Origin of the sequence: Streptosporangium sp. NPDC002721, assembly GCF_042888905.1 — a bacterium.
GTDB lineage: Bacteria > Actinomycetota > Actinomycetes > Streptosporangiales > Streptosporangiaceae > Streptosporangium.
In genome coordinates, this window is sequence record NZ_JBIAQI010000021.1 from 1 (window position 1) to 56,357 (window position 56,357).

Annotated in this window: 56 protein-coding genes (1 of these 56 running past the window's edge); 31 read left to right on the plus strand and 25 right to left on the minus strand. The window is 69.6% G+C overall.

Going from position 1 to position 56,357, the window contains the following annotated elements:
* Positions 1-328 precede the first annotated feature (328 nt).
* Positions 329-2,302, plus strand: a complete 1,974-nt coding sequence (locus tag ACFYWM_RS28390; RefSeq protein ID WP_389919425.1) for a beta-galactosidase — start codon at positions 329-331, stop codon at positions 2,300-2,302.
* Between the two features lie 105 nt (positions 2,303-2,407).
* Here ACFYWM_RS28390 and ACFYWM_RS28395 read toward each other — a convergent pair whose 3' ends face one another.
* Entirely contained in the window at positions 2,408-3,496 is a 1,089-nt protein-coding gene (locus ACFYWM_RS28395) for a LacI family DNA-binding transcriptional regulator (RefSeq protein ID WP_389919427.1), read from the minus strand.
* A 277-nt stretch (positions 3,497-3,773) separates the two neighbouring features.
* On the opposite strand from ACFYWM_RS28395, the gene ACFYWM_RS28400 reads away from it, so the two are divergent.
* The 3 genes from ACFYWM_RS28400 to ACFYWM_RS28410 all read left to right on the plus strand — a co-directional run bounded on the left by ACFYWM_RS28400 (position 3,774) and on the right by ACFYWM_RS28410 (position 10,350).
* Positions 3,774-6,503: a Tat pathway signal sequence domain protein gene (locus tag ACFYWM_RS28400; protein WP_389919429.1), complete on the plus strand. Its 2,730-nt coding sequence runs from the start codon at positions 3,774-3,776 to the stop codon at positions 6,501-6,503.
* A gap of 25 nt (positions 6,504-6,528) precedes the next feature.
* Positions 6,529-8,394: a hypothetical protein gene (locus ACFYWM_RS28405; RefSeq protein WP_389919432.1), complete on the plus strand. Its 1,866-nt coding sequence runs from the start codon at positions 6,529-6,531 to the stop codon at positions 8,392-8,394.
* Between the two features lie 78 nt (positions 8,395-8,472).
* Positions 8,473-10,350, plus strand: a complete 1,878-nt coding sequence (locus tag ACFYWM_RS28410; RefSeq protein WP_389919435.1) for a DUF2264 domain-containing protein — start codon at positions 8,473-8,475, stop codon at positions 10,348-10,350.
* Positions 10,351-10,518: 168 nt separating this feature from the next.
* On the opposite strand, the gene ACFYWM_RS28415 is transcribed toward ACFYWM_RS28410, so the two are convergent.
* From ACFYWM_RS28415 to ACFYWM_RS28425, 3 genes are all read right to left on the minus strand, one after another.
* Positions 10,519-12,168, minus strand: a complete 1,650-nt coding sequence (locus ACFYWM_RS28415) for an extracellular solute-binding protein (protein WP_389919437.1) — start codon at positions 12,166-12,168, stop codon at positions 10,519-10,521.
* An 83-nt stretch (positions 12,169-12,251) separates the two neighbouring features.
* Complete coding sequence (locus ACFYWM_RS28420) at positions 12,252-13,136, minus strand: carbohydrate ABC transporter permease (RefSeq protein WP_389919440.1); 885 nt, start codon at positions 13,134-13,136, stop codon at positions 12,252-12,254.
* Positions 13,133-14,128, minus strand: a complete 996-nt coding sequence (locus ACFYWM_RS28425; protein WP_389919442.1) for an ABC transporter permease — start codon at positions 14,126-14,128, stop codon at positions 13,133-13,135. The genes ACFYWM_RS28420 and ACFYWM_RS28425 overlap by 4 nt, the downstream gene beginning before the upstream one ends.
* Before the next feature lie 239 nt (positions 14,129-14,367).
* Here ACFYWM_RS28425 and ACFYWM_RS28430 point away from each other — a divergent pair, with 239 nt between their 5' ends.
* The 4 genes from ACFYWM_RS28430 to ACFYWM_RS28445 all read left to right on the plus strand — a co-directional run bounded on the left by ACFYWM_RS28430 (position 14,368) and on the right by ACFYWM_RS28445 (position 17,533).
* Entirely contained in the window at positions 14,368-15,381 is a 1,014-nt protein-coding gene (locus ACFYWM_RS28430; RefSeq protein WP_389919445.1) for a hydroxyacid dehydrogenase, read from the plus strand.
* A 110-nt stretch (positions 15,382-15,491) separates the two neighbouring features.
* The gene (locus tag ACFYWM_RS28435; protein WP_389919448.1) at positions 15,492-15,767 is read left to right on the plus strand and encodes a hypothetical protein; all 276 of its coding nucleotides are present in this window, start codon (positions 15,492-15,494) and stop codon (positions 15,765-15,767) included.
* 186 nt (positions 15,768-15,953) lie between these two features.
* Positions 15,954-16,760, plus strand: a complete 807-nt coding sequence (locus tag ACFYWM_RS28440; RefSeq protein ID WP_389919450.1) for an alpha/beta fold hydrolase — start codon at positions 15,954-15,956, stop codon at positions 16,758-16,760.
* Positions 16,757-17,533, plus strand: coding sequence for a MerR family transcriptional regulator (locus ACFYWM_RS28445; protein ID WP_389919453.1), 777 nt, complete (start codon positions 16,757-16,759; stop codon positions 17,531-17,533). Before ACFYWM_RS28440 ends, ACFYWM_RS28445 begins: the two co-directional genes overlap by 4 nt.
* 511 nt (positions 17,534-18,044) lie before the next feature.
* Here ACFYWM_RS28445 and ACFYWM_RS28450 read toward each other — a convergent pair.
* A complete protein-coding gene (locus tag ACFYWM_RS28450) occupies positions 18,045-18,218 on the minus strand; it encodes a DUF1883 domain-containing protein (RefSeq protein ID WP_389919456.1) in 174 nt (57 codons plus the stop codon).
* A gap of 155 nt (positions 18,219-18,373) precedes the next feature.
* Positions 18,374-18,568: a hypothetical protein gene (locus tag ACFYWM_RS28455; protein WP_389919458.1), complete on the minus strand. Its 195-nt coding sequence runs from the start codon at positions 18,566-18,568 to the stop codon at positions 18,374-18,376.
* A 71-nt stretch (positions 18,569-18,639) separates the two neighbouring features.
* On the opposite strand from ACFYWM_RS28455, the gene ACFYWM_RS28460 reads away from it, so the two are divergent.
* From ACFYWM_RS28460 to ACFYWM_RS28470, 3 genes are all read left to right on the plus strand, one after another.
* On the plus strand, positions 18,640-18,804 hold the full coding sequence (locus ACFYWM_RS28460; RefSeq protein ID WP_389919461.1) for a hypothetical protein: 165 nt from the start codon (positions 18,640-18,642) through the stop codon (positions 18,802-18,804).
* 62 nt (positions 18,805-18,866) lie between these two features.
* The gene (locus tag ACFYWM_RS28465; protein ID WP_389919463.1) at positions 18,867-19,859 is read left to right on the plus strand and encodes an MvdC/MvdD family ATP grasp protein; all 993 of its coding nucleotides are present in this window, start codon (positions 18,867-18,869) and stop codon (positions 19,857-19,859) included.
* Positions 19,856-20,878, plus strand: coding sequence for a TIGR04500 family putative peptide maturation system protein (locus ACFYWM_RS28470; RefSeq protein ID WP_389919466.1), 1,023 nt, complete (start codon positions 19,856-19,858; stop codon positions 20,876-20,878). The genes ACFYWM_RS28465 and ACFYWM_RS28470 overlap by 4 nt, the downstream gene beginning before the upstream one ends.
* Positions 20,879-21,012: 134 nt before the next feature.
* Here ACFYWM_RS28470 and ACFYWM_RS28475 read toward each other — a convergent pair whose 3' ends face one another.
* Positions 21,013-21,288: a hypothetical protein gene (locus ACFYWM_RS28475; protein WP_389919468.1), complete on the minus strand. Its 276-nt coding sequence runs from the start codon at positions 21,286-21,288 to the stop codon at positions 21,013-21,015.
* A gap of 278 nt (positions 21,289-21,566) precedes the next feature.
* Between ACFYWM_RS28475 and ACFYWM_RS28480 the strand changes: the two genes are divergently transcribed.
* Both ACFYWM_RS28480 and ACFYWM_RS28485 read left to right on the plus strand, forming a co-directional pair.
* Positions 21,567-22,049, plus strand: a complete 483-nt coding sequence (locus ACFYWM_RS28480) for a DUF4158 domain-containing protein (RefSeq protein WP_389919471.1) — start codon at positions 21,567-21,569, stop codon at positions 22,047-22,049.
* The gene (locus tag ACFYWM_RS28485; RefSeq protein ID WP_389919474.1) at positions 22,046-24,010 is read left to right on the plus strand and encodes a Tn3 family transposase; all 1,965 of its coding nucleotides are present in this window, start codon (positions 22,046-22,048) and stop codon (positions 24,008-24,010) included. The genes ACFYWM_RS28480 and ACFYWM_RS28485 overlap by 4 nt, the downstream gene beginning before the upstream one ends.
* Before the next feature lie 253 nt (positions 24,011-24,263).
* Here ACFYWM_RS28485 and ACFYWM_RS28490 read toward each other — a convergent pair whose 3' ends face one another.
* Positions 24,264-25,628: a collagen-binding domain-containing protein gene (locus ACFYWM_RS28490; RefSeq protein ID WP_389919477.1), complete on the minus strand. Its 1,365-nt coding sequence runs from the start codon at positions 25,626-25,628 to the stop codon at positions 24,264-24,266.
* 443 nt (positions 25,629-26,071) lie between these two features.
* Between ACFYWM_RS28490 and ACFYWM_RS28495 the strand changes: the two genes are divergently transcribed.
* Both ACFYWM_RS28495 and ACFYWM_RS28500 read left to right on the plus strand, forming a co-directional pair.
* Positions 26,072-26,569, plus strand: a complete 498-nt coding sequence (locus ACFYWM_RS28495) for a recombinase family protein (RefSeq protein ID WP_389919480.1) — start codon at positions 26,072-26,074, stop codon at positions 26,567-26,569.
* A gap of 40 nt (positions 26,570-26,609) precedes the next feature.
* The gene (locus ACFYWM_RS28500; protein WP_389919483.1) at positions 26,610-26,888 is read left to right on the plus strand and encodes a sugar-binding domain-containing protein; all 279 of its coding nucleotides are present in this window, start codon (positions 26,610-26,612) and stop codon (positions 26,886-26,888) included.
* Between the two features lie 570 nt (positions 26,889-27,458).
* Here ACFYWM_RS28500 and ACFYWM_RS28505 read toward each other — a convergent pair.
* Positions 27,459-28,631, minus strand: a complete 1,173-nt coding sequence (locus tag ACFYWM_RS28505) for a hypothetical protein (RefSeq protein WP_389919485.1) — start codon at positions 28,629-28,631, stop codon at positions 27,459-27,461.
* A 156-nt stretch (positions 28,632-28,787) separates the two neighbouring features.
* Here ACFYWM_RS28505 and ACFYWM_RS28510 point away from each other — a divergent pair, with 156 nt between their 5' ends.
* On the plus strand, positions 28,788-29,849 hold the full coding sequence (locus ACFYWM_RS28510) for a site-specific integrase (protein WP_389919488.1): 1,062 nt from the start codon (positions 28,788-28,790) through the stop codon (positions 29,847-29,849).
* A gap of 272 nt (positions 29,850-30,121) precedes the next feature.
* Here the strand turns inward: ACFYWM_RS28510 and ACFYWM_RS28515 are convergent, their stop codons facing one another.
* The 3 genes from ACFYWM_RS28515 to ACFYWM_RS28525 all read right to left on the minus strand — a co-directional run bounded on the left by ACFYWM_RS28515 (position 30,122) and on the right by ACFYWM_RS28525 (position 32,705).
* Positions 30,122-31,072 (minus strand): CPBP family intramembrane glutamic endopeptidase, encoded by a 951-nt coding sequence (locus tag ACFYWM_RS28515; RefSeq protein WP_389919491.1) that lies wholly within the window; start codon positions 31,070-31,072, stop codon positions 30,122-30,124.
* 298 nt (positions 31,073-31,370) lie between these two features.
* A complete protein-coding gene (locus ACFYWM_RS28520; RefSeq protein WP_389919494.1) occupies positions 31,371-32,249 on the minus strand; it encodes a CPBP family intramembrane glutamic endopeptidase in 879 nt (292 codons plus the stop codon).
* 255 nt (positions 32,250-32,504) lie between these two features.
* Positions 32,505-32,705 (minus strand): hypothetical protein, encoded by a 201-nt coding sequence (locus ACFYWM_RS28525; RefSeq protein ID WP_389919497.1) that lies wholly within the window; start codon positions 32,703-32,705, stop codon positions 32,505-32,507.
* 244 nt (positions 32,706-32,949) lie between these two features.
* Here ACFYWM_RS28525 and ACFYWM_RS28530 point away from each other — a divergent pair, with 244 nt between their 5' ends.
* Positions 32,950-33,228, plus strand: coding sequence for a LysR family transcriptional regulator (locus ACFYWM_RS28530; protein ID WP_389919869.1), 279 nt, complete (start codon positions 32,950-32,952; stop codon positions 33,226-33,228).
* A 43-nt stretch (positions 33,229-33,271) separates the two neighbouring features.
* Here the strand turns inward: ACFYWM_RS28530 and ACFYWM_RS28535 are convergent, their stop codons facing one another.
* Positions 33,272-34,237, minus strand: a complete 966-nt coding sequence (locus tag ACFYWM_RS28535; protein ID WP_389919499.1) for an alpha/beta hydrolase family protein — start codon at positions 34,235-34,237, stop codon at positions 33,272-33,274.
* Between the two features lie 115 nt (positions 34,238-34,352).
* Here ACFYWM_RS28535 and ACFYWM_RS28540 point away from each other — a divergent pair, with 115 nt between their 5' ends.
* Complete coding sequence (locus ACFYWM_RS28540; RefSeq protein WP_389919501.1) at positions 34,353-35,003, plus strand: TetR/AcrR family transcriptional regulator; 651 nt, start codon at positions 34,353-34,355, stop codon at positions 35,001-35,003.
* 228 nt (positions 35,004-35,231) lie between these two features.
* On the opposite strand, the gene ACFYWM_RS28545 is transcribed toward ACFYWM_RS28540, so the two are convergent.
* From ACFYWM_RS28545 to ACFYWM_RS28560, 4 genes are all read right to left on the minus strand, one after another.
* A complete protein-coding gene (locus tag ACFYWM_RS28545) occupies positions 35,232-35,990 on the minus strand; it encodes a MerR family transcriptional regulator (protein WP_389919503.1) in 759 nt (252 codons plus the stop codon).
* A gap of 401 nt (positions 35,991-36,391) precedes the next feature.
* Positions 36,392-36,748 carry a hypothetical protein gene (locus ACFYWM_RS28550; protein WP_389919506.1) on the minus strand — a complete coding sequence of 119 codons (357 nt, stop codon included), beginning with the start codon at positions 36,746-36,748 and terminating at the stop codon, positions 36,392-36,394.
* Positions 36,749-37,060: 312 nt separating this feature from the next.
* A complete protein-coding gene (locus ACFYWM_RS28555; protein WP_389919509.1) occupies positions 37,061-37,306 on the minus strand; it encodes a hypothetical protein in 246 nt (81 codons plus the stop codon).
* A complete protein-coding gene (locus tag ACFYWM_RS28560) occupies positions 37,303-37,803 on the minus strand; it encodes a MarR family winged helix-turn-helix transcriptional regulator (protein WP_389919511.1) in 501 nt (166 codons plus the stop codon). Before ACFYWM_RS28560 ends, ACFYWM_RS28555 begins: the two co-directional genes overlap by 4 nt.
* A 95-nt stretch (positions 37,804-37,898) precedes the next feature.
* Here ACFYWM_RS28560 and ACFYWM_RS28565 point away from each other — a divergent pair, with 95 nt between their 5' ends.
* The 4 genes from ACFYWM_RS28565 to ACFYWM_RS28580 all read left to right on the plus strand — a co-directional run bounded on the left by ACFYWM_RS28565 (position 37,899) and on the right by ACFYWM_RS28580 (position 41,228).
* The gene (locus tag ACFYWM_RS28565; RefSeq protein ID WP_389919514.1) at positions 37,899-38,969 is read left to right on the plus strand and encodes an LLM class flavin-dependent oxidoreductase; all 1,071 of its coding nucleotides are present in this window, start codon (positions 37,899-37,901) and stop codon (positions 38,967-38,969) included.
* Positions 38,966-39,634 (plus strand): NADPH-dependent F420 reductase, encoded by a 669-nt coding sequence (locus ACFYWM_RS28570; protein ID WP_389919516.1) that lies wholly within the window; start codon positions 38,966-38,968, stop codon positions 39,632-39,634. The genes ACFYWM_RS28565 and ACFYWM_RS28570 overlap by 4 nt, the downstream gene beginning before the upstream one ends.
* A gap of 205 nt (positions 39,635-39,839) precedes the next feature.
* Entirely contained in the window at positions 39,840-40,421 is a 582-nt protein-coding gene (locus ACFYWM_RS28575) for a TIGR03086 family metal-binding protein (protein ID WP_389919519.1), read from the plus strand.
* 573 nt (positions 40,422-40,994) lie between these two features.
* Complete coding sequence (locus ACFYWM_RS28580) at positions 40,995-41,228, plus strand: hypothetical protein (RefSeq protein ID WP_389919521.1); 234 nt, start codon at positions 40,995-40,997, stop codon at positions 41,226-41,228.
* A 107-nt stretch (positions 41,229-41,335) separates the two neighbouring features.
* Here ACFYWM_RS28580 and ACFYWM_RS28585 read toward each other — a convergent pair whose 3' ends face one another.
* Positions 41,336-42,679, minus strand: coding sequence for an alpha/beta hydrolase (locus ACFYWM_RS28585; RefSeq protein WP_389919523.1), 1,344 nt, complete (start codon positions 42,677-42,679; stop codon positions 41,336-41,338).
* A gap of 285 nt (positions 42,680-42,964) precedes the next feature.
* On the opposite strand from ACFYWM_RS28585, the gene ACFYWM_RS28590 reads away from it, so the two are divergent.
* The 6 genes from ACFYWM_RS28590 to ACFYWM_RS28615 all read left to right on the plus strand — a co-directional run bounded on the left by ACFYWM_RS28590 (position 42,965) and on the right by ACFYWM_RS28615 (position 47,893).
* The gene (locus ACFYWM_RS28590; RefSeq protein ID WP_389919525.1) at positions 42,965-43,285 is read left to right on the plus strand and encodes an alpha/beta fold hydrolase; all 321 of its coding nucleotides are present in this window, start codon (positions 42,965-42,967) and stop codon (positions 43,283-43,285) included.
* A gap of 3 nt (positions 43,286-43,288) precedes the next feature.
* Positions 43,289-44,185, plus strand: coding sequence for a DUF5996 family protein (locus ACFYWM_RS28595; protein WP_389919527.1), 897 nt, complete (start codon positions 43,289-43,291; stop codon positions 44,183-44,185).
* Between the two features lie 154 nt (positions 44,186-44,339).
* Positions 44,340-46,214 (plus strand): alpha/beta fold hydrolase, encoded by a 1,875-nt coding sequence (locus tag ACFYWM_RS28600; RefSeq protein WP_389919529.1) that lies wholly within the window; start codon positions 44,340-44,342, stop codon positions 46,212-46,214.
* Positions 46,153-46,398, plus strand: a complete 246-nt coding sequence (locus ACFYWM_RS28605; protein WP_389919872.1) for an alpha/beta hydrolase — start codon at positions 46,153-46,155, stop codon at positions 46,396-46,398. Before ACFYWM_RS28600 ends, ACFYWM_RS28605 begins: the two co-directional genes overlap by 62 nt.
* 56 nt (positions 46,399-46,454) lie before the next feature.
* Positions 46,455-47,153, plus strand: coding sequence for an alpha/beta hydrolase (locus tag ACFYWM_RS28610; RefSeq protein WP_389919532.1), 699 nt, complete (start codon positions 46,455-46,457; stop codon positions 47,151-47,153).
* A 254-nt stretch (positions 47,154-47,407) separates the two neighbouring features.
* The gene (locus ACFYWM_RS28615) at positions 47,408-47,893 is read left to right on the plus strand and encodes a hypothetical protein (RefSeq protein ID WP_389919875.1); all 486 of its coding nucleotides are present in this window, start codon (positions 47,408-47,410) and stop codon (positions 47,891-47,893) included.
* A gap of 7 nt (positions 47,894-47,900) precedes the next feature.
* Here the strand turns inward: ACFYWM_RS28615 and ACFYWM_RS28620 are convergent, their stop codons facing one another.
* The gene (locus ACFYWM_RS28620; protein ID WP_389919535.1) at positions 47,901-48,386 is read right to left on the minus strand and encodes a MerR family transcriptional regulator; all 486 of its coding nucleotides are present in this window, start codon (positions 48,384-48,386) and stop codon (positions 47,901-47,903) included.
* 338 nt (positions 48,387-48,724) lie between these two features.
* Here ACFYWM_RS28620 and ACFYWM_RS28625 point away from each other — a divergent pair, with 338 nt between their 5' ends.
* Positions 48,725-49,810 carry an ankyrin repeat domain-containing protein gene (locus ACFYWM_RS28625; RefSeq protein WP_389919537.1) on the plus strand — a complete coding sequence of 362 codons (1,086 nt, stop codon included), beginning with the start codon at positions 48,725-48,727 and terminating at the stop codon, positions 49,808-49,810.
* Positions 49,776-50,882, plus strand: a complete 1,107-nt coding sequence (locus ACFYWM_RS28630) for an epoxide hydrolase family protein (protein WP_389919539.1) — start codon at positions 49,776-49,778, stop codon at positions 50,880-50,882. Before ACFYWM_RS28625 ends, ACFYWM_RS28630 begins: the two co-directional genes overlap by 35 nt.
* 211 nt (positions 50,883-51,093) lie before the next feature.
* Here ACFYWM_RS28630 and ACFYWM_RS28635 read toward each other — a convergent pair whose 3' ends face one another.
* Together ACFYWM_RS28635 and ACFYWM_RS28640 are read right to left on the minus strand one after the other, a co-directional pair.
* Complete coding sequence (locus ACFYWM_RS28635) at positions 51,094-51,795, minus strand: GPP34 family phosphoprotein (RefSeq protein WP_389919541.1); 702 nt, start codon at positions 51,793-51,795, stop codon at positions 51,094-51,096.
* Positions 51,796-51,874: 79 nt separating this feature from the next.
* Positions 51,875-52,387 (minus strand): hypothetical protein, encoded by a 513-nt coding sequence (locus ACFYWM_RS28640; RefSeq protein ID WP_389919544.1) that lies wholly within the window; start codon positions 52,385-52,387, stop codon positions 51,875-51,877.
* An 823-nt stretch (positions 52,388-53,210) separates the two neighbouring features.
* On the opposite strand from ACFYWM_RS28640, the gene ACFYWM_RS28645 reads away from it, so the two are divergent.
* Positions 53,211-54,218: a zinc-dependent alcohol dehydrogenase family protein gene (locus ACFYWM_RS28645; protein ID WP_389919546.1), complete on the plus strand. Its 1,008-nt coding sequence runs from the start codon at positions 53,211-53,213 to the stop codon at positions 54,216-54,218.
* 41 nt (positions 54,219-54,259) lie between these two features.
* Here ACFYWM_RS28645 and ACFYWM_RS28650 read toward each other — a convergent pair whose 3' ends face one another.
* The 4 genes from ACFYWM_RS28650 to ACFYWM_RS28665 form a co-directional block, all read right to left on the minus strand.
* Positions 54,260-54,505, minus strand: a complete 246-nt coding sequence (locus ACFYWM_RS28650; RefSeq protein ID WP_389919549.1) for a hypothetical protein — start codon at positions 54,503-54,505, stop codon at positions 54,260-54,262.
* 154 nt (positions 54,506-54,659) lie between these two features.
* Entirely contained in the window at positions 54,660-54,806 is a 147-nt protein-coding gene (locus ACFYWM_RS28655) for a hypothetical protein (protein WP_389919551.1), read from the minus strand.
* Between the two features lie 18 nt (positions 54,807-54,824).
* Entirely contained in the window at positions 54,825-55,574 is a 750-nt protein-coding gene (locus ACFYWM_RS28660) for a MerR family transcriptional regulator (RefSeq protein ID WP_389919554.1), read from the minus strand.
* A gap of 188 nt (positions 55,575-55,762) precedes the next feature.
* Positions 55,763-56,357: the 3' portion of an SDR family NAD(P)-dependent oxidoreductase gene (locus tag ACFYWM_RS28665; RefSeq protein ID WP_389919557.1), read on the minus strand. The gene runs 92 nt beyond the window's last position; the window shows 595 of its 687 coding nt (coding positions 93-687); its start codon lies beyond the right edge, outside the window — the gene reads right to left on this strand; its stop codon occupies positions 55,763-55,765.

The window sequence follows — 56,357 nt, forward strand, 5'->3', positions numbered from 1 at the left end:
AGCAGACGGGCTACAACCAGCCCGCCTACCCCGGCTTCTACCTGGCCACCGACCTCGACTGGGCCAAGGTCCCCGTACCCAGGATCCGATGACCCGCCACCGGGACACCGGGGGCGGCTGTGGCCGCACCCCGTCCCGTCGTTCGCTGGCGGTGGCCGTCATTTCATGTTAAAACGTTTACGCAACTGGGTCCCGCACCGAAGGCCGGTGTGGCCCTCGGCGCACGCCGACCTGCGGGGCTCGCCCCGCCGGGTGGCGGCACCGGGCGCGTCCGCGCCCGAAGGCGCGTCCGGCTTCGACACCGATCACTGGTAGGAGAGCACCCCAGGTGTACTACGGCGGCGACTACAACCCCGAGCAGTGGCCCGAGCCGGTGTGGGACGACGACATCCGGCTGATGCGGGCGGCGGGGGTGAACCTGGTCAGCCTGGGGGTGTTCGCGTGGGCGCGCATCCAGCGCGCCGAGGGCGAGTTCGACTTCGGCTGGCTCGACCGGATCCTCGCCAAGCTGCACGCGGGCGGGATCGGGGTGAACCTCGCCACGGCCACCGCCTCCCCGCCGCCGTGGGCGAGCCGGGCCTACCCCGAGATCCTGCCGAAGGACGCCTCGGGGGCCACCTACTGGCACGGCAGCCGGCAGGCCTACGCTCCCACGTCGCCGGTGTACCGGCGCCTGGCGGCCGAACTCACCGGAGCCGTCGCGGAACGTTACGCCTCCCATCCGGCGGTGGTGATGTGGCACGTCAACAACGAGTACGGCTGCCACCTGCACGCCGACTACTCCGACAACGCCGCCGTCGCCTTCCGCGCCTGGCTGCGCGGGCGGTACGACGACATCGAGGCTCTGAACGAGGCCTGGGGCACCGCCTTCTGGTCGCAGCGCTACGGCGACTTCGAGGAGGTCGTCCCGCCCCGGCTCGCGCCCTACAGCCTCAACCCCTCCGGTCTCCTGGACTTCAAGCGCTTCACCTCCGACGCGATGCTCGAGCTCTACCGCATGGAAAAGTCGATCATCCGCGCGGCGGGGGGCACCCAGCCCGTCACCACGAACTTCATGGGCGCGTTCGAGCCGATCGACTACCGCTCGTGGGCGGCGGACCTGGACCTGGTCGCCGACGACAGCTACCCCGATCCGGCCGACCCCGCCTCGTTCCGGGAGGCCGCCTTCACCCGGGACCTCATGCGCTCCCTCAAACCGGGGATTCCGTGGGTCCTCATGGAACAGGCCCCGGACGCGGTCAACTGGCGTGCGAGCAACGCGCCGAAGGCGCCGGGGCAGATGGCGGCCCTCAGCGTGCAGGCCGTCGCGCGCGGCGCCGACGGGGTGATGTTCTTCCAGTGGCGCCAGTCCCGATCAGGCTCGGAGAAGTTCCACTCGGCGATGGTGCCGCACGCGGGAACCGGCACCCGCACCTGGAAGGAGATCGTCGAACTCGGACGCGACCTGGCCGCCTTCCCCCGGCTCTCGGCGACGGTCGACGCGCCGGTGGCGCTGATCTACGACTGGCACAACCGGTGGGCGGTGGAGAACAGCGACCATCCGGTGCGTTTCGACTACCTGGAGGTCGTCCGGCAGTGGCACGCGGCGATCCACCGCCAGCACGTCACCGTCGACATCCGCCACCCCGGCGACGACCTGTCGGGCTACGCCGTCGTCGTCGCGCCGCAGCTCTACCTGCTGACCGACGCCTCGGCGGCCAACGTCGCGGCCTATGTCGCCGGGGGCGGGACGCTGCTGCTGTCGGCGTTCAGCGACGTGGTCGACGAGCACGACAGGTTCGCCGCCGGGGGCTTCACCACCCGGCTGGGGACCACGCTCGGCCTCAGGGTGAGGGATTTCGGAGCCCTGCCCATCGACGGAACGCACGACACCGCCACGGTGACCGTCTCCCTCGAAGGCGCCTCGGTGAAGGGCCGCCTGTTCGCCGAGGAGCTCGACCTGGCCGACGCGACGGTCATCGGCGACTTCCGTGACGGCAGGCTCCAGGGCCGGCCCGCCTTCACCTCGCGCAAGAGCGGTTCGGGCAGGGCGTACTACCTGGCCACCGTCCCCGACGAGGAGGGCATGCGCGCGGTCACCGCGCGGATCTTCGCCGGCACCGGCGTCCGCCCTGCCGTCGAGCACCTGCCGCAGCACGTCGAGGCCGTCGTACGCGACGGGCACCTGTTCGTCGTCAACCACTCCGAGCGGCCCTTCACCCCGTCCTCGCCCTTCGGCCGCCGGATCGAGGCGGCCAGCGAGGCCGGGGACACCATCGCCGCCTACGGCTGGCGCGTCTTCGGGCCGCCGGCGACCTCATGACCACCGCGCCCACCCCACCATGGAACGACCCGGCCGTGCGCCACACCGCCGGCGGCCGGCCGGCCCAGGGGGCGTCCGTCGTGGGCGCGGGTGCGGACAGGATCCCTACGAGAGCGGGACGTCGGCGCCCCTGAGGGTCCGGACCGAGTCTCGGACGACGATGTGGGTGCCGAGCATGACGTGCCCGGTCATGCCGGAGGTGTCCTGCCGGCGCTCCAGGGCGAGGCGCACCGCGGTGCGGCCGAGTTCCTCGTGCGGCACGTGGACCGTGGTGAGGTCGATGTCGGCGGCCGGGGGCAGGTCGTCGAAGCCGACCATGGAGACGTCGCCGGGGACGCGCAGCCCGTGCTCGCGCAGGGCCTGGCGGGCGCCCGCCGCGATGAGGTCGTTGCAGGCGAAGACGGCGGTGAAGTCACGCGGCCCGCCCTCCAGCCGTTCGCGGATCATGCGGTAGCCCTCGTGCCGTTCCATCGTGCCCTCGACCTCCAGGCCGGGATCGTGGGGCACGCGGTAGCCGGCCAGGGCGTCACGGTAGCCGGCGACGCGGCTGTCCTGGGTCGTGTGGCCGTCGCGCCGGCCGAGGAACAGGATGCGCCGGTGCCCCGCCGACAGCAGGTGGCTGGTGATGGCGTACGCGCCGCCGGTGTTGTCGTACTCCACGACGAGGGCGGGCACGCCGGGGCCCAGCGTCGGGCGCCCGCACAGGACGAGCTGCGATCCGGCGAGTGCCAGCGCGCGGGCGTACTCGCCCATCCGCTCGCGGTAGGCCGCGTCGTTCACCACGTTGCCGACCAGGACCACGCATTCGGCCTGCTCCTGGCGCATCAGCTGGACGGTGGCGAGCTCGCGTTCGGGGTCGCCGCCGGTGGTGCCGACGATGCAGAGCTTGCCCTCCAGCGCGGCCTGGGCCTGCACGCCCTGCGCGACGTGGGCGTAGTGCGGGGAGATCACGGAGTTGACGATGATGGCGACGCTGCGGCTGCTCGCCCCGGCCAGCCCGCGCGCGTTGGCGTTGGCCACGTAGTCCAGCTCGCGCACCGCCCGCATGACCTTGCCGCGGGTGGCGGGCGCGCTGGGGTAGGTGCCCGACAGGATCCGCGACACGGTGGCGACGGACACGCCCGCGTGCGCGGCCACGTCGCGGATCGTCGTCGGCCGCCGCCCTTCCTCACGGGACGCCGCACGCCGGACCATCCAACCTCCACATGGCGCGAAAACCATTGGTAAACCGCTTACGCGCGATGCTCTCCTTTGTCCCGTCCACTGTCAAATCACCGCCTCCGCGTGATCGCCGTGCCGCCGCCGGAGAGGAAATCGGGCGGCGGCCGTGGGCGCCACGCTGGGAAAGCGCATTCCGTCGTGATGCGGGCCCCTTGACAGCCGATGCGGGCCATGCTGCCATCTGTCGATGTAAACGGTTAAACACGTGGCCGTTTCATCCTGGTGAACGCCAAGCCCAGTGGAGCCCCCCATGGCGATGATGTCCCGACGCAAACTGCTCCTCGGCGCCGCGGCGGCCGCCGCCGCCGGTCAGATCGGCCTGCCGCCGGGACCGGCGCACGCCACGGCCGCCCGGCCGGTGGCGGCGCGCGGCGTGCTCGACGACGGCGTCCAGCTCCACTGGCTGGAGGGAGGCACCCCCGCCCGGCTGGCCGCGGGGTCCACCTGGGGCGTGCCGTGGCCGAAGGGCACCGTTCCCAAGGGCCAGGACTTCGCGTTGCGCACCGCCGCCGGGCAGCAGGTGCCCGTCCAGACCTGGGCCACCGCCTACTGGCCCGACGGGTCGCTGAAGTGGACCGCGCACGCCCTCGGCGCCGACGTCGCCCCGGCCGAGCGCTACCTGCTCACCGCGGGCCGGCCCGCCGCGCCCGCGACGGCCGTGACGGTCAGGGACGGCCGCGAGGAGGTCGAGGTGAGCACCGGCGTCATCCGGTGCCTCATCCCGAAGAAGGGCGACCGGCTGGTGGGCTCCATCACGCGGGGCGATGTGGAGATCGCCCGCGACGGCAGGCTGATCTGCCTGCGGCGCGACGAGCCCGGAGACGACGAGGGCGACACGGTCAAGCAGGAGGTGTTCGAGAGCCGCACCGAGAAGGTGACGGTCGAGCAGTCGGGCCCGGTCCGCGCGGTGGTCAGGATCGAGGGAGGACACCGGCGCGGCGGGCGCACCTGGCTGCCCTTCACCGTGCGCCTGTACTTCTACAGCGGCAGCGACGGCATCCGCGCGGTGCACAGCTTCGTGTTCGACGGCAACGAGAAGAAGGACTTCATCAGCGGCCTGGGCATCCGCTTCGAGGTGCCGATGCGCGGCGAGCTGCACGACCGGCACGTGCGCTTCGCCGGGCCGGGCGACGGCGTGCTGTCGGAGGCGGTGCGCGGCATCACCGGCCTGCGCCGCGACCCGGGGGCGGCGGTACGCCAGGCACAGGTCGCCGGACAGGCCACCCCGCCGGTGGCGACCTGGGACACCCGCGTCTCCTCCCGCCTGCACCTCATCCCGGCCTTCGGCGACTACTCGCTGCGCCAGATCAGCGCCGACGGCTTCCAGATCCGCAAGCGCACCAAGGCCGGCCACGGCTGGATCCCCGTCGACTCCGGCGGCCGGGCCGGCGGGCTCGGCTACGTCGGAAGCCCGCAGGGCGGCTTCGCCTTCGGCATGCGCAACTTCTGGCAGCTGCACCCCACCCAGCTCGACGTGCGCCACGCGGCCACCGAGCGCGCCGAGGTCACCGTGTGGCTGTGGTCACCCGACGCCGGGCCGATGGACCTGCGCTTCTACCACGACGGCCTCGGCCAGGACACCTACCCCGAACAGCTCGAAGGGCTGGAGATCACCTACGAGGACTACGAGCCGGGCTTCGGCACCCCGTACGGCATCGCGCGCACCACGGAGCTGATGTTCTGGGCACTGGGGTCCACCCCGGCCGCGGAGCGGGTGGCGGAGCTGGCACGAGCCGTGCGGACGCCACCGCTGGTCGTCGCGCCGCCGGCGCACCTGCACGCGGCCGGGGTGTTCGGCGACTGGTCACCGGCCGACCGCTCTACCCCGGCCAGGAAGGAGATCGAGGACCGCCTGGACTTCCTGTTCGACCACCACAGCAAGCAGGTCGACCAGCGCTCCTGGTACGGCTTCTGGGACTACGGCGACATCATGCACAGCTACGACGCCGACCGCCACGTGTGGCGCTACGACGTCGGCGGCTACGCCTGGGACAACTCCGAGCTGTCGACCGACCTGTGGCTGTGGTACCACTACCTGCGCACCGGGAAGGCCGAGGTGTTCCGCTTCGCCGAGGCCATGACCCGCCACACCGGCGAGGTCGACGTCTACCACCTGGGCAAGTGGCGGGACCTGGGGACACGGCACGGCGTCCAGCACTGGGCCGACAGCGCCAAGCAGGCCCGCATCAGCAACGCCGGCTACCGGCGCTTCCTGTACTTCCTCACCGCCGACGAGCGCGTCGGCGACCTTCTGCGCGACCTCGTGGACGTCGACAGGACGTTCCTCGTCCTGGACCCCGTCCGCAAGATCCGCACAGGACCCTACGAGCCGGACCCGCACGCGCTCGGCGTCAGCACCGGCACCGACTGGAGCGGCCTCGCGCTCGCCTGGCTGACCGAGTGGGAACGCGGCGGCGCGCCGATCGCCCGCGAGAAACTGCTGAACGGCATGCGCACCATCGCCGCGATGCCCAACGGGTTCGTCCGCGGCAGCGGCCTGTACGACCTCGACGACGGCACCTTCGAACCCACCGAGCCCGCCGTCAGCGTCGGCTCCCTCGGCGCGGTGTTCGGCCTGGTCGAATTGTGCAGCGAGGTCATCTCCCTGACCGGTGACGAGGCGTTCACCAGGGCCTGGCTGCAGTACTGCCGCCTGTACAACGCCACCGCCGCCGAGCAGCAGGCCGAGACCGGCCAGTCGTTCGGCAACCAGAACCTGCGCCAGGCCCACTCCCGCCTCACCGCTTATGCCGCCGTCAAGCTCGGCGACGCCGGCCTCGCCGCCCGGGCGTGGCAGGAGTTCGACACCGGCCACGCCGGATACCCCAAGGCCCTGCGGTTCACGTCGGTACGGCTGGAGGGCAGCAAGGTGCTCAAGCCGGTCGACGAGGCCGCCTTCGCCTCGGTCAACGCCTCCGCCCAGTACGGCCTGGCCGCCATCCAGTGCCTCGCCCTGATCGGCGACCGGCTTCCCGCGTAGCCCCCCCACAACGAAGGAGATCTTCATGCGTGTCATGCGTCGATGGCGAGCCGCTCGCCGGCCGGCCGTCATCGCCTCGGCGATCGTGATGGCCTCGACGGCGCTGGTCGCCGGGCCCACCTCCGCGACCACCGCCCCGTCCGGCGCCTCGGCGCTCGCCCCCGTCCGCCCGATGGAGAAGCTGGGCCGTGGCGTGGTGGCCGTGCGCTCCGGCAGCAGGGACGTCCTGGTCAGCTGGCGGCTGCTGGGACTGGACCCGGACGGCATCGGTTTCAACGTCTACCGTTCCACCGCCGGTGGCTCGTACGTCAAGCTCAACTCCGGCGTGTTGACCGGCGGCACCAACTACGTCGACTCCACGGCCGATCTGAGCAGGTCCAACAGCTACCACGTACGGCCGGTGGTCGGCGGCACCGAGCAGGCGGCCAGTGCGGCGTTCACGCTGACCGCCAACCACGCCACCGAGCCGGTGGTCCGCCTGCCGCTGCGCGCCGGCGGCCCGGTGAAGTTCGTCTGGGCCGGTGACCTGGACGGCGACGGCGAGTACGACTACGTGCTGGACCGGCAGACCTCCCCCCAGAAGATCGAGGCCTACCGCGGCGACGGGCGCTTCCTGTGGCAGGTCGACATGGGGCCCAACAGCACGAACCAGAACAACATCGAAGGCGGGTCGTCCACGATCGACGTCGGTCACAACGACGGTGTCACCGTCCAGGACCTCGACAGTGACGGCCGGGCCGAGGTCGCCGTGCGCATCGCCAACGGCGTGACCTTCGGCAACGGGACAAGGTTCACCAACAGCGACGACAACCGCCAGTTCATCGCCATCCTCGACGGCCGGACCGGAGCGGCCCGGGCCACGGCCCCGGTGCCGGCCGACTACCTGTCCGACGGCCCGATGTACGCCCGCTTCGGGGTGGGCTACCTCGACGGCACCACGCCGAGCCTGGTGGCCTTCATGAAGAACCGGATCGGCAACGGGGCCTTCAACCTCATGATGGCCGCCTGGAGGTTCAACGGCCAGACCCTGACCCAGCAGTGGAAGTGGCTGCGCGGCAACCAGAACGCCCCCGACGGGCACAACACCCGCATCATCGACGTCGACGGCGACGGCAGGGACGAGGTCGCCGAGATCGGGTTCGTGCTCAACGGCGACGGCACCCTGCGCTACTCGCTGGGGCCCGCGGGCATCGTGCACGGCGACCGCTTCCACATCGCGAAGATGGACCCCTCCCGCCCGGGCCTGCAGGGCTACGGCGTGCAGCAGGACAACCCCAGCGGCCTGCGCGAGTACTACTACGACGCCCGCAACGGCAGCGTCATCTGGCGGCACACCGAGTCCGGCACCGCCGACGTGGGGCGCGGCATGGCCGGCGACATCGACCCCCGCCACCCCGGCATGGAGGTCTGGTCCTTCTCCGGCCTGTACAACGCGCCCGCCAACCGGCTCACCGAACCCGACACCTCGCTGCGCCCCTGGCCACAGCTGGGCCTGTGGTGGGACGGCGACCTCACCATGGAACTGCTCAACAGCGGCAAGATCGAGAAATGGGACCCCGCCAACCCGCAGCCGACCAACAGCCTGCCACGGCTGCTCAACGTCTCGCAGTACGGTGCGGTCACCGCCGCCCAGGGCGGGCCGACCCTCGTCGGCGACATCCTCGGAGACTGGCGCGAGGAGGCCGTCTACACCAATGCCGACCACGACGAGCTGATCATCTTCACCACGAACCGGCCTAGCAGCACCCGGCTGTACACGCTGGCGCACAACCCCGCCTACCGCAACGCCATGACTTTCAAGGGCTACATGCAGTCCCACCACCCCGACTACTTCCTCGGCAACGGCATGACCACCCCGCCCCGCCCCGGCATCAGCTACGCGGGAAGCTGAGCACCGGCGTTAAAGCGTTTACCATTAGAGTCGTGACATCTCTAATAAAACGCCGGTAAAACCTATAGTATCCGTTTTATGTCACTGAGCGGCCTCCCGACGCCCGACGACGAACTCTCCGGCCACACCGGCTGGACCCGGGCGCACTGGGAGGCCGCCGCCGACCACCTGCTGGCCTCCGTGCTCCCGTACGCGACAAAGGACTTCGCCCAGTTCCGCCTGCCCGGCAGGGCGAGCCGGTCAGGACCGGTGAGCGACGGCCTGGAGGGGTTCGCCCGCACGTTCCTGCTCGCCGCCTTCAGGATCGCCGGAGCGGGCGGCGCCGTGCCACCCGCACTGCTGGAGCGCTACGCCAGCGGCCTGACCGCCGGCACCGACCCGGCCCACCCCTACGCCTGGCCCGCGCTGGCCGACATGTCCCAGCAACTCGTCGAGGCCGCCTCGGTGGCACTGGCCCTGCACGAGACCCGGCCATGGCTGTTCGACCGGCTCTCACCACCCGAGCGGGAACGGGTGGTGACCTGGCTGGCCGGCTTCACCGGACGGCGCACCCCGGACAACAACTGGGTGATGTTCCAGGTGGTCGTCGAGCAGTTCCTCGCCGAGGTGGGCGGCCCCCACGAACCGGCGGAGATCACCGGCGGGCTGGAGCGTGTCGAGGAGTGGTACGCCGGCGAGGGCTGGTACTCCGACGGCAAAGGCAAGAACTTCGACTACTACTGCGGCTGGGCGATGCACCTGTACCCGTCGCTGTGGGCGAGGATGGCCCGCGACACCGCCCGCCAGGAACTCTACGCGGAGCGGCTGCGCCGCTTTCTCGGCCAGTACCAGCACTTCTTCGCCGCCGACGGCGCACCCGTACACCAGGGACGCTCGCTGACCTACCGGTTCGCGACGGTCGCCCCGCTGTGGCTGGGAGCGCTGACCGGCGCCTCACCCCTCACCCCCGGCCGCACCCGCCGCATCGCCAGCGGCGTCCTGCGCCACTTCGCCGAGCGCGGCGCGCCCGACGAGCGCGGCCTGCTCACCCTGGGCTGGTACGGCCCGTTCCCGCCCGTCGCGCAGGACTACTCGGGGCCCGCCTCACCCTACTGGGCCGGTAAGGCCTTCCTCGGCCTGCTCCTGCCGCCCGAACACCCGGTCTGGACCGACGCCGAGGAGGCCGCGCCCGTCGACCTGGCAGACCAGGCCCTGGCCATGCCCGCCCCCGGCTGGCTGCTGCACGCCACCCGCGCGGACGGCGTCGTACGACTCGTCAACCACGGCAGCGACCGCGACCGCGTCCAGGACCCGCACGGCCCGCCCGACCCGCACTACCTCAAATTCGCCTACACCAGCCACACCGGACCCGAGCTGGGGGAGAGGCCGCACGGGGTGGACAACCACCTGGCCGTCATCGCACCCGACGGGACGCCCTCCCTCAGACGGCACATCCAGCCCCTGGCCGTCTCCGACCGGTTCGCCGCCTCCGCCTACCGGGACGGCCCGGTCCGCGTGGTGACGGCCTCAATCGTCGACGGCCCGTCGGAGATCAGGATTCACCAGGTCACGGCACCGGCCGGACACCGGGTGCGCGACGGCGGCCACGCCCTGGCCGCGGCGCTCCCCCCGGAGGTGAGCGTGGGGGAGGGGGTGGCGCTGGCCCGGCGCCCGGACGGGCTGAGCAGCGCCGTGCGCGCCCTGCACGGCTACACGGGAACGGGCCTGGTGACGGCGCGAGGCACCAACGCCTTCGGCGCGCACTCGGCCACGCCCTACGCCGTCGCCGACGCCCACCCCGGCGGTACCGCGCTCTACGTCAGCCTCGTGCACCTGGCGGTCACCCGGCAGCCGCCGCCCGCCCCGGACGTGCGGGTGCGAGGCGACCTGGTCGTCGTGACCCTGCCCGGCGGGCAGACGGCGACCGTACGCCTGGACGGCGTCCCCACCTGCGAGCGGCCGGCGCCCGGAGCCTGAGGCGGGTGCGGGCGGCGAGATGCCGGGGGAGGGCGGCGGCTCGGAACGCCCCCGGGACGGACCGGCCCACCGACGCGCCGGGCGCTCCCGGCCGGTCGGCGGGGCGGGCACGCGAAAAACCGGCGGGCCGCGTGTTCCCGGCCCGCCGGTTCCTCACGCGTTCGGGGTCTACTGGTTGGCCGCGTGCTCCTTGGCCAGCTCCGCGGCGACCTGGTCACCGCCCGCCCGCCGCCACTGGGTGACGACGTCCTTCCACGCCGACAGCGGCTTGCGCCCGAACGTGACCGCGGTGATCCCGTCCCCGAGGATCTGGTTGAGCTGGGCGCCCTTGCTCGCCTCGGTGGCCGAGCGCAGGCCGACGGCGGGGTTGCGGACGCTGTCGGGCAGGGTCACCTTCTGCCACTCGTACACCGACTTGGCCACGTCGGAATGACCCGGCAGGTAGAGGACGGAAGGCGGCGCGCCGAGGAACTTGACGGGCAGGAGGGTGTTGTTCTCCTGGGCGTACAGCTCGGTGGTCTTGACGCCGTCGGCGTCCTTGGTGAAGTGCCTGCCCTCGACGCCGTAGTTGGCCAGCTCGTACTCGACGGTGCCGAACGGCGCGCTGAGGTAGTCGCAGATGCGCAGCAGCAGCCTGATCCGCTCGGGGGAGGCCTTCTTGAAGGCGACGTAGCCGAAGATGCCGGGGCTCTGCCAGGGCGTGGGGCTCTCCCCGTACGGCCGCCCGAGGTCGAGGTCGAACCGGCCGTCGATCTTCGTTATGAAGCCCAGGTTCACCGACCCGAAGCCGTCGTTGATCGAGGCGACCGTGCCGTTGTGGAAGTAGCTCTGCATGTCGGTGGAGCTGACGGTGAGGCTGTCGGGGTAGTGCGTCCTGGCCTCGGCCAGCTTGCGCATGATCTCCAGGGCCTGCTCGAACTGCGGGGTGGCGATGGTGTGCGAGAACGTGCCGCCCGACGCCGACCAGGTGTTGGGCGCGCCCAGCGATCCGGCGTGGTAGGTGATGCCGCCCAGGCCGCCGAACAGCGTCTTGAACCAGCCCACGCCCCACTTGCGGTCGCCGGTCAGCTCCTTCATGGCCTCCAGGTACCGCTCGGTCGTCCAGTCCTTGGGGATGCCGGCCGCGTCCATGGCCGAGCGGTTGACGAACAGGCTGTTGGCCGGCTTCGGCCGCTCCAGCGGGACCCCGTAGATCCTGCCGCCGATCCTGCCCATGCCCTGCCAGGCGTAGGTCGGGAGGTTGGCCAGGTTCGGGAACCGCTTGACCGCGTCCCCGCCGACGAACTCCGACAGGTCGGCGCAGCGGGCCTGGATGAACTCGGCCGCGTGCGGGAGCGCCAGGTTGTTGAACATGATGATGTCCGGCAGGTCGTCGCCGGCGGCCATCAGGGTGGCCATCTTCTGCGCGTACTCCGGGTCGGGCACGACGGTGACGTTCAGGTTGACGTTGAGCGCCTTGTTGAGCGCCTGCCAGTACTCGTTCTGGCCCACCGGCTTGGGCGGGGCGCCGAACGACACGACCATGGCCCGGACCTCCGAGCCGTCGCCCACGGTGTCGTTCACCGACCGCACCAGCTTCTCGGGGTACTTCAGGTAGAGCGGCTGCACGCCGGAGGCGTCGCCGGGAAGGTCCGGCGCGGGCCCGGTGAACGGCACGTAGGCCGGCCAGGGCGCCAGGCTCCTGCCCGCGTTGGAGACGCCCCCGCCCGCCGGGGGGCTCTGGCCCGCGCACGCGGAGAGCAGGGGCGTGGCGGCCAGCCCGAGCGCGCCGGTGCCGGCCAGGCGCAACAGGGAGCGGCGGTCGATGCGGTGATCCATGGCAGGGGTTCCTCTCCCGGCCTCACGCCGAAAGGAGTGGTTCTCGTGGGGGGTGAACCTTCGGGCGCCGTTCGGGGCGCCGGTCAGGCTTTCAGGGCGCCGGTCAGGACGCCCTTGGCGAAGTAGCGCTGCAGGAACGGGTACACGCACACGATGGGCAGCGTCGCGAGCATGACGACGGCCATCTGGACCGACTGCGGCGAGGTGGCCGCCAGCTCGCCCGAGCTCTCGGCCAGGGAGGCCCCGCCGGTGACGTACTGCCGCAGGACGGTGCCGATCGGCCATTTGGTCTGGTCGTTGAAGTAGATGATGGCCTCGAAGAAGCGGTTCCAGTACGCGACCGCGTAGAACAGGCCGATCACCGCGATGACCGCCTTGGACAGCGGCAGGACGACCTTGCGCAGGATCGCCAGCTCACCGGCGCCGTCCATCCGCGCGGCGTCGAGCAACTCCTGCGGGATGGCCTGGAAGAAGCCGCGCATCACGACCAGGTTGAACACGTTGACCAGGAAGGGCAGCACCAGCGCGGCGTACTGGTCGAACAGCCCGGCGCCCTGCACCACCAGGAACAGCGGCACCATCCCCGGCGGGAACAGGAACGTGAACAGCACCAGCAGCAGCATCGGCTTGCCGCCGTAGACCCGCGGCCTGCTCAGCGTGTAGGCCAGGCCGATGGTGCACGCCAGGCTCAGCGCCGTGCCCACCAGGGTGACGCCCGTGCTGACCAGCAGCGCGCGGGTGATGATCCCGCCCTGGAGGATGTCGGCGTAGGCCTCCACGGAGAACTCCGCCGGCCAGATCACCCAGCCGCCGTTGTCGATGACGTTCTGCGGGCTGGCCAGGCTGGTGGCCAGGACCGTCCACAGCGGGAAGACCACCAGGGCGACCACCACGGTCAGCGCCACGGCCTTGGCGGCGCGCACGGCCGGGCCGGGGCGGCCCTTCCACGCGGGTGCGGTCGCGCTCATGCCCTGTAGACCCCCTGCTCGCCCAGTCGGTGTGCCACCTTGTTGGCGGTGTAGATGAGCACCACGCCGATCAGTCCCTTGAACAGCCCGACCGCGGCGGCGTAGCCGAAGTCGCCGCCCGCGAAGCCGGTGAAGTAGACGAACGTCTCCAGCACCTCGCCGGTCTCCGGTCCCACCGACTGGCGCTGCAGGAAGAACTGCTCGAACCCGATCGAGAGGAACTCACCCAGCCGCAGCACCAAAAGCAGCACGATGACGGGCCTGATCGCGGGCAGCGTGACGTGCCACAGCCGCCGTCCCCAGCCGGCGCCGTCCAGCGCCGCCGCCTCGTACTGCTGCTCGTCGACCTGCGACAGCGCCGCCAGGAAGATGATGGTGGCCCAGCCGCACTCCTTCCAGACGAGCTGGGCGATCACCAGCGGCCCGTAGGCGCCGGGGTTGCCGATGATCGAGATGCCGCCCGTGCCCAGGTCCGACAACCAGCCGTTCACCACGCCCGCGCCGCCCAGCATCTGCTGGAAGAGCGCGATGACGATCACCCACGACAGGAAGTGCGGCAGGTAGACCACGCTCTGCACGAACCGCCGGACGGTGTCGCCCACCAGGCTGTGCAGCAGCAGCGCCAGGGCCAGCGGGGCGGGGAAGAAGAACACCAGCTGCAGCGCGGCGATGATCAGCGTGTTCTCCACCGCGTTCCAGAACGCCGGGTCGCCGAACATGCGCTCGAAGTGCGCCAGGCCCACCCACTCGCTGCCCGAGACGCCGAGGAAGGGGATGTAGTTCTTGAAGGCCAGGACGTTGCCGAACAGCGCGCCGTAGTGGAAGAACAGGAAGTACGCCAGGCCCGGCACCGCGATGACCAACAGCACGCGGTCGGCCCGGACGCGCCGCAGGCCACCGGCGGGGGAGCCGCCGACAGAGGACGAGGTCCGCGCCTTCTCGATGGGCGGGCCGGTGCCACCGGCGTCGCCGCGAACCCGCGTCACGCTCACGTCCAACGCCCTTCACTGTGATACCCGGCCGAAACAGAATGTTCATCAACATAAAACGTTTACATGAGCGCGTCAATAGCCCGCCGGTCCCGCCGGGAACGGCGAATCACCACGTACGAACGGCATGGATCCTCACCGGGAGGCGTTGTGAGCGAGGTGTCCGGCGCGTAAGGTGGCTCTGTTTGTGGAACCGTTTACACGCGTTCTTTCCGCACACCCAACCGATAGGAGCCCACTCCGTGCCACGGCGACCCGTCGCGGTCTTCGCCATCGCCCCCTGGGCGTTCGACGGAGTCTTCCCCGCCGACCTCGTCACCCGATTGCGGCAACTGGTCGACATCGATCCGGCGACGACGTACACCTCGTTCGAAGGACCCTCCGCCGCCGCGGCCCTGGCCCGGACGGACATCCTGCTCACCGGATGGGGATGCCCACGCATCGACGCCACCGTGCTGGAGGCCGCGCCTCGGCTGCGTGCCCTCGTGCACGCCGCCGGCACCGTCAAGACCTCCGTCGACCCCGTCGTGTTCGAACGCGGGCTCCTGGTCTCCACCGCGGCGGAGGCCAACGCCGTCCCCGTCGCCGACTACACCATGGCCATGCTCGTCCTGAGCGCCAAGCAGGTGTTCGGCCGCGCCAGGCGGTACGCCACCGCCGTCGAGGGCGACCCCGCGGACTGGCTCTCCGGCGCCGGCACCGGCCTGCACGGCTGCACCGTCGGGGTGATCGGAGCCTCCCGGGTGGGCCGTCTCGTGCTGCGGCGGCTACGGGAGTTCGACGTCGAGATCCTGCTCTACGACCCGTACCTGACCGCCACCGACGCCACCCGCCTCGGCGCCGAGGCCGTCGGCCTGGACGACCTGTGCCGCCGCAGCGACCTCGTCACCGTGCACGCCCCCGCCCTCCCCGAAACCCGTCACATGCTCGACAGCCGCAGGCTGGACCTCCTGCCCGACGGGGCCACCGTCATCAACACCGCCCGCGGCTCCCTCGTCGACACCCAGGCACTGACACGACTCTGCGCCACCGGCCGCATCTCCGCCGTCCTCGACGTCACCGACCCCGAACCCCTGCCCCCCGGACACCCACTCCTCGGCCTGCCCAACGTCCTCGTCACCCCCCACCTGGCGGGAGCGCAGGGCCGCGAGATGCGCCGTCTCGGCGAGTTCGCCGTGGCCGAGGTGAACCGGCTCCTCAGCGGCACACCCCTACTGGGACGGGTGCAGCCCGAACAGCTTCCCTACATCGCGTGACGAGACCGCCGAGGGTCTCACCGTCATCACGAGCGGAGCGTGGCTGACGTCTCGGTCGACGCCCGCCGCGTTGTGGTACCGGTACGGATCCGCCGTCTCAGCCCGACGCAGTGCTGGACCTGCTCAAGCTCTCCTTCGCCGTAGTCGCCGACATAGGCGGTGTCATCGCTCTGGTCGTCGCCCACCGCAAGCAGAAGGTCACCGAAGCCGCTGAAAACCGCCAAAGTCACCTCGCCATGACCGGCAGGCACGTGATCGAGCAGTTCGCCGAGGATGTCGTGGCGGGCGATCCAGTACTGCGGACGCGCCTGGTGGAGTTCATGGAAAGGCAGATCGCCTGGACGGGCAGGGAAGCCATCGAAGATCTCGCCCGACAGATCACCTGATTCCGTGCGGCTGGCGTGATGCGGGGTTGGGGGTTGTTTGTCGTGACTGGCCCACCGGTCCCGGGTAACTGCCCGCTTTGCGTTCAGACGACGTCAGGCGCTTCGTCGCATGCCCTCTCGGCGGATGTGCGCGAGGCCTGCGTCTGGGTTTGACCTTGACCCTGGGTCAGGGTGCACGCTGAACGGGTGAGCAACTTCAACTCCGCCTGGACCGGCATGCTGCCGGTCGACGACACCGCGCTGGCCGTGACCGACACCGGTGGGCCCGGCCCTTGCGTGATCTACCTCAATGGCCAGTTCGCCAGTCAGGCGTACTGGCGGCAGGTCATCACCGATCTCGGCAGCGAGTACCGGCACATCACCTATGACATGCGGGCCCGCGGCCGATCGAGGCGTTCGGCCGCGGCCGCTTCGTTCGAGACGCATGTCCGTGACGTCGGCAGCGTCCTCGCGGCCAGGGGCGTGGACCGGGCGATTGTGGTCGGCTGGTCCTACGGCGCGGCGGTCGCGGTGCACTGGGCCGGCCGGAATCCGGACCGCGCCCTGGGGGTGGTGCCCGTGGACGGCGCCTACCCGCACGACTACCCCGACGCTCCCCCGGAACGGGTCCGGCGGTTCTGGCGCCGGATGCGCTGGCTGCTGCCATTGCTCTCCAGGCTGGGCATGGCCGCGAAGATGTCCGCCGAGCAGCATGCCCAGAGCAACATCGAGCTCATCGAGATCAGCGCCGCCCTCGGCCCGATCCTGGACGGTGTGACCGTCCCGGTCCGGTACGTGGTCGCCACGGGCGCCAACCTCGGGGGCGGTCATGATGAAATGGAAAGCGCGCGCGCCACCCTCACCCCGGTGCTCGCCCGCAATCCCGACATCAAGGTGAGTGCGAAGGTCGCCAGCAACCACAGCAAGATCGTGCGCAAGGACTTCCGCGCGATCGCGGACGCGGTTCGCGAACTCGCCGGCACCCCACGAGCACGGGGCCGGCAGAGCAGATGACGGACGGCGTCACGATCGGCCAGGCGGCGGCCTTCGCCGACGTCACGGTGAAAGCCATCCGGCACTACCACCAGCACGGACTGATCGACGAACCCCGCCGCGACAGCTCCGGCTACCGGCGCTACGGATCGGCCGACCTGCTGCGACTGGTCCAGATCCGGACGCTGGCCGCCGCCGGCGTACCGCTGGCCGAGATCGGGGCGGTCCTCGACGCCGATCCCGACCGGTTCGCCGACGCACTCGTCGACGTCGAACGGCGCCTCACCGACCGGATCGACGATCTGATCGCGCGGCGTGACACGCTGCGCCGGCTCGCCACCGGCGACCGGGCCCTGCTGCCCGATCGCGCTCTCGCCCTCCTGGACAGGGCCGCCGATCTCGGCTTGACCCCGGACGACGTGACGATGGCCAGGGAGGGCCTGGTGCTGATCAAAGCCCTGGTGCCGGAGGGCTTCGACGACTACATCTCCCGGATCGAGCGTGCCCTCGACGACCCTCGGTACATGTCCTTGATCAAGCGCATGTGGCGGGCCGCCGAGTGGGAGCCGGACGACCCCCGCATCGACGAACTCGCCACGGCCATCGCCGACCACTTCCTCGCCCATCCCGCGCTGCTGCCCATCCCGGCCGGACTCCAGGCCCGCACCGACAGTGCGAGCCGGTACAGCCTGCTCACCCACCACGGACACGAGCAGAAGCCGGCCTGGACCCGACTGACCGCGTTGATCGAAACGCGTCTGCGCTCGGCCGGCATCGACTTGACCGAACTCTGAAATCGCATCCTTGGCTTCCAACGCGCAGGTCGGGCCCACTCCGGCCTGTGAGCCAGGGGCACTCTGGCGGCCCACGGCGCAGTCGTTGGCTTGTGGGTATCTGCCAGCGGCTTCTTCCCGGTCATGGGAATCCGGATTCCCCGGGGTAGTCCACCGGCTCACTCGCCAGTCGGGGAGCTCCCAGCCGTACGGTACCCGCAGGGCACCATCACCAGCGTGCCCGCGTCCACGTGGGCCACGGTCTTCGACCCCAGGCGGTCCCGTCAGGTCCTTCCTGCCGACCCGGCCGATCGCGAGGGGCACCGGGGAGCGGCCGATGACACCGGGAGCCGACCGGCGTCGCACCCGGCTCTCCACCGGCCGCTCAAGGGTGGCTCTCCCCGTCGGAGGAGAGCACCTTCACCGTAGCGCGCAGCGGTCGCCGTTTCCTGGAGCAGCGCCGCGGGGACGTTGGACTGCCCCGGGGTAGTCCCCCGGCGCGTGGGCAACCGGCTTGGCCGGAGCCGCGCGGTCAGTCGAAGATCCCGGTGACGGAGACCTTGATCCTGTGGACGTTGCCGTCGACGACGAGATACCAGTAGCTGTCGTAGGGGATCTCCAGGACGACGGGGCTGACGTCGTGGAAGCCGCCGTGGTATTCGTACTCATCGCCGTCGAGGTAGGCCTGGTAGTCGTCGACGTCCATGAGACACAGACGCCCGCCAATGCCGGGAGCCCCGGCACCGGGATGTACCCCACACCGCCACCCGTGGATATCTGCGATGCGGAGCCCAAATACTGCAAGTGACGCGCAGGGGGTGCGACCCCTCTTCAAGGGGCTTCGGGGGTCCGTGCTCTCTGTCATGAGCGACGGGCCGACGTCTGGATGAACTCCGCGTCCGCCGGCGCGTTCATCGCCGCGGCGGTCAGCGGTGCCTGCGCATACGGCGCGGCCTCCAGGCGGTGGTGGGCCTGGACGTCCATCCGCCTGCGCGTGGCGTTCCCGGCGCCGTCCAGGTCATGGACGAGCTCGGGGTCGGCGAAGATCCAAGTCACCCCCAACCCACTTGCAAGATCGCACTTGAAAGATCAGAGGCGCTGGACCACGAGATGAGAAGAGGTGAAAAATGACTGTTCGCCTGGATGATCTGGACGACGCCGCGGAGCTCCCCGAGGACGCGCTGGGCGCCATCGTCGGAGGTCGTGATCCGATGACCCCTCCGACCCCCAAGGTGTCCACCTCCCTCGGTAACGGGACGAGGGGAGACCCGATGCCCGACACCTGGACCTAAGAGCGCCGGGCGGCACCCGTACGGCCGTGCGGGTGCCGCTCGCTCCCGATGTGGAGAATTCCTTGATTCTGGTACTCAGCCGAAAAGACGACCTGGCGGTCAACCTGGTCCTGCCCAAGCTCGTCGAGCGCGGCGTCGAGGTGTTCTGGTGGGATCCGGGCGACTATCCCGCCGCGAGCCGGATCACCTCCCGGCTGGTCGACGGGGCGTGGCGGCACACGCTGGTCTCGGGCGGCACGGAGTACGACTGCTCGACCATCAGCGCCGTCTGGAACCGCAGGCCCTCGCGCCCCCGGCCGGCGGAGACCGTCGAGGACGCGACACACCGCGACTACGTCGAGAAGCTGGCGAGGATCTATCTCAACGGGTGGGAGGACACCTTCGACGCCCGTTGGTTCCCGGCGCGCAGCATCGACGTGATCCGCACCCAGAGCAAGCTGGTCAATCTCACGGCCGCGGCCCGGCTCGGCTTCACCGTGCCGGAGACGACCGTCACCAACGACCCCGAAGAGCTGGCCGAGGCCTGGACGGCGGCGGAGGGACGGTTGATCTCCAAGGAGGTCGAGTTCGTGGAGTTCGCGCTGGACGGCGCGGGCCACAACTTCTACACGACCCCGGTCACCCGGCGGCACCTCACCAGCCGGCACCGCCTGACCCACGCCCCCGCGATCCTCCAGCCCTACGTCGACAAGGCCGTGGAGCTGCGGATCACCGTCGTGGGCGACCGTGTCTTCACCGCGGAGATCCACTCGCAGGGGTCGAGGGCAACCCGCCACGACTACCGCCACTACGAGGGCCACTTCTCCCAGTACGCCGTCCACGACCTGCCCGAGGACATCGAACGGCGCTGCGTCGAGCTGGTCAGGTCGCTGGATCTGGCCTTCGGCTGCATCGATGTCATCCTCACTCCGAAGGGCGAGTACGTGTATCTGGAACTCAACCCCGCCGGTCAGTGGGGATGGATCGAGGAGTTCACCGACCTGCCCATCTCCGAGGCGATCGCCGACTGGCTCGCCGCGGAGGAACGTCCCGTCCCACAGGTGGTCCCGGCGTGACAGCATTTCCCGCATTTCCCGAGTTCCCTGAGTTCCCCGAGACGCTGGCCGAGGCCGTCGAACTCCTGCGCGGGCTGTCGCGCAGGCACACCGGCGTACCTGCCGCGCACGGCGCGGTCGCCGCGTGGCGTGCGACCCGCCCCGCGAGCCGGGCTCAACTGATCGTGGACGCGCGACCCGGTTCGCCGGTCGTCGACTACGACCTGCTCCTCGAGCATCCAGGCGGTGGGACCGTCGCCGTCACCGCGTCCGTCGAGGACGGAGTTCCCTGGACGGTCGACCACTCCACCCACTGGGCGGCTGGCAAGGTCCTGGCCGTCGACGGGCAGGAGTTGTCGGTGCAGACCGCCCTGCTCACGCTGCGGGCACTCGCCGACCGCGACCGGACCGTGCACGACGACCTCATCGACTACTGCGTCCTCACACTGGCCAGCTGGGAGGAGCCCGAGCCTTCCCCGGAGGAGCTGCAGCGGGCCTCCGACGACTTCCGCAGGCAGCGCGGTCTGCACAGCCGCGCCGACATGCTGCGGTGGCTGGAGGAGGTCCAGCTGACCCCCAGCGCGTATGACAACCACCTGTACTCCCTGGCCAAGATGCGCGGGTTCAGGACACGCCTGGAGGCGGAGTCGGCCAGGGCCTACTTCGACGACCACGCCGCGGAGTTCGACCGGGTCTCGGTCGTGTGGGCGGTCGGGCCCGAGCCGAGGCTGATCGAGCTGGCGGGTCACGACGATCCCCTCGCGGCGCTCGCCGGGGCGGTGGCGTCCCCCTCGGGCGAGCTCGCCGTCCACGTGGCCGACCGGGTCGCGTCCGAGCTGCCCGCCCCGCTGCGCGAGGCGGCCGAAGGGGTGACGGTCGGGCCAGTGCCGTATCGCGACGCCTTCCTCCTCGGGACCGTACGCCGCCGCCGGCCCGCCGAACCCTCCCCCGACACGCTGGCCGCGGCCGGACGGGCCGCGTTCTCCGCCTTCCTCGCCGGCAGGCGGGCGGAGGCGGAGATCGAGTGGTATTGGCTGTGATCCCCTCCGCGCCCGGGTACGTCCTCAACGAACGGGGCCCGGTTCGAGGGCCCGCCGGTTCAGGCGTTCCCGGTGAAGACGTTTCACGGCCATCCGGCCGAGCGAGAACGGCGGGCCACCCAGGGCGACGATGCTCAGGATACCGAGTCCGGTGATGTCGAGGACGGCCCCAGTCCGTCGAACGGCTGGGCGGCGGTCTGGAAGGCGAGGGTACCCGGGCCCGGCTGAAGACGCGGATGGTCGTGGAGAAGGCGCGGCGCCGCGAGCCGCTGCAGGCGGCGCGCGCCGGAATCGGCCCGCTCGCTCCTGCGGCCGAGCGGGCCGTGCTCGCCGCCCAGGTGCTGGCAGGCCTGGCCCGGCTGCGCGAGCGGGGCGAGCCGGCCGACACCGTCGACGTGCTTCTCACGCACGCGGTGCGGGGGGGAGATGACCGAACGCGGTTGGGATGTGGACTGGCCGTGTATCGGCCTGGACATCTCGACACGCGCAGCGCGAGTTGTCTGGGAGTCTTGGTCCCTTCTCGGGCCTTGAGCGACAACGGAACGGCCAATGGCGTTAGCGAGTGAACTCGGATGAAGTTGCCGCCATCCATCGTTCCGATGTCGATGAACGGCGAACCGGTAGGGATCTTGTAACGGTTTAATCACTGTGCGTTGGTTACCGGTGGGTTGGTCCTACTTTGCGGCGTATGCCGGTGGAGTTTTTGACTGATGTTGAAGCGGCGGGCTACGGCCGGTACACCGGACCGCCATCACAGGCGGACCTGGATCGGGTGTTCCTCCTCGATGAGGACGACCTGGCGCTGATCGGGCTCCGCCGGGGCGAGCATATGAAACTCGGCTTCGCTCTCCAGTTGGTGACGGTCCGGTGGCTCGGGACGTTCCTGGAGGGTCCTCTCGATGTGCCGGTCGAGGTGCTGGACTTCGTGGCCGAGCAGCTCGACATCGCTGATCCGTCGCAGGTGAAGAGGTACACCGAGCGGATCAAGACGCGGTTCGATCATCAGTGGGAGATCCGCCGGGTGCGAGGGTGGAAGGAATTCGCTGAGGTCGAGGTGGAGTTCGGTGAGTGGGTGGCGGCCCGTTCCTGGACGTCGGGAGACGGGCCGAAGGCGATCTTCATCGATGGGGTGGGGGGCTGCGCGAGCGCAAGGCGCTGCTGCCCGGGGTGACGACGTTGGTGCGGCTGGTGGCGAGGGTCCGTGACGACACGACGCACCGGTTGTGGGACGTGCTGGAAGGCCTGCTGTCGACGGGCCAGCGGTATGTGCTGGATCAGCTGCTGGATGTGGCGCCAGGGTCGCGGGTCTCTGACCTGGAACGCTGGCGTAAGGGGCCGCCGCCGCGTGGTAGCGGGCCGACGCTCATCAAGGCACTCGAACAGGTCGCGGAGATCACCGGGCTGGGCCTGGCCGCGCTGGGCGCGGAGGGGCAGGTGCCGCCGCGCCGGTTGGGTGAGCTGGCCAAGTACGGGATGAGCGCGGACGCTTCGCTGATCCGCCGCCACGGCGATGGCCGCCGGCTGGCGACGCTGCTGGCCACGGTCCGGCTTTTGGAGGCCAAGTCGGTCGACGACACGCTGGAGCTGCTGGATCTGCTGATGGCCACCGAGCTGCTGAACAAGGCGCACATGGCGGCCGACAAGGACAAGGTCCGCAAGCATCCGAAGCTGGCCAAGGCCTCGGCCCGGCTGACGGTGGCGGTGGAGGCGTTGTTCGAGGCCGAGGGGTGGGGTGGCCCGGATTCCGAGCCGCGGGTGTCGGAGGTGTGGGAGGCGATCGAGGCGGTCATCTCCCGCGCGGAGTTGCGGGCCGCGCTGGTGCTGGTCAATGAGAACGTGCCGCCGGCCGATGCCGTCGATCCCGACGACTGGCGCTCTGAGCTGGTCGGCCGCTACACCACGGTGTCGGGGTTCCTCAAGCTTCTGCCCGTGGTGATCGCGTTCGGTGCGAACGCCGAGGGAGCCCCGATCCTGGCGGCGATGCGCAGGCTGCCGGAGGTGCTGGCCCACCGCAGTCGCCTGGCGGCGCCGCTGATCCCGGCCAGAGTGATCGAACCCGCGGTGGTGAACGGTTCTTGGAAACGCCTGGTGTTCGGCCACCCCTCGCACCAGGGGGGCGCGGTGAACCGGCACGCCTACACCTTCTGCGTGCTGGAGCAGTTCTATCGTCACCTCAAGCGCCGTGAGATCTACGCCGAGGCCTCCACCAAGTGGCGTAATCCCCAGGCCCAGCTCTTGGAAGGCGAGAAGTGGCAGACGATCCGGGGTGAGGTGCTGACCACGCTCGGCCTGCCGGAGGACCCGGACGCCTTGCTGGCCGAACACGCCCGTACCCTGGACGTCGTCTACACCGAGGTCGGCGGGCGCCTGGCGACCAACACCGAGGTCCGCATCGATGAGGTCGGGAAGATCCATCTGACCGGGGTGAAGGCGGTGGAGGAGCCTCCGTCGCTGGTCGACCTGCGCAACCGCACGACGGCGATGCTGCCGCGCGTCGACCTACCCGAGGTGATCTTTGAGGTGATGTCGTGGGAACCGTCGCTGGCACAGGCGTTCACCGCCGCCCCCGGCGGCCGGTCGCGGCTGAGCGATCTGCCGACCTCGATCGCCGCTTGCTTGGCCGCGCACTCGATGAACGTGGGGTATCGGCCGATCGCCAAGAAGGGCGTGCCCGCCCTGGAGCGCTCACGGTTGTCGAACGTCTTCCAGAACTGTTTTCGGCCCGAGACCCTGGGCGTGGCGAACGTGCCGCTGGTCGCCCGCCAGGGCGGGCTGAGTCTGGCCCAGGCGTGGGGTGGCGGCCTGGTCGCCGCGGTCGACGGGATGCGGTTCGTCGTCCCGGTCCCGGCCGCGTTCGCCCGCCCCAACCGCAAGTTCTTCGGTTCCAAACGTGGTATGACCTGGCTGAATGCTATGAACGATCGCGGAATGGGGCGGGGTGCGAAGGTCGTGTCGGGGACGGTTCGCGACTCCCTGCACATGGTCGACGTCATCTTCGGGCTGGACGGCGGGGAACTGCCCGAGATCGTCGTTTCCGACACCGGATCGTACAGCGACCTGGTCTTCGGGCTGTTGGAACTGCTGGGGATCTCCTACCTGCCGCAGGGCCGAAAGCTCAGCGCAGGAACCTGATCGCCGTTTCGGGCCGATCTGATCGCCCCCGAAGCCTCACCCCCTTCCCTGCCGGTCCGCGTTGCGGTGCTCGCGTGGTGAGGCGATTACTTACTACAAACCCCCGCCCGGCCTATGGTCGGCGTGTTGTTCGTGACATTGCGCAGCCGTAGCGAGGCGCGCCGCCGAGAGGTGTGCACGTCCTCACGCTTCAGGGCAGGCTGGGGCGGGTCGCGCTCGGCGACGTCGCGCGGATAGCACATCGACCACTCGATCACCGACCCTTGTCGGTCCGGCCCCCATGCTGGGGACCGAAGCACCCCCGCGCCTGCCTGTCATGACAGCGGCCGGTTCTCTTCCAGTGCCTGCCGTGGCAGCGCTCCCCCCGGTGCCGGCAGTGAGCGTTACGGCTCACCTTCACCGAGTTTGCCTGGTGGTGGTGCCCGCGAAGCTCGCTGGTCGAGGACCCTGGATTTGTGAGAGCCGCCGTCGGTGTCACCGTCGGCGTTGGCGTCGGGGTGGGCGTCGGCGTTGGAGTGGGCGTCGGGGTGGGCGTCGGGGTGGGCGTCGGGGTGGGCGTGGGCGTCGGCGTTGGAGTGGGCGTCGGGGTGGGCGTGGGCGTCGGGGCGGAGCAGTTGAGCTCGGTGCTGAAGGGGAAGTCGTGGATCTCTCCGCCGTTGTTGGCGGCGGTGCCGTGGGTCAGTTCGCGGACGATGACGTTGCCCTCGATGTTGGAGGAGCTTTCATCGATCAGTGAAGCGTTCGGGGCGAAGATCGTTCCCTCGATGGTGGCGCTTCCGCTGGCGGGCAGTCTGATGGTGGTGGCGTCGGGGAAGTTGATCAGGATGAAGGAAGCCTGCGGGCCGCCGATGCCGGCGAAGTTGGGGGCGGCCCAGGTGTAGTCGCCGCCCACGGCGGTGGTGTCCACAACGATCATGAGGGGGCTGGTGGCGGTGGGCTGGTCGTCGAAGATGAGGGTGGCGATGTTGGTCAGGTTCGCGGCGCTGATCTGCAGGACGTTGGTGGCGTTGGGGGCCAGGCTGATGCGCACGGTGGAATTGGGCGGCACCACGCCCCCGGGGAAGGGCACCCCGTTGCCGTCACGCAGGATCACCGTGTTGGCGCACTGGGCCAGGGCGGTGGAGCGTGCGCGGTAGGTGGTGAACAGCTGGGTGAAGTCCATCACCGTGGCGGGGCCGACGGAGGCGACGGGCTGGCGTACGGTCAGCTCCACCCGGGAGGGCGCCTCGTAGTCGCCGGTCGCGTTCACCCGGGTGTTGACGGCCGCGCCGTTGTTGTCGGTGTCCATCACGAACGCACCCGTGAGGTCGCCGACCTTGACATATCCGCCAGACAGCACCGAGACCCGCCCGGTGGGGGTGCTCTGGGCGAAATCGATGCGGCCGCCCACCACCAGTGCGGTGGGCCGCGCGTCGCCGGGCACGACGAAGGTGCCCGCCCCGTTGTTGGCGACGCGGTAGTCGCCGGTCATGATGAGGTTGCCGCCCACCGCCAGCGTGCCCTCGTTCTCGTTACTGTTCAGCCGTGCGTCTGATTCCACCACGGCGGTGAAACCGTTGTTCCCGCTGACAGGGTTCAGCGGCGCCCGCGCCGAGGTGGAGTTCGCGGCGATAACCACCGCACTTACGACAAAGGCGCCGAAACCCATTGAATAGCCTAGGGTGCGCATTGAAACCTCTCCCGCCGATTCCACTTCGTTGAGCGAGTTTATGCAGGTCAGAGGGGCCATATGGCTTCGTGCGGTCAAATGTCCGCCATGTCTACGGCTCGAAGATGTGACGCGAAAAGGGGTGAGGCGAGGATGGATAAGGTAGCCCTGATCGGTGCTGAATGCCCCGATAGTCGCCCTTAACCTGATCGGCGGCCAGAATTCCTTACGAGGCTTTCCGGGACGGCCCGGTTATGGCGAACGGCCACGGAAGGTCGCCGCGTATTCGGCAGTCGCCGATCCGTCCGGTGTTTCATAGGCGATCACCTATGAAACAGGGCGCCGGACGCGGGCCGTCCAGGGCGAAGCGTGTTTCATGGGTTTCCGAAACACCCACATGAAACGATGTCGGGGTGAGTGACGAGGATTTCCTGCGCGTGGAAGCAGGCGACTGCCCCATGTCCTCCTGTGCCGCGCCCGCCGGCTCGCCGTGCCGGACCGGCAAAGGCAAGGTGGCCATCCATTACCACACCGCCCGGTTCCGGCTCGTACCCCACCTGGTCAAGACCCTCAACGTCCCAACACCTCCGATCCGCAAGCCCGGATCGGCCTGGGCCGAACTGCCCCGTCCAGCAGCGGCCGGCACCACACCGGCCGGGCACGTGCGAATCGGCTACGCCCGCGCCTCCACGACCCGCCAGTCCCTGAACACCCAGCTCGACTCCCTCAAAAGCGCAGGCGTCACCCGGATCTTCTCCGAGAAGATCTCCACCCGCGCCACGAACCGTCCCGAACTCGAACGGGCCCTCACCCTGACCCGCGAACTGCGCGCCTCGGGCATCGCGGTCACCCTCGTGGTTCACGAGTTAGCGTGCGTTCCTTACGCGCATCGGAGCGGGGGACGGCGGTAACTCGGCCAGAGCTGGCTCGCTAACGCCACTGGCCGTTCCGTTGTCGATCACACCCCGTTTCCGCGGTCTTGAAGTTCTCGGCGCGGTCGGCGACGTGCGCACCCGCTACTTCGACGCCGACGGGCGACCCGTCGAAGCCGATTTCGACGACCGCATCATCGGCATCTCGCCCGACCAGCTCCGCGCGGTCGAGCGGCGGATCGGCGTCGCCGGGGGCAAGTCGAAGATCGCCGCGATACGTGGCGCCGTCCGCGGCGGCTGGATCAACATCCTCATCACCGACATCGAGGTTGCCCGGACCCTGCTCAACTACGGCTGATCCGCATGCGTTGTACGGCATCCGCACCGGTGGGCTACTCGTCATCGGCGAAGGCCTCACTGACGTCCCGATGGCGCAGCTGCCACTGCCAGTAAATGACGAAACCCCTCTGACCTGTGCACTTACCTCTCATGCCGGTTTTCCCGGCTTATCGGTCCCAGCTAGGCGACAGCAGGCTTGCGATAAGGAAAGTTATCGCAAGCCTGCTGCTAGGTATGCGCGCCGATTAAGTTTCGTATCGTTCCGAACGAAAGTAGATCGTTCGCGAACGGTACGATGCTATTCTTCGCGGGTGAGCGATGATCCTTCCCGCACCTCCGAGCCCGCCCAGATTGTCGACGGGAGCGCCGACACGGGGCGGATGTGCGCCCGTTCGGGGTGTGCCAACCGGCTGGAGCCGCTGGGACGCGGGGGGAGTGGCCACCCGGCGCTGCCGCCCGGCGCCGGGCTTCGTGTCGGCGGAACTCGTTGTCGCAGAGCTGGTGGTGGCCCCTGGCCGGGGTCAGAAAATGGTGTTGAGAGAGGCGTTCTCCGGCATCGGTGGCGGCTGCGACCAGAGGGGTGAGTTTCTCAAGGATGCTCAGGGGCGTTCTTGCGACGCGCGATGGCGCTTGAGCTTTCAGCGGGCGCGTCTCGCAGGACCTGCTGGAGGGCAAGGAGACGGTCGATCGTCTGTTGGGTGGTTTCTTCGCGCTGTTCGGCGGTGCGGGCGCGGTGTTCGGCCTGCTCCAGCGCCTGCCGCAGCGCCTTCAGTTGGGCGTCGGCCACCGCGGCCGCGGTCCGTGCCTCGTCGTGCCGTGCCCGGGTCCGCCGCAGGTCATCGCGTTCGGCGGTGAGTTCCTCTCTCAGCTGGGTGATGTGCGTGGTGAGTTCCTCGCGCACCCGGCTTGTCTCGGCGCGGGCCGTCTCGGTGTCCTGCTGCGCCTTGCGCTGGGCGGTCTCGGCGCGCTCGGCTCGGTCACCGGCGGCTTTCAGGCCGGCGCGAGCCTGGTCGAGGTCGGCGGTGCGGTCGGCCAGCGCTTTGTTCAGGGTGGCGACCTGGCGGCCGTGCTCGTCGGCTGCTGCGGCGGCTTGTCGGCGTTCGGCGTCCAGGACTTTCTGCAGGGCGTCGCGTTCGGAGGTGGTGTGCCGGACGTCGCGTTCCAAGGTCGCGGCGCGTTCTGTGGCGGTGGTGGCGGTCTGCTGGGCGTGGGCACGTTCGGCTTCGTGTTCGCCGGCCGCGCGCCAGGCCGCGCGTTCGGATTCCTCGGCGCGTTGTTGTGCCGCGGTGGCCTGCTGGACGGCCTTCTCTCCTGCGGTGATCGCCGTCTGGGCCTTGTGCTGGGCGTCGATGGCGCGCTGCTCGGCGGCCGCGGCGGCGGCGCGAGCCTCTTCGGCGGCTTGTTCGGCGGTGTCGATCTGGGTGAGTGCGCCGGTGGTCGCGCTGCTGAGCGCTTCGGTGAGGGCGGTCAGCTGGGCGCTCCACTGTTCGCCCGCGGCCAGCAGGTCGCCGCTCAGCGCGCCGGTGCGCCGTAGCGCCTCGGTGATGACCGGGGTGTGAGTGGCGGTACGGGCGCGGTGTGCGGCGGCGCGGCAGGCGTCCCCGCAGTACAGGGCCGGACGGCCGCTGCGGCGGCCGGTGCGGCCCGGCGGCTCCAGCCGGTTGGCGCACCCCGAACGGGCGCACATTCGCCCGGTGTCGTTGTCGTCGCTCACGTCGAGGTTCACGAAAGGCCCGGAGGCGCCGGAAGGGCTATCGGTCATTCCGCAAGGCTAGCAGCGTACCGTTCGCGAACGATTGGTTTTCGTGCGCAACAAAACGAAATATTGAGGGGTAGTGGAGATTGAGCCTGACCCGCGATAATCTTGCTTATCGCGGGTCAGAACGGCCCTCTGAACGAGGCCTCCGGAGGCTGCCGAATGACGCATGACGGGCACCGTGAGGAGCCGATCACCGGACAGATCGTTCGCATGGAGGACGAGGGCCCGGTTGCCCCGGCCGCGACCGGTGAAGGGCAGTACACCGCGGCGGACTACGCGCTCAGCGACCAGGCCCGGGCTCGCATCGCCGATGGTGTCCCTGCCAACACCCGGCGTGCGTATGAACGGCAATGGGCTGCTTTCTCCGCCTGGTGCGCCGAGCACGGCCGGGTGGAGCTGCCCGCCACCGGCCACACGCTGGCTGAGTACGTCGAGACGCTGTGCGCCGCCGATCGGGCCCCGGCCACCATCGAGCAGGCCATCGCCTGCGTGCGTTCCATGCACCGCCTGGCCGGCTACACCAATCAGCCCCTCACCGACGCGGCCCGCCTGGCGCTGCGCGCCTACAAACGCGCGCGCGCCGAGGTCGGCACCCGTGGCCAGCGTGAAGCCCCACCGGTGGGCATCGACGCGCTGCGCGCCATGGTCAGCGCCTGTGATCTGAGCACGCGCATCGGTCTGCGTGATCGGCTTCTGCTGGTGCTGGGCCTGGCCCTGATGGGCCGCCGCTCCGAGTTGGTCGCTTTGACCTGCGACGATGTTCGCGAGGTTCCTGATGGGTTGGAGATCACCATCCGTACCTCCAAAACCGACAAGGACAGCCGGGGTGAGACCATCGCCATTCCGCGCGGCAGCCATCCCTTGACCGATCCGGTGGCTGTCTGGAGGGACTGGACCGCCGTGCTCACCGAGACCGGGGAAACCTCCGGGCGGCTGCTGCGCCGCATCGACCGCCACGGCAACCTCGGTCCCCGCCTCGGCGCCGACGCTGTCAACGTCATCGTCCGCGACCTCGCCGTCCGCGCCGCCGTACCCGGTGCCGGCACCTTCACCGCGCACAGCCTGCGCGCGGGTGGGGCCACCGTCGCCTACGCCGCGGGGGTTCCCGTCTCCGTCATCGCCAAGCACGGCCGCTGGGCCCCGGCCTCCCCGGTCGTGCTGCGCTACATCCGCGCCGTCGACCGCTGGCGCGACAACGCCATGCGAGGCGTCGGTCTGTAGCCACCGGAACGAAGGCGAGGCTCGAACTCAACGCACGGATGGCGATCACGCGGATTCCGCGCCCTCCACCACTTCGCTGTGGTGAGCCGATGCCCAATGCCTCTCTCCGCCGGACCACAAGAGGGGCACTTTGTCGGCGGAAAGACAGCCGTTTACTTGCGCGATCAACCACCCGGAGGCCAAGTACTCCTCCGTGTGACTTCTGGGGCCTCGTGAACGCGGGTGCCGCCGCGCGCCCCGGTACGGGACGCGCGGCCGGAGCTCGAGTACTCTCAGCGGTTCCCAGGCGCCGTCGGCGCCGTCGAGTTCGAGCGCTTGGCGCGCTCCACGAGCCAGACCATGACGACGACCAGGACGTTCATCACCATGAGGATGATGATGGAGGCGCCGGGCCCGGAGCCGACGGCACGGTCGATCACCGACGGGCCGCCGCCTGCGAAGAGGCCGTTCACGATGCCTACGAGAACATTGTTGGAGACGTGGAATGCCATCGCGGCTTCCAGCCCGCCGCTGATCAGGCCCATGAGCGCTGTGCACGCGGAGAAGACGAACAGATAGCTGACGAGCCACGGGTCCAGGGACACGTGGACCACCGCGAAGAGCGCTCCGGAGACCATGATGCCGAACGCCATGGCGAGACGGATGCTACGGAACCAGGAGCCGGCGGCGGGGATGGCCGCTCCTCGGAAGGCTATCTCCTCACCTGCCGACTGCAGAGGGATGGCGAGAAGAGTGGCGATGAGGATGGCGACGGTGGATGCCCCCATCTTGAATTCCCCCATCCCGGTGGACCCCGGCGCGATGAGTGCCGTCACGATGGTCGTAAGACCGACCAGGCCCGCAGATCCGAGGAGATAGACCCCGGCGCGGCGCCAGTCGAAGGTGCGGGTATGACGGAACACCGCCCGCCACGGCACCTTCGCCATCTTCGAGACCAGTATCGTCGCGAGCAACGCGGTGATGGCGGTGCTGAGGCCCGTGGCGACGATCGTGAGCGGTGTGAGTGCGGGCTTGTTCGGGTCTGCCGGGCCTTCGATCAGGACGACCGGTTGGAACACGATGATCTGGACCAGGAGCAGCATCGCCGGTATCGCGATCAGGACGACCAGGGACTTCCAGCGCGCCATGCGGAAGTGGACGCCGAACGGACGTTCGGGCAGTGTTCCAGGCAGTGTGACGGCTGCGTCACCGGCGTGAAGAGGAGCGGAGTAGCCATGCTCCATGGGCCCCGTCACTGTTCGGCTCCCGACCGGCGCGATCCGCCGTCGCCGCCCGTGACGACTGGTGCCTGCCCCGCTGCAGCCCGGCTGATGGGTGCCGCGGGGTCGGGTCGGGGATCCGCGCTCTGGGGCCCACAGGGCTCTGGTGTACGCACGATGAACAACCTTTCTTAAGGAGGGATCGATCGATCCGCTCTTGAGTAGAAAATCTGCCGTAGAGGCAAACACAGACGGTCAACGGTGTGGCCGCAGGAAATACTGGGCCGCTCGCTACCGCATCTCCCGGAGCATCCGGGGATCTCTAGACAGTCGAGGTCTGCGCAGGAGCCCCCGCCGCCCCCGCCGCCCTCGGCGTCAGAACCGTCCCTGTGCGTCGAGTACGGATCGCCACGACGATGACGGTGCCGATGACGAGCGGAACAGGGATGAGGACGCTCAGGTCGATCGCGCCGGCGGAGCGGTCGGTAGCCACGGTCGGGTCCACCTGGAGTGCGGCGTCGATGACGAACTGCGTAGCGTTGTACACCGCATGGAGCACGACGGCGATCTCGAGCCCGCCGGTACGCCAGGTGATCCACGCGGTGCCGACCGCGAAGACGATGTACCAGAGGTTCAGCAACCCGCTCGTGGAGAAGTGGACGCTCGCAAAGAGCACGCTCGAGATGATGATGGCGAGCACGAGCCCGAGGCGGGCACTGCGCGTCCAGCTGCCCACGACGCGGAAGATGAGACCGCGGAAGCCGTACTCCTCGCCCGCGGCCTGGAACGGCGTCAGGGCGAGTGCCGTGGCGGCGAGAAGCAGGGTGTCGTGCCATGCCCAGGTCGTCTGCGGCAACGGCGTCCAGTAATAAACGACCTGGAACACGACGATCACCGGAAGGAGGACCACGAGGGCGCGGCCGAAGACGTCGAGGCGGAAGTGCGACAGCACCGAGGACAGCGACCCGCCGCGCACGCCGTAGAGCCAGCGCTGGATCAGCATGCTCCACGGGATCAGGAGGGCCACGGACAACGCACCCGCGGCGTTGACGAGCGGGGTGTACCCCTCCCTGGCCTCGGTGCCGATCGCCGAATCGATGAGGGTGGCGATGATGGCGAGCGCGAAGACGAAGATCTGCATGCCCCCGAGGAGGAGGGCGATGGCGAGGATGCCTCGCCCGATACGGCGTTTGTCGCTCACGAGCCCACGGTGGTACTCGACAGGCGTGATGGGGTGTTCCATCATGTTCTCTCTGTTCTCAACAGGTAGACGTTCTCAATGGGTGGACGTTCTTAACGGGTGGACGCGAGGTCGGTATGGCGTGAGTCGTCAGACGCCGATGCCGTCGAGGAGCCAGTTGAAACCGTGTCCTTGGGGCCAGGTCAAGTCCGAGACAGGAGGCGGCCTGGCGCGCCACGAGCGCCGGAGCCGCCTCCAGCTCAGCGACAGACCGGACTACGCGCCGGCACCGTCGGTGGTTGGCGTGGCCGGCAGCTGCAGCTCCCACGCGAGCGCGACGCCGGTGGCGCCGCCGTGCTCGAAGAGGATCGGCCCGAGCTGGTTGGCCGTCTCCTCGTGTGCCCAGTCGCGCCGCCACTCGCTGGACGCGACCAACCAGGTGACCGGGACGACGCCCGCGCGCTCCATGCGGCGCACCGCCATGTCGTGCGCCTCGGCGCTGACCCCGCCGCTGGCGTCCGAAGGGCAGGCTCAGAGCTGCCGGGCCGTGCGGGAGGCCGTTCGGTCACGCCGACCGGGACCGGCTCCGGGCATGCCGGACCGGCGTCGACGGAGTGGGGCGGAGTCCCTCCCGTGGCGTGACCCGACGCTGTGGCGGGCGTCCACGACTTGTCCCGACGCCCGACGATAGGATCTGTCCATCGATATCGGCCCGCGCCTCCTGCGCCACTTCCTGGCCGTGGCCGAGGAGCTGCACTTCGGCCGCGCGACCATGCGGCTCTACATCTCCCAGCCGTCCCTGAGCCATCAGATCCGTAAGCTCGAGGAGATTCTCGGCACGCCGTTGTTCGTGCGCTCCAGCCGTCGGGCAGGGCTCACCGCTGCGGGGCGGACTCTGATCATCCTCACACACATGCGCATTACCGCCATCCGTGCGCATCCGCCTCGGGGAACGGCGCCGCAGCGCGCGAGGGATGATGCGGCTCAGGTCAGTCGCTGACGACCCGGTCGGACTAATCGCGCTGGGGACTACGTGCCCGGGGCTACTTGCTGTCGATGCGGCCGAGTGCCGCACCGGTCTCAGCCAGCGCCGCGGTGGCCTTCGCCCATCCGGTATCGGCCGGGTCCAGCGCGCTGCGCAGGTAGGCGGTGGTCAGTCGCCGCAGGACCGCGACGCGCTCCGGGTTCTCGTCGGTGGTCTCGGCGGCTTCCCAGTTCGGGATGCCGCCCAGGGAGTGCTCGGCGCCGAACAGGGTCAGCAGGTCGGTGGCGCCCGGGCTGTGGGCGTAGGCGTCTGTGAACCAGTCCGGGCCGCGGCTGGACATCTTCGACTGGTCCTGGTCGCCGGCCACCACGAGCGTGGGCGTGGTCAGCTCGGTGAACGATGGGTTCATGAACGGGAAGTGCTCCTGGGCGAACGGGTGCAGCTCTTCGCCCCTGATCCCGGTCGCGGCCAGCAGCACGCCGGCCTGCACGCGCCGGTCCGCGTAGTCCTGGCCGGCCTTGCCCGTGCTGTCGAGGACGCGGGCGCCGAGCAGCATCTGCACGGTCTGGGCGCCCCAGGAGTGTCCGGCCGCGACGACCCGGTCCTGATCGACCCGCCCGGCAAGGCCTGGCACCGCACGTTCGATCGCCTCGAGCTGGTCCATGGCTCGCACGAGGTCGGCATGCCGCTCGGTCCAGACGTGGCCGAACCCGGGGTCGTCGAACCCGATGCCGTCGCGACGGGAGTCCAGGTGCGTCGGCTGGACGACGACGAACCCGCGAGACGCCCAGAAGGCCGTCAGGGGTGCGTATCCGTCGAGCGACCACCCGTTGCCGTGCGAGAACAGCAGCACCGGCAGGTGCCGCCCGGTCACGGGGGCAGAGACGCGCACGTCGAGGGGGAGCGCTCGCCCTGGCGCGTCGAGACGCACCGGGGCGAGCGAGACGACTGGGGCACCGGGACCGACGACGGCGTCGAGCATATGGACGATCGGGGTGTCGGTCGTTGCGGGAGTACCGCTCATGGGAGATCACTCTTCCTTTGCGTTCGGGGCCCCCGCCGAGGACAATTTAAGCGGAGCGTCGCTCCGAAACAATACGGAGCAGCGTTCCATTTCGCAAGTCTCGACGGAGGTTCCCATGACTAATCCCGGTCCCGCCGGCTCGACACCCCGCGCGAAGCGCGTCGACGCCAGGCGCAACGAACAGACCCTGCTGGAGGCCGCCGCCGCTGTTTTCGTGACGGACGGCGTGGACGCGCCTGTGCGGCTGATCGCCGAACGTGCGGGGGTGGGCATGGGGACGATCTACCGGCACTTCCCCACGCGTCCCGCGTTGGTGACGGCGGTGTATCAGCACCAAGTGGAAGCGCTGGCGGAAGCGGGCCCTTCACTCCTGCGCGAGTCCGGCGACCCAGGGGTCGCCCTCCAGCGATGGGCGGCCGGCTTCGTCGACTTCCTCGTGACCAAGCACGGGCTCGCCGGCGCTCTCGGGTCCGACAAGGAGGGCGTGAACACCCTGCATCAGTACTTCGTCGACCGGCTCGTCCCGGTCTGCGACGCCCTGCTTGACGCCGCGCTCGAACCGGAGGCCACCGGGCGAGTGTCGGGGTACATGCTCATGCGCGGCATCGGCAACCTCTGCATCGGCGGCGGCAACGACCCCCACTATGACGCCGCCCGCCTGGCCGCCCTTCTGGTGACAGGGGTGCTCACCGGGGCACGGCACGGCCGCGGCTCGGACACCATCGCTCCGGAAGACGATTTCAACCCGCCGCGCGACAAACAGTGACCCGAACACCGATCACGGACGTCGTACTCGATCCGGCGGCTGCACTATCGGTGAGTTGTCGGTTCACCGATCGGAGAAACGGCGGCGCCAGGGCCGGCCGTCCGCTCCAGCGTGGCAGTCGCCAGTGTTGCGATCGTTCTCCGGTGGTCGACGGCGGCTGCGCGGCCGCCGCTGTGGCAGCGCTGTGGTCGGCGAGCTCGCGGGCGGGCGCAGGCCCGACGGGAGGGGTCAAGCGGGATTTGTGTCGTCCTCGGCCGCCCGTACGAGGCCCAATTGCTGGTGCGCGAGGATGCTGGCCCGGGTGAGCACGTCGATCTGCGCGGTGTTGTAGAGCTCGGTTACGGCGTCGATGAACGTCTGCTGGGTGGCGTGCTCACTCTTGGACAGGCGCTCGGCAGGGTTGTTCAGCCACGGATAGTCGATGAGCTTCTGGGCGATGAGCGGTGCAAGTCTCTCGGCGAGGCTCTGCCGGGTGGCCTCGTCCGCGTCCGGAGGAAGGGCGTCCATCTCCGCGTTGGCGGGATCGGTGTCGGTTTCCGTCATGCGCTGCAGGTCTTTCAGAGCGTCGTCGTCATACAGCCGGGTGTAGACGTGGATGAGGGAGGTGTCGGCCGCGGACAGGTGCCCGGCGGCGGACTCGAAGCCCGCCGGGGTGTCAGCCGGCACGCCGTCGCGCAGAATGACGGCGATGTCGGAGCGGGCCCTGCGCAGGCGCTCCATCTCGGCTGCGAGCTGGGCGTCGACCTGGCGCAACACCTCCAGGGGAACGTCCTTGTTCGACTTCGCCACGCCGATCTCGGACAGTGGCACCCCGAGCTCCACAAGGCGGCGGATGCGCAGCAGGCAGACAAGATGCGGTACGCCGTACTGCTTGTATCCGTTGTACCGGCGCTCCGGGTCCTCGAGCAGGCCGAGCCGGTGGTAGTGCCGGATGGTGTTCACCGTGGTGCCGGCGAGCTCGGCGAGTTCTCGGGTGCTCCAGGCCATGTCTGTCCCTTCCTGGATCACATCGGACACGGATGCGTGTCGTGGCCGACGCCTGGAGGTCCATGCGATGATCTCGATGCGGTTCCACGGGATTCGACGTGATCCCACCGTCGAGTCAAGCCCACAGGAGAGTTCTCGACACTGTGTTCCCATTGGTCCTCGCGGGCACACTAGCACAGCGGATGCGGTTGCGTCCACGGAGGTGGTGCGCGAGTTTTCCCAGGTGACAGGCGTGGCGTCGTGAAACAAGGACGGCCGTCGCGTGATCCCTCAGGTTGCCAAACCAAGATCGAAGGAGCACGGAGCGATGGCCGTGAACAACAGTGTGGACCCCGCCGCGTGGCTGGCGGAGCAGATCCTGCCCCGCGGCATGGGCCCGACGCAAGAAAGGCGGCCCGGGGTCACGGGCGCCCGGGCCACTTGAGGGAGCAGACATTGACGGTACGGGTCGAGAACTTCGGGATCTGGATGAGCCTGGATTTCGGTGCGATCCGTCCGTTCGCGAGGCGCTTCACCCGGTAGGCGCCGGGCCGGCCCCGGAAGTAGTGCGTGCCGTTTTCGTCGCGCGCGCTGCTCGCGACGCCCGGACCCACGACCGTGACCGACACGCCCCCCACGTGGGCACATCTGAAGACCAGCTTGAGGAGTCCGTACGGCGGTGCCGCCGCGGCCGAGGGAGGTGCGAAGCCGACGGTGGCCACGGCGAGGCTCGTTGCGAGCGCGCCCGCAAGGGCAGAACGCCGGACGATGCTGAGCATGATGATCCTTTCCTGGAGAACTCGGCCACTCTAGCCTCGTCTCCCACATACGCAGCGTGGTTCGGAAGAATGGTGAGGCGTTTGCGGGGGTTTCCTGCAGTATGCGCAGGACGAAGCGCTATAGATCTGGCCGAAATGCCCCTCAAGAACGGTGATCTGGTGGCGAAGAGCGAGGATCTCGACGTCCTTGTCCCGATCGCCCATCGGCAGCAGCCGCAGTGCGGCGAAGGTGTTCGTGACGGCGGGGTAGGCCAGGCGAAAGAGCGCAGACGATCATCATGCCGCGCTCCGAGCGGCTGGGCATCACGCACGTCAGGCGATCCCCAGCAAGACCATGACCTGGCCGGATGACATCATCGGCAGGCACAGACTCGCCCCCGAACCGATCGCCGAGCTCGACGCGCTCGTGGGGAGCGCGACGGTCTCGGCGTGGCCGTTCGGTATGACCCCGCCCTCCTCCACGACGAAGCTGTCCTGCGACGGCGAGTCGAAGGTGAATCTCACCTTCAGCCACCCCCTGCCGAATCCGCAGGTCTTGCCGACCATCTGCATGGTCATGGAGTTTCCTTCTCCTGATGCACGCGCTGCGGCTCGAGGTCGAGGTGTCGGCGTAGCGCCTCGGTGAACTCGTCGACCTGTACCAGCTGTTCCGGGGAGAGCGCGTCGACGAAGAGCTCGCGCACGTCACGCAGGTGCGGCACCGAGCCGTGCCGGAACGACTCCGCTCCGAGGTCGGTCAGCCGCACGTCGATGCCGTGGACGTCGTCGGGGCACGGGGCTCGGCGTACGAGCCCGCGCTTCTCCATCCGCCCCAGGTGGTGTGACAGGCGGCTGCGTTGCCAGCCGATCAGCTGGGCCAGCTCGGAGGAACGCATCGTCCTTCGATCCGCCTCGTTCAGTGCGAGCAGCACTCGATAGTCGGCGGAGGACAAGGACGACTCGCTCTGGAGCCGTCCCTCCAGGAGGGTGCGCAATGTTTCGGCGGTCTCGATGTAATTGCGCCAGATGCGCAGCTCCTCGCGCGTGGGCATCGCGCGGCGCTTCTTCTCCGCCATGGCACCTCCTGGAATAGACACGTCAACTCTGCACGTTACGGGATTGACACGTCAATCCCAATCACGGTGAGACCCGTATCCCAAGGAGCGAACCCATGACCGACAGCACCGCCGTCCAGTTCGGTATCGACAGCTTCGGTGACCTACCTCGCGACGATCAGGGAAATGTCGTCTCCCATGGTCAGGCGATCCGCGCTGTCGTGGACGAGGCGGTCCTCGCCGACCAGGTCGGCGTGGATGTCATCGCCCTCGGTGAGCACCACCGCCCCGAGTACTCGATCTCCACTCCCGAGACGGTGCTGGCCGGCATCGCCACCAGGACCGAGCGCATCCTCCTCGCCTCGGGTGTGACAGTCCTGTCCTCCGACGACCCGGTGCGCGTCTTCCAGCGTTTCGCCACGGTCGACGCGCTCTCGAACGGGCGCGCCGAGGTGATCCTGGGCCGCGGGTCGTTCACCGAGTCGTTCCCGCTGTTCGGGTATGACCTGGCCGACTACGAGATCCTCTTCGAGGAGAAGATCGACCTGTTCCACAAGCTGCTGGACGAGGGACCCGTCACGTGGGAGGGCACCACGCGCGCCGCGCTCAAGGACGCCGACGTGTTCCCCAAGACGGAGTCCGGGCGGCTGACGACCTGGGTCGGTGTGGGCGGGTCGCCCCAGTCCGTCATCCGGACCGCGCGGTACGGGTTCCGGCTCATGCTCGCGATCATCGGCGGCGCGCCCGACCGGTTCGCCCCGTACGTCGACCTGTACCAGCGCGCCACGCAACAGCTGGAGACCACCGCCTACCCGGTCGGGGTGCATTCGCCCGGCTTCGTCGCCCGGACCGACGAGGAGGCCAAGCGACTTTTCTGGCCCGGCTACAAGGAGATGCGCGACCGCATCGGCGCCCTGCGCGGCTGGCCCCCTGTGCGGCGTGAGGAGTTCGAGGCCGACGTCGAGCACGGCTCCCTCTACGTCGGTTCGCCCGAGACCGTCGCGCGCAAGATGGCCCGTGCCATCCGCACGCTCGACGTCGGGCGCTTCGACCTGATCTACTCCGCCGCCGGCTCCGTCTCGGCCGGCGACCGGCTGCGCGCCGTCGAACTGTACGGCACCAAGGTGATCCCGATGGTGCGCGAGCTGCTCGCCGAGGAGCCCAGCACGCTGGAGGTGGCCCGATGACGGTGCGCACGGCCGTACGCACCATCGGCGTCCTCGGGGCCGGCAAGGTGGGCACGGTCCTGGCCCGCCTCGCTCTCGCCGCCGGGTATCGAGTACTCGTCGCGGGGTCGGGGGACCCCGCGAAGATCGCCCTCACCATCGAGGTCCTGACGCCCGGCGCCACCGCCGTCTGGTCCGCCGAAGCCGTACGGGACGCCGACATCGTGATTCTCGCCCTCCCGCTCAGCAAGTATCGCGCGCTCCCGACCGGCGAGCTGCGCCACAAGCTCGTTGTCGACACCATGAACCACTGGTGGGAGGTCGACGGGCCCCGCGAGCGGTTCCTCGCGCCCGGCGTCTCCTCCAGCGAGGAGGTGCGGCGTTTCCTCGACGGTGCACGCGTCGTCAAGGCCTTCAACCACATGGGGTACCACGACCTGGAGGACGAGGGCCGGCCCGCCGGGGCACCGGGCCGCAAGGCGATCGCGGTCGCCGGTGACAGCGAGGCAGACGTCACCGAGGTCGCGGCGCTCGTCGATGACCTGGGCTTCGACCCCGTGCCTATCGGACCTCTCGCCGAGGGTGTCCGACTCGAGCCGGGCACCGCCGCCTTCGGCGCCAACGTCCAGGCCGCCGAGCTCCGGCTTCTGACCCAGGCGGCCGTGCACAACCCGATCGTGGAGTGATCCAAGTGAGCGATATCGCCCACTCCGAGGTCTCCACCGCGGACACCGCGGTCCTCCACGGCGTCCAGTTGTGGGTGGCCCTGCCCGACGCCGGATCGGGAAGCCGGGCGTGACTTCCAGCACCACGTGCCGGAGCCCGTACGGATCGACCGGTGGCGCCGACGGCACTTGACCCTGTTGCCGGAACACGGTGTCGAATGCCCGCGTGATTTTGACTTTGCTCGATGACTTGGCGCGGGTAGCGGCCGACACCACCGCGGAGCAGTACGCGCTGCCGACTCCGTGCGACGGGTTCGACGTGCGGCGACTGCGGCGGCACCTCACCGGCGGACTGACCTACTTCGACGCCGCCTTCGGCGACCCTGGCGCCGAGGAGCGAGCAGCGGACCCGCACGCCTACTCAGGGCCCGACCAGCTTGAAGCCGTCCTCCCGCGGCTCTCGGCGACTTTGCGATCCGCGCCGGCGGCCGGGGTCGAGACGACCATCGTGAACGTGCCTCACCTCGGTGGAGCGTTTCCCGGCGCCGTGGTCCTGGACATGCTGCTGATCGAGGTGATCACTCACGGCTGGGACATGGCCACCGCGGCGGGTCTACCCTGGAAACCGGACGAGGCGACCTGCGAGCGAGCACTTGCCTTCTACCGGGCGACGCTCAAGCCCGAGTGGCGCGGCCCCGGCATGGCGTTCGGCCCGGAGCACGCTGTCTCGCCCGACGCTTCTCCGGTGGAACGGGTCGTCGCTTTCGCCGGCCGTGACCCTGGTTGGTCGCCGGCAACCCACCGGTAGGGGCCCGCCGATCCACAGGATGCTTGGCACCAGGGGTGCGAGCCGGCCCTGGGGGAGCCCGGAGGCGAACCGCAGGATCAGGAGAAAGTGGCCGGCATGACCTACATCGGCAAAACCGTCGTCGTCCTGGGCGCCACTGGTCCACAGCCTTCGGACGCTGCTCATCCGATACGAGCGCTGATCAAGGGGCGAGCACATCCCGCTCGGGAAGCACCACCCGTCGCGCGTGGTCAGCCAGTGTTCGCGCCGCCGGCAGCCCGGCGGAGCTCGCACCGATGACGCAGGCGGTTTCGATCGTCATGTCCGGCTCGAACCGGCCTGAACGGTCAGCGGTCCGGTGCGCCGAGTGGTGAGCCAGACGATCACCACGGTGACGAGGACGACGGCGCCCGGGATGAGCGTGGCGGCGGTCGCGGCTCCGGCATCACGATCAGGCCGACAACGAGACCCGATCGGCTGCCCCGGGTCCAGCTTCCGGCGACCCGGAAGATGGGCCCGCGGAACCCGTACTCCTCGCCCGCGGCCTGCAACGGGGTGAGCGGCAGGGTGGTGGCCAGCAGCCACAGCACATCGGTGTCCGACCACACGCTGCACCGCGTGCGTCAGCGGAGTGTGGGAGCCGTCGCCGCCACGGTCGTCCAGAGCGGCAGCGCCCACGGACAACACGACGCTGAAAACCAGCATGCCGCCGAGCAGGAGCACGATCGCGAGGATGCCGCGACCGACGCGGCGACGCTTCCCCGCGAGGACGCGGTGGTATTCGACGTTCCCCATGTGTCGTCCCCTTTCGAATTGTGGGGACCATGAGAAACCGTGTGCCGGCGACACAGCCAAGATCCGTGAACCCCGGCTGCCCGCCGCGGGCGGATGACGGGCCGGGCGATGGATCCGCCCGGCCCGTCACCGCAGGTTGTTCAGCTGGGCCGGCAGGTGGTGTCGCGGGCCGGCATCTCGCCCTCGACCAGCCAGTCCGTGGTGATGTGGAGGGCGCAGGCGTTGGTGTGGACGAGGAAGACGCCGTGGCCGCTCTCGTCGGCGGTCACCAGCTTGGCGCGCGGGGCGAACTTGTCGCGCAGCAGCTTTCCGCCCACCCACGGGGTCACCGGGTCGTGGCGGTTCTGCAGGATCAGGATGTTGGCCGGGCCCTGGGCGTCGACCTTCACCGGAGGCTCGTACGGCTCGTGCTTCCAATAGGCGCAGGGCGTGATGTTGGCGGTCGCGGCGCCGAACAGCGAGTACGACTTGCGGTCCTCGGCGACGGCCCGGCGGTAGGTCGCCACGTCCTCGGGCCAGTTGACGTCGTTGCAGGTGGTCGCGAGGAACGCCGTGAGGGCGTTGTCGATGGGGTTCGCCGGCGCCGCTTGCCTGGTCGCCGGGGCTTCGGCCGGGTTGAGGTACGTCTGCAAGGTACGCGCTGTCCGCCCGTACGACAACTCGCTGTAGAGGCCGGCGAAGGTGAGGTACCGGACGACGGCGCCGTCGGCACCGTCCGGCGCGGGGGTCTTGTCGAGCCGCTCGGTGATCCGCAGGAAGGTCCGGCGGACCTGCTGCGGCGTACGACCCAGGCCGTACGAGTCGTGCCGGGTCGCCACCCAACGGGCGAAATCGGGGAACGTCTGCTCGAAGCCGAGCCCGAACCGACGCATGCCCGCCGGGTCGAGGTGGGTGTCGCCGACGTTGCTGTCGAAGACGATCCGATCGGTGGTCTTCGGGAACAGGGAGACGTACGTCGCGCCGAGGGCCGTGCCGTAGGACGCTCCGTAGTAACTGGCCTTCTTCTCACCGAGCGCCGCCCGGACCCGATCCAGGTCGCGAGCCGTGTTCGCCGTGGTGATGTGCCGCAGCCGGCCGTCCTTGTCGGTGGCGGCGCACTTGTCGGCCACCTGCTTCGCGATCGCGGCCTGCCGGGTCACCGCGGCGTCGTCGGCCGCGTACGGCGGAACGTTGGCCCAGTACGGATCCTCGAGCGTGAAGCCGCAGCTCATCTTCGTCGAATGCCCGACCCCCCGGGTGTCCATGCCGATCAGGTCGTACGCATCCGACACGGTGGTCGGCAGGCCCCGGCTGACCAGGAAGGCGCCCTGGTCGATCCCGATGCCGCCCGGGCCGCCCGGGTTGAGCAGCAGGATGCCGCGCCGCTTGGCCGGGTTGGTGCTGGCGATCTTCGAGATCATGATCTCGATCTGCTCGCCGTCCGGGTCGCGGTAGTCCAGGGGTACGGGGATCTTCGCGCACCGCACCGCGACCGGCGCCGGCATCACGACTTCGGCCGGGCACGCTTCCCATGTCAGCTCGGGTGCGGCTTGCCGGGCCACAGCAGCCGGCCCGGCCACGACAGATGTGCCGAGCAAGGCGATCACCCCGATCAGCACAGCGCCACGTTTTCGGTACATGTACAACCTCCTGCGTCGTCCGTCGGCATTCGGTGTCATGCGACACCATGTCGCGGGAACACAGTCAAGGTCTTGACCCTGTTCGGGGAACATGGTTTCTGCTGGGCCGGAGCCGCGACCTGTCCTGCCGGCCCGATGAAAGGAACCGAAGTGAAACCCACCGTCGTTCTGGTGCACGGCGCGTTCGCCGAGTCCGCAAGCCGGGGCGGTGTCGTCCAGCGCCTGCTCGACGACCGTTACCCGGTCATCGCCGAGCCCGATCCGTTGCGCGGCCTGTCCGGGGACACCGCCGTCGTCTCCGGCATCCTGAGCACGATCGACAGGCCGGTCGTGCTCGTCGGCCACTCGTACGGCGGGGCGGTCATCTCCGACGCCGCCGTCGAACTCGCCGGCGCGTCGCACGCCGTTCCCGTGTCGGAGCCGGTCGCGGTCGCCGAGACCGTCCTCGATGCCACCCGATCGATCGGCTGAACCATGGAGAGAACGATCACCAACTTGTGGCCCCGGCTGCGCGTGGCCGACTGGACCGAGACCCGCGACACCCTGCACATGTGGACCCAGATCGTCGGCAAGATCCGGATGGCGTACACGCCGCCGGCCAACCACTGGTGGCACGTCACGCTCTATCCCACGGCCCGCGGCCTGACCACCTCGGCCGTGCCGTACGACAAGGGCGTCTTCGACATCGAGTTCGACTTCGTCGACGAGCGGCTGCGCGTACGCACCAGCGACGGCGGCTCGCGCGATGTGGTTCTCGAACCGAAGCCCGTCGCGACGTTCTACGGCGAGACGCTCGAGGCGCTGGCCGCGCTCGGCCTGAGGCCCGGCATCCACCCCGTGCCCAACGAGGTCGAGCTCGCGATCCCCTTCGCCGAGAACGACCGGAACCGCTCGTACGACGGGGAAGCCGCACGACTGTTCTGGCGGCAGCTGCTGCAGGCCGAGCGGGTGATGAGCCGCTTCCGCTCCGAGTTCGTGGGAAAGGCCAGCCCGGTGCACTTCTTCTGGGGTGCGATGGATCTGGCGTACACCCGCTTCTCCGGTCGGGTCGCCCCGCAACACCCGGGCGGCGTGCCCAACTGCCCGCCGTGGGTCATGCACGAGGGCTACTCGCACGAGCTGGCCAGCTTCGGTTTCTGGCCGGGCGGTGGTGAGGAAGGCGCCTTCTATGCGTACGCGTATCCGGAACCTCCGGGCTACCGGGAGCGCACGGAGGCGTACTTCGACAAGACCCTGCAGGAGTGTGTGCTTCCGTACGAGAAGGTGGCCGAGTCAGCCGATCCCGACGCGACACTCCTCGACTTCCTCCGCGCAACATACGGTGCCGCCGCCGACCTGGCCGCCTGGGACCGCTCGGCCGTGGAGGCGTGACCGTCGCGTCCCCTGGACGGGGGCTCAGGGGACGCGACGCCGGCCGCCGAGCCCTGCCCGCCGCCGTCGCTGCCGGGCCGGGCCGGAGCGCTGCCGTTGTCGACGAATGTGTAGACGGTGCGCAGGGGCGGTCTCGCCGCCCACCCCGAACGCGGTGTTCGATCACCGGATCGGCGGCGCCTGCGACAATCCGGCCGCCAAGGCCGTCAGCCGGGACAGGCAGGACGAGGCCGACCCCGACCCCTACGACATCTGCTACGTCAACGCTTTCCAGACCCAGCCGATCGCCTCGGAGGTGCAGGACTGGCGCAACCGCGGCCTGACGCCGAAGAACGCGCAGGGCGAGGAGGTCGTCGACGGCGATTGGCGGGAGATCCTGCTCGACATCACCACCGACGCCAAGCGACGGGCCGTCGCGAGTGTCGTGAACGGCTGGATCGACGGCTGCGCGGACGCCGGTTACCAGGCCGTCGAGCCGGACAACCTGGACGCGTTCGACCGGTCCGAAGGGCTGATCGACGTCCAGGACACCGTCGCACACCTCTGCCTTCTGATCGAGCACGCGTACAGCCGCGGGCCGGCGATCGCCCGGAAGAACGCCCTCGGAGATCCGGAGGACGGCGGTATCGGCAGCGCCGCCGTGACGCCGGGGTCGACTTCGCCGTCGCGCGGCACCGAGATCGTGACGGAAGCGACGGCGGGGGAGAGCCAGCCCCTGCCGGCCGCCAGTTCGTCAGCGGCTGACCTGACGAAATTCTATTCTCAGAAGCTGGACTGGTCGGGCTGCGCCGAGTTCGCCACCAGTAAACGGGAAGCGGAGATTCTCGCGGACCCCAAGGCCCAGTGCGCACGGTTGTCGGTTCCGCTGGACTACGACGACCCGAAGGGCGCCACCGCGTCCGTCGCGGTCCTGCGCGTCAAGGCGCGGGGGGAGTCGAAGGGCTCGGTGGTCTTCAACCCGGGCGGCCCGGGCGGCTCCGGCGTGTTGGGCGGGCTGGCCGTGAGCCGGGGGCTGGCCAAGAGCCGCATCTCCGAAGCCTTCGACATCGTCGGCTTCGACCCGCGCGGTGTCGGTGCCACCAAGCCGGCTGCCGACTGCTATTCGGAGAAAGGCGCGACGCGGGGGGACGAGGTGTTCCCCACGTTGACCTTGACCGTCGATCTGACGGAGGAGGACACCCGCGCGGTGTTCGACCGCTGCGCCGAGGGATCCGGGGGCGCGAAGGGGCTGGCTTCGATGGGCACCCGCACGACCGCTCGCGACATGGACGTTCTGCGAGCCGTTCTGGGCGACGAGAAGCTGACCCTGCTCGGCCAGAGCTACGGCACCCGGCTCGGCTCGGTCTACGCCGAGCAGTTCCCGCAGCGGGTGCGGGCGATGATCCTCGACGGCGCGTTCGATCCGGGGCTGGGCACGATCGAGCGGCGACTCGCCGCCTACGGCGGGTTCCAGCGAGCGTTCGAGGTGATGGCGGCCACCTGCGCCAAGGACGCCTCGTGTCCGCTGGGGACCGACCCGAAGGCCTGGACCTCGAGATTCCAGGCGCTCGTGCAGCCGCTGCGGGACAAGCCCGTACCCGCGCTGGGCCAGGAACTCGACTTCGACGGGGCCGTCGGCGGTGTGATGGCGGGACTGTACAGCCCGACGCTGTGGCCCACCGTCGTGCGCGGCCTGAACGAGGTGCGGCAAGGGCGCGGCGACAGTCTGATGCGTCTGGTGCAGGACCTCGGCGGCGGTGCGGCCGACAACGCGGTGAACGGCAACGTGACCGAGGCCCTCTTCGCGATCAACTGCATGGACGAGCGGCGCCTCACCCCGCAGGACGTCGCCCGGTTGCACTCCGCAGGACGTCGCCCGGTTGCGCGCCCGGGCGTTCGAGGTCGCTCCCTTCATGAACCCGGGCGGCGACGTCGGGCGGGGCGCCCGGGACGGACGCGAGTTCTGGCCGGCGCCGCCGACTCTCGGCATTCCGTACGCCCAGAACGTTCAAGGCCTTCCGAAGACGCTCGTCATCTCGATCACCGGTGACCCGACGACCCCGCACGCAGGCGGCGTCAAACTCGCCGAGACCCTCGGCAGCGCTTTGCTGACCGTGAAGGGTGAGGGGCACACGGTTGTCTCCGGCGGGGTCAACACGTGTGTCGACAAGATCGCCGCTGACTATCTGATCGATCTCAAGCTGCCGGAGCCGATGCCGGAATGTTCGGTCTGAGCCGGCGGAAAGGCGGTGTTGTGTTGATGACGAACTCAGGGGGCAGCATGCGACCGATGATTCTCGTTCACGGCGCGTGGCACGGCAGCTGGTGCTGGGCGTCGGTCACGCCTCACCTGGCCGCTCGTGGCATACCGTCGGTCGGGGTGGACCTCGCGGGGCACGGCTTGAACGGCCGGCCGCCGTTCGCCCGCTCGGCGCGGCCCTTCGATCCGGCGGCGCTGGCCACCGAGCTCTCGCCGGTCGCCAGCGTCAGCGTGCGCGATGCCGCCGAGGCGCTCGTCGACCGGATCCGGCTGGCCGGGAACGGCGAGCCCTGCGTCGTCGTCGCGCACAGCCTCGGTGGCGTGATCGCGACCGCCGCCGCCGAGCTCGCTCCCGAGTTGTTCGCCCACCTCGTCTATCTCAGCGCGTACGTCCCTGTCACCGCGTCCGTGGCCGAACTCGCCGCGAGTGACCACTCCTTTGACCGGGTGCTGGTCGCCGACCCCGCGCACGCTGGACAGCCCCCACTCCGCCTTCCTGTCCCGCCCGGCGGAGCTGGCCGAGGTCCTCGCGGAGGCCGAACGGGGCGGGGGCCCCTGGAGCCGCTGAGGCCGACGACGGCACCGGAGCCGCAGGTTCCGCTCGGGACTGCGCTTTCCGGTGCTCGGCCGCCTCGAAAGCCGGGCATCAACTCACGGGCCGCCCTTCGCGAGGCTCTCACCGACCGGCAGCGGATGACGCCCGCTCGAGAAGTCCGCAACCGCCCTTGACCCGGTGCCACCTTGCGCGTCGGTGCGTACGCGCAGGGGTCGGTCATGCTTGACTGTGTCCCTGGAACATGGTTTTTGATGACCGGGTGTTCGACGAATGGCGGCGGCGCCGAGCCATCCAGCGCCTCAAACTCGGGGACGGGCACGCGCTGAGGCGATTCCGTTGGTGGCAGCCTCTGTCCCGGTCCCTGCTCTATCTTCCCGCGGACGCCGGCGCGGGCCGGCCGGCGGAATACGCGGTCGACGTGAACCACATGAAGAGCAACGAGAACCTTGACACCGAAGCCCACCTGTATCGCGACGGCCGGCACTTCGAGCGGGCGAGGCTCCCTGCCGTCTTTCCGATCGAGGGCGGCGCGATCGAGGTGGAGACGTCGGCCTTCGGCCTCCGGCGGTGCCACTTCGTCGCCGACGACGGGACCGAGCGGCAACTCGTGCCGGATCCGCGCTCGGCCGAGGGGCGCCGCGCCCGGCTCGACCGCGAGCGTCCGTTGCTCAGCCGCTGGATCGGCGTGATCTCCCTCGTCCTGATCCTCGTGCCGCTGATCCTCGGCCTTTTGCAGACCGTCGAGTCGATCTCCCGGTTCCCGCCGCTGGCCGAGCGGTTCGGTGTCTTCGAGTCGCCGATCGACGTGTCGGCCTGGCTCAACATCGCGCTCGTGATCAGCGCGACGGTGGGCAGCACCGAGCGTGCCCTGCGCCTGCGGTACAACCGGTGGCTGGACGCGGTGGCGGACTGACGGCGGGTCAGCCTTCCGCCCGCAACTGCCGGCGGGCCAGCTCTTTGGCGCGGTGGATGACGTCGAACTGGGCCTCGTTGTGGAGTTCCCGCAACGCGTCGATGAACGTCTGCCGCGTGACGGACTTCCCCTTCGACACGTGGGCCATCGCGTCGTTGTCCATCCAGGGACAGTTACGAAGGGTACGGACCAGGGACGGTGCGTACTTCTCGGCGAGGTTCTGCCGCGTCGCCTCGTCGGCGTCGGCGGGCAGCGCGTCGAAGTCGGCGCTGACGGGGGAGCCCGTGCTCAGCTCTTTGATCCGGGACAGGGGCACGCCCAGCTCGGCCAGCCGGCGGATGCGCAGCAAGCGTACGAGATCTAGCGTTTCGTACTGCTTGTAGCCGTTGTAGCGGCGATCGGGCTCCTCGAGCAGGCCCAGACGATGGTAGTGCCGGATCGTGTTCACCGTGGTGCCCGCGAGTGTCGCGAGCTCGCTCGTGCTCCAAGCCACGTCGATCTCCTTCTCGGTCATTCGCCTGCTGACAGGCCTGCCCGCGAAAGGTACGCGGCAGGCGGGCTTGGAGTCCGGGGAGCCGGCAGGATCAGCCGGGATCCGGTCGCGACAGCGACCGGCGAGTAGTCGGACCTGCCGAAGCGATTCGTCCGGGTGCAGAAACCCCACGATCATGTGATCTTTCCCTGTCGTGCCGCAGAAGCCTCCCGGTGCCACCTGTGCTTCAGGAATACATTCAGGGCGAGAGCGCCCGACGGGCGCGGCGGGCCGGCCGCTTGACCCGGTTCCCGGAACAGGGTGTCGCATACGGGGAGACGTTCATGGAAGGAGCCGGTATGACACTGGAAGCTGCGATCCGTTCCAACGACGTGGCGGCGGTGGTGGAACTGCTCGAGTCGGGCGCGGACCCGCACCGCCGCGGCGCCGGTGGCCTCACACCACTGATGGTCGCCTCCGGGCTCGGTCGATCACGCCTGGTGGAGCGGCTGCTGGAGGCCGGCGCGGATGTGCTGACGGTCGAGCCGCGCATGGGCGCCACGGCGTTGCACAAGGCGGCGCAGGCCGGTGACGACGGCGTCATCGGCCTGCTCCTCGACCATGGCGCCTTCGTCGACCAGCAGTCGCCCCGGCTCGGTCACACGCCGCTGATGGACGCGGTGCAGCACAAGCACGAGGCGGCGGTCCGGCTGCTGCTGGCCCGCGGAGCCCGTACCTCTGTGCGCAACCACTGGCAGGAGACGGCGCTCGACCTGGCGTTGCGCGACGGCTCCGAGGCCATCGCCGGTCTCCTGCACGCGCGGATGGCGGCCGACGCCGACCGGATCCGGTCGCTGGCGCTGACGGCGGCGGTACAGGTCGGCGACCTCACTGAGGTGAGACGGCTCATCGGGGCCGGCGCGGCCCTCGACGAGCGACTGCCGGCCGTCGGCGATCATGACGACGACTACACGCCGCTCGGGATCGCCTCTCGCGACGGGCACACCGGCATCGTCCGCGTGCTGCGCGAGGCCGGTGCGGATCCGCGCCGGCTCAACGGGCTGATGGGCGCGACGCCGGGCCATGAGGCCGCCTTCGCCGGGCACGCCGGCGTCATCCGGGCGCTGACGACGCGCGGCCCCAGCGGTACGCCGACGCTCGAGATCGACGCCCAGGGTGCCTACAACGGCTTTACCGCCCTGCACGACGCGGTGTGGCACGGGCACCGGGAGGCAGCACAGGCCCTGGTCGAGGCGGGCGCCCGCCTCGACCTCACCTCGCACACCGGTCACACCCCGGCAACTTGCGCTCCACCACGGGTACGACGATCTCGCGGCGTATCTGGCCGAGGCCGAGAGCAAGGCCGTTCGACCATCGCCCTTTGTCTTCGCCGAGGCCGCGCTCGACGATTTGCGCGAGCGGCTTTTCCGTACGCGATGGCCTGATCCCGAACCGGTGGAGGACTGGAGCCAGGGCGTGCCGCTGCGCAGGCTGCGGGCACTGTGCGACTACTGGCGGGACGGCTACGACTGGCGGGCCTGCGAGGCCCGGCTGAACGCGCTCAACCCGTCGACGACGCGTATCGACGGACTCGACATCCACTTCCTGCACCTGCGGTCGCCCGAACCGGAGGCGATGCCGCTCGTGATGACCCACGGCTGGCCCGGCTCGGTCATCGAGTTCCTGAAGGTGGCACCGATGCTGGCCGACCCGCGGGCCCACGGCGGCGACCCCCGGGACGCGTTCCACGTGGTCCTGCCCTCGATGCCCGGCTTCGGACTGTCCGGCAAGCCGACCGAGACCGGGTGGGGACCCAAGCGGATCGCGTTCGCCTGGGTCGAGCTGATGCGGCGGCTGGGCTACGACAGCTTCGGCGCGCAGGGCGGCGACTGGGGGCACGCGGTCACCACCGCGCTGGGCGGCATCGGCGAGCCCGCCGTCCGGGCCATCCACTCCAACATGTTCCCCACCTACGGCACCGAGGAAGTCACGAACGAGCAGGAGGAGCGTGCCCTGCAACGATGGCGTGACTTCCAGGCCCACGAGTCGGGCTATCAGCACGAGCAGATCCAGAGCCCTCAGACGATCGGGTACGCGCTCACCGACTCGCCGGTGGGGCAGGCGGCCTGGCTCTACGAGAAATACGAGCAGTGGACGGACCACGACGGCGATCCGGAGAACCTGCTCAGTCGCGACGAGATGCTGGACAACATCACGTTGTACTGGCTGACCGGCACCGCCGCCTCCTCGGCTCGCATCTACTGGGAGAGCTTCCGCACCTACCGCGACCCGAAGGTCGAGGTGCCGGTCGGCGTCAGCCTCTTCCCCCGCGACATCTATCTCGCCACACGTCGCTGGGTGGAGCAGCGTTACCCGAACCTCGTGCACTACAACGAGCTGCCCAAGGGCGGACACTTCGCCGCCTGGGAACAACCCGGGCTGCTGGCTGCGGAGGTGCGCGCCACCTTCCGCCACGTACGCCAGAGATCCGCGACGAAAAGCACCGACGCCTCGTGAACCCCGACGCCGACATCGCTTCCCTCGACAACGCCCATCCCTTCGGTACGCACATCGGGATGGCCTGGTGGAAGTCGCTTTCAGTCGGCCGGCGAGGAGATCATGTTCCGGGGCTCGGTGCTCCAGGCCGCGGGGTCCTGGCCGTGCTCGCCTTCGTCTGGCTCCGCGAGCGGTCGCGCCGCACCGGTCCGGAGCGAGGGGTGTAGCTCGTTCATCGCTTGGGCAGCACGGCCGCCGCGAGTATCACGTTGTTGACGACGGTCGCGGCGAAGCTGCGGGCGATCGCGCCGGCGGCGGCATCGGCTGCCCAGATGCCGTGCTCGAGTTGCTTGGCTCGGGCGATGGTCGCGGTGGTCCGCGGGATCTCGGGATGGAACCGCGGCAGCATCTCGCTTCCGGACAGCAGTGCCACGAGCGCGGCGAGGCGGGGCTCCGGCTCCGCCTCGCCGACCAGCACGCCCCGTACGCCGCGCAGCAGGCTCCTCCGGCGCCCGGATTCGCCGTCTGTCAACCTCTCCCTTATGGGCGCTTCGGTCTCGACACAGGTTGATCGGTGGATGTCGTCGCGCTCGATGAGACGTTCGAGCAGGGGGCGGCGCAGGGCCGGTCCGATCACGGCGAGCGTCGCCTGGACGCCTCGCGGCCTCGAGGCGAGGTAGTCCCACGTGGATCGCAGGAGGTCGTCCGTCGGTGGCCGCTCGGCGACGGCTTCCACCCGGGTCGACCCGCTCCATCCGGGTACGGTTCGCACGTGCCGGCCGATGCTGAGATCCGCAAGCATCGCTCCGGCGAGAACGTAGGGAAGCGTTTCCTCGCCGGCGACGACGCCGGTGCCCTCCGGCCCGGAGGACGGCTGGAACAGGAGTAACAGAAGGTCTTCGGCCAGGGCCGGCGGGCCGAGCCGCTGTGTCATCGTGTGATCCTTTCGACGGGGAACGCAACGCGGGTCCGGGAAGCGCGATGCGGTCGCCAGGGGAGGGTGGAGCCGGAGGTCAAGCCACCACGAACGAGACGACACCCCAGACCAGGGTGGTGGTCAACGTCGTCCAGAAGACGATCGCGATCGCCTGCCACAGCAGCACCCAGGAGCGCGAGGTCCCCGAGGCGATGAGCATGGCCGCGGTGAACTGGGTCGGCACGGCCAGCGGTCCGAGCAGGCTCGCTCCGGGCACACCGAAGCGCACGAGGTAACGGCGGAAGCGCCGGCGCCCCTTGGACTCGGGGCGCTCCTCGCGGCTGCTCGGCCGGTGTCCGTGGGCGACCGCGGCGGCGCGGGCCCGCGAGCTGATCAGCACGACGACGAGTACGCAGAGGAAGTTGCCCGTGGCTGCGGCAACCGCGGCCACCACGGGATGAATCCCACCGACCACTCCGATCGGCGATGCGCCCTCGCCTTCGATGAACGGGATCGCGCCGGCCAGCATGACGATGAACGGCTGGACCAGTTCGGGCACCTCGGCCATGAGGTCGCGGAAGTTCTGAACGAGCGTTTCGACGGGATTCACGGCGGGCTCCTCAAGCGGAAAGATGCGTCACCACCGAGTAGAGACCGTGTGCTCAGCACAGAGTCAAACGCCCTGTTCGTGGCATTCCCGAGGATCGGGCGCGTTTCCCGCCGGGCTCCGCCTCGGGCCACCGGCTCAGTGCTGTCGAGCGAGGGCGCCGGCTCGGCTCAGCACGTCGAGCTGGGACGCGTCGCCGAGCGCGACCGCCGCGTCGGCAGGGCGTCGATCTCGCGCAACGACTCCGGGCCGAAGTTGCCTTTCCGTGTCCACCACGACGGTTCCGGGCGGCCCGTCGTGCAGCTGCCCGGCCGGGCGAGCTCGCGCCGGTTCAGGACCGATCGTCGCGCGGGGGCAGCCAGGGAGCCGGTGATCGGATCGGTGAGCTCACCGACGTACGCGTCGGCGCCAGGGGTGATCGGGGTGGGCCCCGAGATCGTCGCGTCGCTGTCAGATTCGCACCCGCGGCGAAATGTTCGTGTCGGTAGAAATCCCCGGCGCCTGTGCGGGAGGGCCGTTCAGGTAAGATTCAGCTCCTTGAGGCGGCGGGAGCGTCAGATTGCGCACAGCGTCTCGTCGGTTCCGACCGCTCCGCGCGCGGCCTCCAGCACGGCGGGACGGTTGCCCAGACGCACGCCTGCATTTCAACAGGCCACTCGTGAGTAAGGAAAGTGCCCGGGCCGCCATCCGGCGATGGGCGAACCGGGCACGGTGACCCCGTTCACCGGCCGACGGCTGGACTATGTGGTAACCACACCGTTTTCACTGGATGGATGCCGGCCCTGCCGTTGCGTCACGCACCAGAACCACGATGAGGAGCACCGATATGACTGATCTGATGAAGGCTGTTGTGCTCGCCCGTTTCGGGGGGGCTGACGCTTTCGAGCTGCGCGACGTCTCGGTACCGCAGGTCGAACCCCGCCAGGTGCGGGTGCGCGTCCATGCGACCGCCCTCAACCCGCTCGACTATCAGATCCGTCGCGGAGACTACGCGGATCATGTGCCGCTCCCGGCGATCATCGGATACGACGTCTCCGGAGTGATCGAGGAAGTCGGATCCCACGTGACCGAGTTCCGTGCCGGCGACGCGGTGTACTACACGCCCCGGATCTTCGGCGGCCCCGGCTCCTACGCCGAGCAGCATGTCGCCGACGTCGACCTCGTCGGCCGCAAGCCGGAGAACCTCAGTCACCTGGAGGCGGCGAGCCTGACTCTCGTCGGTGGAACGGTCTGGGAGTCCCTGGTGACGCGAGCTCAGCTCACCGTGGGGGAGACGATCCTCATCCATGGAGGCACGGGCGGTGTCGGCACGATCGCGATCCAGATCGCGAAGGCGATCGGCGCACGAGTGATCACCACCGCGAAAGCCGGCGACCATGAGTTCGTGCGCTCTCTCGGAGCGGATGCGGCGATCGACTACACCTCCGCGGACTACGTCGATGCCGTGGCCGAGCTGACGCGAGGCAAGGGGGTCGACGTCGTCTTCGACACGATCGGTGGCGACACGCTCACACGAAGCCCGCTGACGCTCGCCGACTCCGGACGCGTCGTCAGCATCGTCGACATCGCGCAGCCGCAGAACCTCATCGAGGCGTGGGGCAGGAACGCCGCCTATCACTTCGTCTTCACACGACAGAACCGAGGAAAGCTGGACGTGCTCACCACGCTGGTCGAGCGCAGTCTCGTGAAGCCGGTCATCGGCGCGACTCTTCCGCTCGCCCGAATGGGCGAGGCTCACGAACTCCTGGAGAACAGGCAGTCGTACGCACTGCGCGGCAAAGTCTCAATCGATGTGGCGGGCGAAACTCTCGCACTTCCCCCTCGCATCTCGTAGCGGAACGCTCCACACCCTCGGGCGCGTACACCATCGGTTGATCAGCAGGAGCGGGTGCGGCCGGCGGACCGGGCCCGCCCCACCCGGGCCGTGGTGAACGACAGGCCACCGGTCAGCGCGGCGTCCACCCCGGCGGAGCTGGGCCGGAACCGCGGGACGTCGAGACCTCGGATGCGCAGCTCGGCCGGCAGGTCGTGCCGGAGCAGCCGGTCGTTGCCGGTGGTCTTGCCCCACATGACGACCGGCTGTGACCGGCCCGCGCGCATGTACGCGGCCTTCGGCAACAAGGAGCGGCTCGTTGCAGCGCTACGTCGAGGGTCCGGGCAGCTACCTGGACACGGCTCTGGCCGAGCCGACCGCGCAAGCTGCCACCGAGGCGATTCCGCGCGGTGCGGCCCACACCTCGCCCCTTCCGGAAGGCTTCGGGGGATGTCTGACGGTTCAGGGCGCGCTGCCGTCGAACGACGAGAGCCGGGCCGTGCACGAGGCGCTGGTCCAGTGGCGCGACGCCGCCAGGCGCAGGTCGAGGAACGTTTCCGGCGCGCCGTCGACGAGGGCGACCTGCCGGGCGACGCCGACCCGAAGCAACTCGGCCGATACATCTGCTCAGGCCGGAGAGTTGAGCCCCCGTTCGCGGCGCAGTTGCTCCTGCGCGAGAATGCCGGCCCGGCCCAGCACATCGACCTGGGCGGCGTTGTAGAGCCCGACGACGGCGTCGATGAACGTCTGGCGTGTGACGTGCTCGCTCTTGGACAGATGCCGGGCGGGATCGCGCAGCCAGGGATAGTCGACCAGATGCTGCGCCAGCCGCGCGGCGAGCTTCTCGGCGAGGTTCTGGCGGGTCGCCTCGTCGGCGTCGGGCGGCAGGGTGTCGATGTCGTGGCTGATGGGATCCGTGCCGGCGTCCACCATGCGCCGCAGGTCCTTCATCACGTCGTCGTCGTAGAGCTGGCTGAAGACGTGGATGAGTGAGGTGTCGGACACGGTCAGCCGCGGCGCGACCGACTCGAAGCCGGCGGGCGCGTCGGCCGGCGCCCCGTCGCGCAGAATGATCGCGATGTCGGAGCGGGCCCGGCGCAGACGCTCGACCTCGGCCGCCAGGTCGGCGTCGACCTGGCGCAGCACTTCCGGAGCGGGGGCGCCGCCCGAGGTGATCGCGCCGATCCGGGAAAGGGGTACACCCAGCTCTACGAGACGCCGGATGCGCAGGAGGACGACGAGATGCTGTACCTCGTACTGCTTGTATCCGTTCGCCCGGCGTTCGGGCTCGTCGAGCAGGCCGAGCCGGTGGTAGTGCCGAATCGTGTTCACCGTGGTGCCGGCGAGTTCCGCGAGCTCACGGGTGCTCCAGGCCACGTCGGTTCCTTCCTGGGTCTGACCCGGCGGTCGGCTGTCAGGTGCTGGCTCGCAGTTGACACCGTGTTCCCACCACAGGGTCAAAGCGCCGACGACTCGGATCCCGAAAGCTTCCTCAAGTCGCGCCCGCGCTTCGAACACCGCCGTGTCCGGCCCCCCGCCACCACCGGACTATGCCCGCGTGGCGACTACCAGGGCAGTTCCCCGGTCTCGTCCTGGAAGGTTCCTGTCGGGCCGTCCGCGTCGAGGGTGGCCAGGCGCACGACGGTTCTGGCGCTCTCCTCCGGAGATCTTCCGATCCCGAAGGCGGCGGTCATGTCGGTGGCCGTGGTGCCGGGCTCCAGCGCGTTGAACTTGATGCCGGGCTGGGACTTGGCGTACTGCACCGTCAGCATGGTCGCCGCCGCCTTGGAGGCGGAGTAGAGCGCCAGTGGCAGGTGGAACTCGGGCCGGTCGGGGTTGTTCACCGCCCAGAACGACCCGGCGCTGCTCGACACCGTGACCACGGTGGGGTTCGGGGACCTGCGCAGCAAGGGGAGTGCCGCCTCCGTGACGCGTACGATTCCCACCGCGTTGGTGTCGAACACCCGCAGGGCCGTGGGACCGTCGAGGGGTTCGTTCCCGAGGATGCCCGCGTTGTGCACCAGGACGTCGAGCCGTCCCTCGGCCGCGTCGATCGTCGCCAGCGCGTTGCCCACCGAGGTGTCGTCGGTCACGTCCAGCCGCACGAACCGTACGCCGAGGGCGGCTGCGGCCTTCTCGCCTCGCTCGGTGTCGCGCGCG

Excerpts from the sequence above, each read along its gene's own strand:
- ACFYWM_RS28395 (WP_389919427.1), bottom strand. The coding sequence starts at position 3,496 with ATGGTCCGGCGTGCGGCGTCCCGTGAGGAAGGGCGGCGGCCGACGACG.
- ACFYWM_RS28400 (WP_389919429.1), top strand. The coding sequence starts at position 3,774 with ATGGCGATGATGTCCCGACGCAAACTGCTCCTCGGCGCCGCGGCGGCC.
- ACFYWM_RS28405 (WP_389919432.1), top strand. The coding sequence starts at position 6,529 with ATGCGTGTCATGCGTCGATGGCGAGCCGCTCGCCGGCCGGCCGTCATC.
- ACFYWM_RS28410 (WP_389919435.1), top strand. The coding sequence starts at position 8,473 with ATGTCACTGAGCGGCCTCCCGACGCCCGACGACGAACTCTCCGGCCAC.
- ACFYWM_RS28415 (WP_389919437.1), bottom strand. The coding sequence starts at position 12,168 with ATGGATCACCGCATCGACCGCCGCTCCCTGTTGCGCCTGGCCGGCACC.
- ACFYWM_RS28420 (WP_389919440.1), bottom strand. The coding sequence starts at position 13,136 with ATGAGCGCGACCGCACCCGCGTGGAAGGGCCGCCCCGGCCCGGCCGTG.
- ACFYWM_RS28445 (WP_389919453.1), top strand. The coding sequence starts at position 16,757 with ATGACGGACGGCGTCACGATCGGCCAGGCGGCGGCCTTCGCCGACGTC.
- ACFYWM_RS28450 (WP_389919456.1), bottom strand. The coding sequence starts at position 18,218 with ATGGACGTCGACGACTACCAGGCCTACCTCGACGGCGATGAGTACGAA.
- ACFYWM_RS28460 (WP_389919461.1), top strand. The coding sequence starts at position 18,640 with ATGACTGTTCGCCTGGATGATCTGGACGACGCCGCGGAGCTCCCCGAG.
- ACFYWM_RS28480 (WP_389919471.1), top strand. The coding sequence starts at position 21,567 with ATGCCGGTGGAGTTTTTGACTGATGTTGAAGCGGCGGGCTACGGCCGG.
- ACFYWM_RS28505 (WP_389919485.1), bottom strand. The coding sequence starts at position 28,631 with ATGACCGATAGCCCTTCCGGCGCCTCCGGGCCTTTCGTGAACCTCGAC.
- ACFYWM_RS28510 (WP_389919488.1), top strand. The coding sequence starts at position 28,788 with ATGACGCATGACGGGCACCGTGAGGAGCCGATCACCGGACAGATCGTT.
- ACFYWM_RS28515 (WP_389919491.1), bottom strand. The coding sequence starts at position 31,072 with ATGGAGCATGGCTACTCCGCTCCTCTTCACGCCGGTGACGCAGCCGTC.
- ACFYWM_RS28535 (WP_389919499.1), bottom strand. The coding sequence starts at position 34,237 with ATGAGCGGTACTCCCGCAACGACCGACACCCCGATCGTCCATATGCTC.
- ACFYWM_RS28540 (WP_389919501.1), top strand. The coding sequence starts at position 34,353 with ATGACTAATCCCGGTCCCGCCGGCTCGACACCCCGCGCGAAGCGCGTC.
- ACFYWM_RS28545 (WP_389919503.1), bottom strand. The coding sequence starts at position 35,990 with ATGGCCTGGAGCACCCGAGAACTCGCCGAGCTCGCCGGCACCACGGTG.
- ACFYWM_RS28550 (WP_389919506.1), bottom strand. The coding sequence starts at position 36,748 with ATGCTCAGCATCGTCCGGCGTTCTGCCCTTGCGGGCGCGCTCGCAACG.
- ACFYWM_RS28555 (WP_389919509.1), bottom strand. The coding sequence starts at position 37,306 with ATGACCATGCAGATGGTCGGCAAGACCTGCGGATTCGGCAGGGGGTGG.
- ACFYWM_RS28560 (WP_389919511.1), bottom strand. The coding sequence starts at position 37,803 with ATGGCGGAGAAGAAGCGCCGCGCGATGCCCACGCGCGAGGAGCTGCGC.
- ACFYWM_RS28565 (WP_389919514.1), top strand. The coding sequence starts at position 37,899 with ATGACCGACAGCACCGCCGTCCAGTTCGGTATCGACAGCTTCGGTGAC.
- ACFYWM_RS28570 (WP_389919516.1), top strand. The coding sequence starts at position 38,966 with ATGACGGTGCGCACGGCCGTACGCACCATCGGCGTCCTCGGGGCCGGC.
- ACFYWM_RS28585 (WP_389919523.1), bottom strand. The coding sequence starts at position 42,679 with ATGCCGGCGCCGGTCGCGGTGCGGTGCGCGAAGATCCCCGTACCCCTG.
- ACFYWM_RS28595 (WP_389919527.1), top strand. The coding sequence starts at position 43,289 with ATGGAGAGAACGATCACCAACTTGTGGCCCCGGCTGCGCGTGGCCGAC.
- ACFYWM_RS28610 (WP_389919532.1), top strand. The coding sequence starts at position 46,455 with ATGATTCTCGTTCACGGCGCGTGGCACGGCAGCTGGTGCTGGGCGTCG.
- ACFYWM_RS28615 (WP_389919875.1), top strand. The coding sequence starts at position 47,408 with ATGAAGAGCAACGAGAACCTTGACACCGAAGCCCACCTGTATCGCGAC.
- ACFYWM_RS28625 (WP_389919537.1), top strand. The coding sequence starts at position 48,725 with ATGACACTGGAAGCTGCGATCCGTTCCAACGACGTGGCGGCGGTGGTG.
- ACFYWM_RS28635 (WP_389919541.1), bottom strand. The coding sequence starts at position 51,795 with ATGACACAGCGGCTCGGCCCGCCGGCCCTGGCCGAAGACCTTCTGTTA.
- ACFYWM_RS28645 (WP_389919546.1), top strand. The coding sequence starts at position 53,211 with ATGACTGATCTGATGAAGGCTGTTGTGCTCGCCCGTTTCGGGGGGGCT.